Annotated in this window: 47 protein-coding genes, 6 tRNA genes and 3 pseudogenes (1 of these 56 only partly in view); 31 read left to right on the top strand and 25 right to left on the bottom strand. The window is 47.1% G+C overall.

The window, feature by feature from the left end:
• From FTU67_RS05605 to FTU67_RS05585, 6 genes are all read left to right on the top strand, one after another.
• A partial coding sequence (locus FTU67_RS05605) for an integrase core domain-containing protein (RefSeq protein ID WP_180047395.1) occupies nucleotides 1-167 on the top strand: 167 nt, incomplete at its 5' end.
• Between the two features lie 173 nt (nucleotides 168-340).
• Complete coding sequence (locus FTU67_RS14190) at nucleotides 341-475, top strand: hypothetical protein (protein ID WP_257221849.1); 135 nt, start codon at nucleotides 341-343, stop codon at nucleotides 473-475.
• Nucleotides 476-883: 408 nt separating this feature from the next.
• Nucleotides 884-1,447 (top strand): alkyl hydroperoxide reductase subunit C, encoded by a 564-nt coding sequence (gene ahpC / locus FTU67_RS05600; RefSeq protein ID WP_016658414.1) that lies wholly within the window; start codon nucleotides 884-886, stop codon nucleotides 1,445-1,447.
• 201 nt (nucleotides 1,448-1,648) lie between these two features.
• On the top strand, nucleotides 1,649-2,524 hold the full coding sequence (locus tag FTU67_RS05595; RefSeq protein ID WP_180061515.1) for a pirin family protein: 876 nt from the start codon (nucleotides 1,649-1,651) through the stop codon (nucleotides 2,522-2,524).
• Between the two features lie 433 nt (nucleotides 2,525-2,957).
• A complete protein-coding gene (locus FTU67_RS05590; RefSeq protein ID WP_180061514.1) occupies nucleotides 2,958-4,256 on the top strand; it encodes an FAD-dependent oxidoreductase in 1,299 nt (432 codons plus the stop codon).
• A gap of 3 nt (nucleotides 4,257-4,259) precedes the next feature.
• Entirely contained in the window at nucleotides 4,260-5,084 is an 825-nt protein-coding gene (locus FTU67_RS05585) for a cyclopropane-fatty-acyl-phospholipid synthase family protein (RefSeq protein WP_160232261.1), read from the top strand.
• Nucleotides 5,085-5,145: 61 nt separating this feature from the next.
• Here FTU67_RS05585 and FTU67_RS05580 read toward each other — a convergent pair.
• The 3 genes from FTU67_RS05580 to FTU67_RS05570 all read right to left on the bottom strand — a co-directional run bounded on the left by FTU67_RS05580 (nucleotide 5,146) and on the right by FTU67_RS05570 (nucleotide 6,534).
• Nucleotides 5,146-5,221: transfer RNA gene (locus FTU67_RS05580), tRNA-Thr, on the bottom strand.
• Nucleotides 5,222-5,445: 224 nt separating this feature from the next.
• On the bottom strand, nucleotides 5,446-5,673 hold the full coding sequence (locus FTU67_RS05575; RefSeq protein WP_005180651.1) for a hypothetical protein: 228 nt from the start codon (nucleotides 5,671-5,673) through the stop codon (nucleotides 5,446-5,448).
• A 771-nt stretch (nucleotides 5,674-6,444) separates the two neighbouring features.
• Nucleotides 6,445-6,534, bottom strand: a tRNA-Ser gene (locus tag FTU67_RS05570).
• A gap of 121 nt (nucleotides 6,535-6,655) precedes the next feature.
• Here FTU67_RS05570 and FTU67_RS05565 point away from each other — a divergent pair.
• A complete protein-coding gene (locus FTU67_RS05565) occupies nucleotides 6,656-8,536 on the top strand; it encodes a potassium transporter Kup (protein WP_168417079.1) in 1,881 nt (626 codons plus the stop codon).
• 88 nt (nucleotides 8,537-8,624) lie between these two features.
• Here FTU67_RS05565 and FTU67_RS05560 read toward each other — a convergent pair whose 3' ends face one another.
• The gene (locus FTU67_RS05560) at nucleotides 8,625-9,272 is read right to left on the bottom strand and encodes a hypothetical protein (protein ID WP_180061513.1); all 648 of its coding nucleotides are present in this window, start codon (nucleotides 9,270-9,272) and stop codon (nucleotides 8,625-8,627) included.
• A gap of 264 nt (nucleotides 9,273-9,536) precedes the next feature.
• Here FTU67_RS05560 and FTU67_RS05555 point away from each other — a divergent pair, with 264 nt between their 5' ends.
• The gene (locus FTU67_RS05555; RefSeq protein ID WP_180061512.1) at nucleotides 9,537-10,619 is read left to right on the top strand and encodes a DNA/RNA non-specific endonuclease; all 1,083 of its coding nucleotides are present in this window, start codon (nucleotides 9,537-9,539) and stop codon (nucleotides 10,617-10,619) included.
• Nucleotides 10,620-10,689: 70 nt separating this feature from the next.
• A complete protein-coding gene (locus FTU67_RS05550; RefSeq protein ID WP_005180612.1) occupies nucleotides 10,690-10,935 on the top strand; it encodes a hypothetical protein in 246 nt (81 codons plus the stop codon).
• A gap of 107 nt (nucleotides 10,936-11,042) precedes the next feature.
• On the opposite strand, the pseudogene aqpZ reads toward FTU67_RS05550, so the two are convergent.
• Nucleotides 11,043-11,730 (bottom strand): annotated as a pseudogene (aqpZ, locus tag FTU67_RS05545) (aquaporin Z).
• A 103-nt stretch (nucleotides 11,731-11,833) separates the two neighbouring features.
• Nucleotides 11,834-12,850, bottom strand: coding sequence for an AraC family transcriptional regulator (locus FTU67_RS05540; RefSeq protein WP_005180609.1), 1,017 nt, complete (start codon nucleotides 12,848-12,850; stop codon nucleotides 11,834-11,836).
• A 110-nt stretch (nucleotides 12,851-12,960) separates the two neighbouring features.
• Between FTU67_RS05540 and FTU67_RS05535 the strand changes: the two genes are divergently transcribed.
• Nucleotides 12,961-13,593, top strand: a complete 633-nt coding sequence (locus FTU67_RS05535; protein WP_180061510.1) for a hypothetical protein — start codon at nucleotides 12,961-12,963, stop codon at nucleotides 13,591-13,593.
• Nucleotides 13,594-14,017: 424 nt separating this feature from the next.
• Here FTU67_RS05535 and hisF read toward each other — a convergent pair whose 3' ends face one another.
• A complete protein-coding gene (gene hisF / locus FTU67_RS05530; protein ID WP_317306787.1) occupies nucleotides 14,018-14,779 on the bottom strand; it encodes an imidazole glycerol phosphate synthase subunit HisF in 762 nt (253 codons plus the stop codon).
• Between the two features lie 110 nt (nucleotides 14,780-14,889).
• Between hisF and FTU67_RS05525 the strand changes: the two genes are divergently transcribed.
• From FTU67_RS05525 to FTU67_RS05515, 3 genes are read left to right on the top strand one after another with little or no spacing between them, the layout of a single operon-like run.
• Nucleotides 14,890-15,840 (top strand): homoserine kinase, encoded by a 951-nt coding sequence (locus tag FTU67_RS05525; protein WP_180061509.1) that lies wholly within the window; start codon nucleotides 14,890-14,892, stop codon nucleotides 15,838-15,840.
• A 17-nt stretch (nucleotides 15,841-15,857) separates the two neighbouring features.
• Nucleotides 15,858-16,484 (top strand): DUF1294 domain-containing protein, encoded by a 627-nt coding sequence (locus FTU67_RS05520; RefSeq protein ID WP_005180601.1) that lies wholly within the window; start codon nucleotides 15,858-15,860, stop codon nucleotides 16,482-16,484.
• 32 nt (nucleotides 16,485-16,516) lie between these two features.
• Complete coding sequence (locus FTU67_RS05515; RefSeq protein WP_180061508.1) at nucleotides 16,517-16,909, top strand: hypothetical protein; 393 nt, start codon at nucleotides 16,517-16,519, stop codon at nucleotides 16,907-16,909.
• 33 nt (nucleotides 16,910-16,942) lie between these two features.
• Here FTU67_RS05515 and FTU67_RS05510 read toward each other — a convergent pair whose 3' ends face one another.
• From FTU67_RS05510 to hisB, 6 genes are all read right to left on the bottom strand, one after another.
• A complete protein-coding gene (locus FTU67_RS05510; protein ID WP_168395977.1) occupies nucleotides 16,943-17,878 on the bottom strand; it encodes a DMT family transporter in 936 nt (311 codons plus the stop codon).
• An 87-nt stretch (nucleotides 17,879-17,965) separates the two neighbouring features.
• Nucleotides 17,966-18,697 (bottom strand): 1-(5-phosphoribosyl)-5-[(5-phosphoribosylamino)methylideneamino]imidazole-4-carboxamide isomerase, encoded by a 732-nt coding sequence (gene hisA, locus FTU67_RS05505; RefSeq protein WP_005180591.1) that lies wholly within the window; start codon nucleotides 18,695-18,697, stop codon nucleotides 17,966-17,968.
• A 178-nt stretch (nucleotides 18,698-18,875) separates the two neighbouring features.
• Nucleotides 18,876-19,544, bottom strand: a complete 669-nt coding sequence (locus FTU67_RS05500) for a 3'-5' exonuclease (RefSeq protein ID WP_016658423.1) — start codon at nucleotides 19,542-19,544, stop codon at nucleotides 18,876-18,878.
• Between the two features lie 74 nt (nucleotides 19,545-19,618).
• Nucleotides 19,619-20,107, bottom strand: a complete 489-nt coding sequence (locus tag FTU67_RS05495) for a DUF805 domain-containing protein (RefSeq protein WP_005180586.1) — start codon at nucleotides 20,105-20,107, stop codon at nucleotides 19,619-19,621.
• Between the two features lie 151 nt (nucleotides 20,108-20,258).
• The gene (gene hisH, locus FTU67_RS05490) at nucleotides 20,259-20,876 is read right to left on the bottom strand and encodes an imidazole glycerol phosphate synthase subunit HisH (RefSeq protein WP_005180583.1); all 618 of its coding nucleotides are present in this window, start codon (nucleotides 20,874-20,876) and stop codon (nucleotides 20,259-20,261) included.
• A complete protein-coding gene (gene hisB / locus FTU67_RS05485) occupies nucleotides 20,876-21,469 on the bottom strand; it encodes an imidazoleglycerol-phosphate dehydratase HisB (protein ID WP_180061507.1) in 594 nt (197 codons plus the stop codon). The genes hisH and hisB overlap by 1 nt, the downstream gene beginning before the upstream one ends.
• A gap of 96 nt (nucleotides 21,470-21,565) precedes the next feature.
• Here hisB and FTU67_RS05480 point away from each other — a divergent pair, with 96 nt between their 5' ends.
• The 4 genes from FTU67_RS05480 to FTU67_RS05465 all read left to right on the top strand — a co-directional run bounded on the left by FTU67_RS05480 (nucleotide 21,566) and on the right by FTU67_RS05465 (nucleotide 23,251).
• Entirely contained in the window at nucleotides 21,566-21,943 is a 378-nt protein-coding gene (locus FTU67_RS05480) for a GNAT family N-acetyltransferase (RefSeq protein WP_016658426.1), read from the top strand.
• A 198-nt stretch (nucleotides 21,944-22,141) separates the two neighbouring features.
• Nucleotides 22,142-22,217, top strand: a tRNA-Phe gene (locus FTU67_RS05475).
• A gap of 133 nt (nucleotides 22,218-22,350) precedes the next feature.
• Nucleotides 22,351-22,426, top strand: a tRNA-Phe gene (locus FTU67_RS05470).
• A gap of 315 nt (nucleotides 22,427-22,741) precedes the next feature.
• Nucleotides 22,742-23,251 carry a hypothetical protein gene (locus tag FTU67_RS05465; RefSeq protein WP_180006561.1) on the top strand — a complete coding sequence of 170 codons (510 nt, stop codon included), beginning with the start codon at nucleotides 22,742-22,744 and terminating at the stop codon, nucleotides 23,249-23,251.
• 82 nt (nucleotides 23,252-23,333) lie between these two features.
• Here FTU67_RS05465 and FTU67_RS05460 read toward each other — a convergent pair whose 3' ends face one another.
• From FTU67_RS05460 to ompR, 3 genes are all read right to left on the bottom strand, one after another.
• A complete protein-coding gene (locus FTU67_RS05460) occupies nucleotides 23,334-24,851 on the bottom strand; it encodes an acetyl-CoA hydrolase/transferase family protein (RefSeq protein WP_005180567.1) in 1,518 nt (505 codons plus the stop codon).
• Between the two features lie 207 nt (nucleotides 24,852-25,058).
• Nucleotides 25,059-26,519, bottom strand: coding sequence for an ATP-binding protein (locus tag FTU67_RS05455; RefSeq protein WP_168406587.1), 1,461 nt, complete (start codon nucleotides 26,517-26,519; stop codon nucleotides 25,059-25,061).
• Between the two features lie 260 nt (nucleotides 26,520-26,779).
• Nucleotides 26,780-27,544: a two-component system response regulator OmpR gene (gene ompR / locus FTU67_RS05450; RefSeq protein ID WP_180061506.1), complete on the bottom strand. Its 765-nt coding sequence runs from the start codon at nucleotides 27,542-27,544 to the stop codon at nucleotides 26,780-26,782.
• A 335-nt stretch (nucleotides 27,545-27,879) separates the two neighbouring features.
• Between ompR and FTU67_RS05445 the strand changes: the two genes are divergently transcribed.
• Complete coding sequence (locus FTU67_RS05445; protein WP_180048596.1) at nucleotides 27,880-30,231, top strand: Tex family protein; 2,352 nt, start codon at nucleotides 27,880-27,882, stop codon at nucleotides 30,229-30,231.
• Between the two features lie 52 nt (nucleotides 30,232-30,283).
• On the opposite strand, the gene FTU67_RS05440 is transcribed toward FTU67_RS05445, so the two are convergent.
• From FTU67_RS05440 to FTU67_RS05430, 3 genes are all read right to left on the bottom strand, one after another.
• The gene (locus FTU67_RS05440; RefSeq protein WP_005180556.1) at nucleotides 30,284-30,598 is read right to left on the bottom strand and encodes a hypothetical protein; all 315 of its coding nucleotides are present in this window, start codon (nucleotides 30,596-30,598) and stop codon (nucleotides 30,284-30,286) included.
• A gap of 82 nt (nucleotides 30,599-30,680) precedes the next feature.
• The gene (locus tag FTU67_RS05435; RefSeq protein ID WP_005180554.1) at nucleotides 30,681-31,568 is read right to left on the bottom strand and encodes an SDR family NAD(P)-dependent oxidoreductase; all 888 of its coding nucleotides are present in this window, start codon (nucleotides 31,566-31,568) and stop codon (nucleotides 30,681-30,683) included.
• A gap of 308 nt (nucleotides 31,569-31,876) precedes the next feature.
• Complete coding sequence (locus FTU67_RS05430; protein ID WP_180061505.1) at nucleotides 31,877-33,154, bottom strand: O-acetylhomoserine aminocarboxypropyltransferase/cysteine synthase family protein; 1,278 nt, start codon at nucleotides 33,152-33,154, stop codon at nucleotides 31,877-31,879.
• Between the two features lie 316 nt (nucleotides 33,155-33,470).
• Here FTU67_RS05430 and ettA point away from each other — a divergent pair, with 316 nt between their 5' ends.
• Entirely contained in the window at nucleotides 33,471-35,132 is a 1,662-nt protein-coding gene (gene ettA, locus FTU67_RS05425; RefSeq protein ID WP_005180550.1) for an energy-dependent translational throttle protein EttA, read from the top strand.
• Between the two features lie 262 nt (nucleotides 35,133-35,394).
• Here ettA and FTU67_RS05420 read toward each other — a convergent pair whose 3' ends face one another.
• From FTU67_RS05420 to FTU67_RS05400, 5 genes are all read right to left on the bottom strand, one after another.
• A complete protein-coding gene (locus FTU67_RS05420) occupies nucleotides 35,395-35,736 on the bottom strand; it encodes a hypothetical protein (protein WP_005180548.1) in 342 nt (113 codons plus the stop codon).
• A 150-nt stretch (nucleotides 35,737-35,886) separates the two neighbouring features.
• Nucleotides 35,887-35,962, bottom strand: a tRNA-Glu gene (locus FTU67_RS05415).
• A 28-nt stretch (nucleotides 35,963-35,990) separates the two neighbouring features.
• Nucleotides 35,991-36,066, bottom strand: a tRNA-Ala gene (locus tag FTU67_RS05410).
• A gap of 57 nt (nucleotides 36,067-36,123) precedes the next feature.
• Entirely contained in the window at nucleotides 36,124-37,632 is a 1,509-nt protein-coding gene (gene gltX, locus FTU67_RS05405; protein WP_104500009.1) for a glutamate--tRNA ligase, read from the bottom strand.
• Nucleotides 37,633-37,783: 151 nt separating this feature from the next.
• Nucleotides 37,784-38,095 carry a hypothetical protein gene (locus FTU67_RS05400; RefSeq protein WP_005180544.1) on the bottom strand — a complete coding sequence of 104 codons (312 nt, stop codon included), beginning with the start codon at nucleotides 38,093-38,095 and terminating at the stop codon, nucleotides 37,784-37,786.
• Nucleotides 38,096-38,665: 570 nt separating this feature from the next.
• Here FTU67_RS05400 and FTU67_RS05395 point away from each other — a divergent pair.
• From FTU67_RS05395 to FTU67_RS05360, 8 genes and pseudogenes are all read left to right on the top strand, one after another.
• Nucleotides 38,666-39,685: a sulfate ABC transporter substrate-binding protein gene (locus FTU67_RS05395; RefSeq protein WP_005180543.1), complete on the top strand. Its 1,020-nt coding sequence runs from the start codon at nucleotides 38,666-38,668 to the stop codon at nucleotides 39,683-39,685.
• A gap of 186 nt (nucleotides 39,686-39,871) precedes the next feature.
• Nucleotides 39,872-40,783, top strand: a complete 912-nt coding sequence (gene rsmH, locus FTU67_RS05390; protein WP_005180541.1) for a 16S rRNA (cytosine(1402)-N(4))-methyltransferase RsmH — start codon at nucleotides 39,872-39,874, stop codon at nucleotides 40,781-40,783.
• Nucleotides 40,784-40,794: 11 nt separating this feature from the next.
• Nucleotides 40,795-41,127, top strand: a complete 333-nt coding sequence (gene ftsL, locus FTU67_RS05385; RefSeq protein WP_180061504.1) for a cell division protein FtsL — start codon at nucleotides 40,795-40,797, stop codon at nucleotides 41,125-41,127.
• A gap of 12 nt (nucleotides 41,128-41,139) precedes the next feature.
• A pseudogene (ftsI, locus tag FTU67_RS05380) lies at nucleotides 41,140-42,971 on the top strand (penicillin-binding protein PBP3).
• Between the two features lie 3 nt (nucleotides 42,972-42,974).
• Nucleotides 42,975-44,468: a UDP-N-acetylmuramoyl-L-alanyl-D-glutamate--2,6-diaminopimelate ligase gene (locus FTU67_RS05375; RefSeq protein ID WP_180061503.1), complete on the top strand. Its 1,494-nt coding sequence runs from the start codon at nucleotides 42,975-42,977 to the stop codon at nucleotides 44,466-44,468.
• 12 nt (nucleotides 44,469-44,480) lie between these two features.
• Complete coding sequence (gene murF, locus FTU67_RS05370) at nucleotides 44,481-45,890, top strand: UDP-N-acetylmuramoyl-tripeptide--D-alanyl-D-alanine ligase (protein WP_180061502.1); 1,410 nt, start codon at nucleotides 44,481-44,483, stop codon at nucleotides 45,888-45,890.
• Nucleotides 45,891-47,009: a phospho-N-acetylmuramoyl-pentapeptide-transferase gene (mraY, locus tag FTU67_RS05365; protein ID WP_005180530.1), complete on the top strand. Its 1,119-nt coding sequence runs from the start codon at nucleotides 45,891-45,893 to the stop codon at nucleotides 47,007-47,009.
• 65 nt (nucleotides 47,010-47,074) lie between these two features.
• Nucleotides 47,075-47,878 carry a putative RNA methyltransferase gene (locus FTU67_RS05360; protein WP_168395902.1) on the top strand — a complete coding sequence of 268 codons (804 nt, stop codon included), beginning with the start codon at nucleotides 47,075-47,077 and terminating at the stop codon, nucleotides 47,876-47,878.
• A gap of 354 nt (nucleotides 47,879-48,232) precedes the next feature.
• Here the strand turns inward: FTU67_RS05360 and ponA are convergent.
• Nucleotides 48,233-50,498 (bottom strand): annotated as a pseudogene (ponA, locus tag FTU67_RS05355) (penicillin-binding protein PBP1a); the annotation flags it as partial.
• Nucleotides 50,499-50,669: 171 nt separating this feature from the next.
• Between ponA and FTU67_RS05350 the strand changes: the two are divergent.
• The 4 genes in view from FTU67_RS05350 to FTU67_RS05335 are tightly spaced (each overlapping or abutting the next) and all read left to right on the top strand, a layout consistent with a single transcriptional unit that may run on beyond the window.
• Nucleotides 50,670-51,728 carry a pilus assembly protein PilM gene (locus FTU67_RS05350; protein ID WP_016658445.1) on the top strand — a complete coding sequence of 353 codons (1,059 nt, stop codon included), beginning with the start codon at nucleotides 50,670-50,672 and terminating at the stop codon, nucleotides 51,726-51,728.
• A complete protein-coding gene (locus FTU67_RS05345) occupies nucleotides 51,728-52,363 on the top strand; it encodes a PilN domain-containing protein (RefSeq protein WP_180057351.1) in 636 nt (211 codons plus the stop codon). Before FTU67_RS05350 ends, FTU67_RS05345 begins: the two co-directional genes overlap by 1 nt.
• The gene (locus tag FTU67_RS05340; protein WP_104498104.1) at nucleotides 52,360-53,079 is read left to right on the top strand and encodes a type 4a pilus biogenesis protein PilO; all 720 of its coding nucleotides are present in this window, start codon (nucleotides 52,360-52,362) and stop codon (nucleotides 53,077-53,079) included. The genes FTU67_RS05345 and FTU67_RS05340 overlap by 4 nt, the downstream gene beginning before the upstream one ends.
• Nucleotides 53,079-53,380, top strand: the 5' portion of a protein-coding gene (locus tag FTU67_RS05335; protein WP_045795346.1) for a pilus assembly protein PilP. Its footprint extends 226 nt past the window's final position; only the first 302 of its 528 coding nucleotides appear in the window; it begins with the start codon at nucleotides 53,079-53,081; the stop codon falls past the right edge of the window. Before FTU67_RS05340 ends, FTU67_RS05335 begins: the two co-directional genes overlap by 1 nt.

The following is a 53,380-nucleotide window of genomic DNA, read 5'->3' as shown; positions in this document are numbered from 1 at the left end:
CGTATATTGAACGCTATAATCGGACCATACGTTATAGTTGGCTGAGCAAGCATTTATTTGATACTTTGGATGAAGTACAAGATTATGCAACAAACTGGTTGTGGCATTACAACCATGAAAGACCACACCAAGCAAACAAAGGAAGGCCACCTCTAATGGCTGCTTAACCTCTACTTTTAACTTCGGTTATTTATGGGAGGATTACCACCCCTCATATACTGTAGATAAAGTAGGCATTCCAAATCGTAAGAATATTGCTAAAGCATTAGATACTTACAATGCGTATAGCCCTCAAGTTAAAAAAAACTTACATAGCTATATCCAAACCTTGGGCTTACCTATGGATGCAAATGGTAAATACACGATTACAGACGAAGAGTCCTTAAAGAATTTTGTATATGCCATCCAAGAGCGTTTTTACACAACACAAGCATCTACAGAAAAGCGTTTAGCTCAGGCTTATGTTCCAGTTTAGTATATTTATTTTTCATAGCTTCCGAATTAACACTAAATTTCAGTGAGATAAAAAGTGTAAATTTTTAAGTATTTTTTATTGAATTTTTACAAAATACAATACATAATTCATTAAGTTTTTGAAATATATATATTAATTATAATTTGGTATGTATATCCGTTTTAAGGCCATCATCTAAAGCAGAAAATAAATAAAAACCCTTTGTTTTGGCAAAGGGTTTTTTATTGCCTGTGTGAAAAGTAGGATAGATCAATTGAGGAAAACGATAAAAACTTCAATGGAGATAGAATATTTAAATCTGTATTTCCGATTATTTTTATAAAAAAGTACTGTTTTACCGATTTACCTCAGTTTTGTATTCTAGCTTCACAAGATAAGCAATCCCCACAACGCACTGAGGAATACAAAATGAGTTTAATCAATACCCAAGTGAAAGCCTTTAACGCTACTGCTTACCAGAATGGTCAATTCATTGAAGTGTCTGAGCAGGACATGATGGGTAAATGGTCGGTGGTATTTTTCTATCCTGCAGACTTTACCTTTGTCTGTCCAACCGAATTAGGCGATCTGGCTGATCATTATGCTGAATTCCAGAAAATGGGCGTTGAAATTTATGGCGTATCCACTGATACCCACTTCACCCATAAAGCCTGGCACGATACTTCAGACGTGATTGGTAAAATCCAGTATCCGCTGATTGGCGATCCAACCTGGACTCTGGCAAAAAACTTTGAAGTGTTAATTGAGGCTGAAGGTCTGGCTGACCGTGGTACTTTCGTGATTGATCCGGAAGGTACCATCCAGATTGTTGAAATTAACGCTGGCGGTATTGGCCGTGATGCCCAGGAACTGCTACGTAAAGTCAAAGCAGCGCAATATGTCCATGCACACCCAGGTGAAGTTTGCCCGGCAAAATGGAAAGAAGGTGAAGCAACGCTTGCACCGTCAATCGACCTGGTCGGTAAAATCTAATCCAGTTGCATTTATCTTCTGATGAAAATCCAGAACTCCGGTTCTGGATTTTTTTTGTCTGTTGAAACAGAAACCAAGCAGAATCCGGATGCGCCTGGATGATTCTATTCTTGCAATGCAGTATGCCAGATTTGCGCTAGCTGGCCGCACCGCAAAGGCTTAACATGAAACGATCAATTCTCCTTGCAGGCGCAGGACAGTATGAAAAAAATAATTGGTTTATATCGAAATAAAAACATGCACTGGGTCGGTGATGGTTTTCCGGTACAGAACCTGTTTGCTTATGACCGTTTAGGTCAGGCCATCAGCCCGTTTTTAATGCTCGACTATGCTGCGCCTTATCCGTTTGAGGCAACGACAGCGCAGCGTGGTGTGGGTTCACATCCGCATCGTGGCTTTGAAACCGTGACTCTGGCCTATCAGGGCGCCGTCACCCATCAAGATTCGGCCGGTGGCGGGGGCACCATTCAGACGGGTGATGTGCAGTGGATGACAGCCGGTGCCGGCGTGGTGCATGAAGAGTTTCATTCTGCCGATTTTGCCGAAGCCGGTGGACTGTTTGAAATGGTCCAGCTCTGGGTCAATTTGCCAGCCAAAGACAAAATGACCGCACCGCGTTATCAGGCCATTGCCGCTGCCGATATTCCCCGAATTGAACTGGACGATGCCGCCGGGCACCTCCGGGTGATTGCCGGGAACTATTTAGGTCACACCGGGCCGGCACAGACCTTTAGCCCGGTCAATGTCTGGGATGGCAGCTTGCACAAAGATGCACAAACCTTTGTGCATGTCCCGGTGACTCACAATGTCCTGCTGGTGGTGCTAAAAGGCGAGCTGCTGGTGAATGGCAATCAACAGGTGCAGGACAGTTCTATCGTGATGTTTGCCCGCGATGCCGAGCCGACCATTCAGTTGCAGGCGCAGCAGGAAACACAGTTTTTAATTCTGACCGGTGAGCCATTAAATGAGCCAATTCAAGGCCATGGTCCTTTTGTGATGAACAGCAAACAGGAAATTATTCAGGCCTTTGATGACTTTCATTCTGGTAAGTTTGGCCAAATTCCGCCGCAAAGCTAAGCATTCAGCGATCCTGCTGCGAAAAGAAAAAAGCCTCTGATAAAAATCAGAGGCTTTCTTGTTATTGCGCTGTTAAGTTTCTTGTTTTATCTCATTTGTATCATTATCTGTAATGATTTTATGTGATGTGGTTGTCATTCTTGTGTAGGGTGTATACTAGCGGAAAGCACGCGCTTTGTAAAACAACTATTCTAAAACTGGTTAATTTATATCTATTGTTTTTAAATGATTTTTAAAAATTAATAAATAAAATTTCAGGTATTTCTTATATTTACACGGGGCTTGAAAATACGTTAAAAAATGTAACAGAAGTGGCATTTTAGAACTTTATTACACTTTGTAAAAAGGGTGAATCTGGTAGTTTTTAATAGCTCATTTTGGCAAGGCATGGTTCATAATTTCGGTCAATGTTTTCATTAACGGATAAGACGTTTTGGATATTGCAGTCATCGGTAGTGGCATGGCTGGGCTAGCTACCGCAAGAATTCTTAAAGATGCAGGGCATAACATTACAATTTTTGAAGCTCTGTCTGGACGTGGAATGGACAGCCACAGTACTGAGTTTGAAGGCGGTTTAATTGACGCACCGCTGCGGGTCATGAATCCGCATTTGTGGAAAAACACACTCAGTTTAGCCACCTATCTGGGTATTCCGACCTTCCCGGTACGGACCTATATGGCCTGTAGCTGGTTATTTGAAGACCGGACCGAAACCTGGTTAACCACCTCGCGTACGCGTATCGGGAATTTCCCGATTATCAATAACCGTAAAGGCTTGCAGCAATACGGCTGGCGTCTGGTTAAAGGCATGTTGCAGTTAAAAACGGCAATTGCCAAATTCTTCCGGTCGAAGAATCAGGACATTACCCTGGCTGAGTTCATCAACCAGAATGAAATTGAAGAAGTGTTCTGGCATGGCGCGGTAATGCCGGTGTTGTACACCATCTGTACCTGTAACCCGAAAACCATTGGCGAATGGCCAGCGAAGCCGCTGTTGACCTTCTTGCGTCAATTGACCGATGGTGATGCGCTGTTGCGTATTCAGGGTGGCACTCCGGCGCTGGTGAATAAGCTGATTGAAGGTATTCATATCAAGAGTGGTTCACCCATCACCCATATTAGCCAGCAAGATGATCAGGTCTATGTCAAAAATGCCGAAGGCGAAACTGCGGTATTTGACCGTGTGGTGGTGGCCACCCCAACCACCAATATCGAGAACTTCCTCGATCGTGAACAGTTTGCCGAAGATATTGCCTTGTTAAAGCAGTTCAAGTTTGAACAGGGCGAACTGGTGATTCATACCGATAGCACAGTGATGCCGCCAAAACGCAAAGACTGGTCGGTACTGAGCTATATGATGGACCGCAAGTTTACCCGTCAGCAATTTACTGTCTGGCTAAACTCGATTGAGCCATCGCTGGTCGGTAAAACGCCGGTGTTCCAGACCTGGCGTCCGGTCACGCCTATTGATCCGAAGAAAGTCATTTCTTCTGTCACCCTGACCCGTGCGGTGGTGGATTCAAAAACTGTGGCACTGAACAAAGAATTGCAACAGCGTCATAAAGTCGCTGATCGCAAGGTGTTCTTCTGTGGTTCATGGTCATGTGACGGCTTGCCAATTTTAGAATCAGCCGTGACTTCGGCCATGCATATTGCAGAAATTTTTGGTGCACCGTTGCCGTTTGTGGGCTTAAAACCTAAAGTAGAGGTTGCTCCCCAACTCGGCTACTAATTTATGCGCTGGCTTCAGGCAATTTTTCGACAGGCTCCTTCCCATAAATATGCAATCAATGCAGCGCTTTTGGGAGATCCTGCCGAGTTGCCCTGGAGCAATCTGGGCTATTGGCACTCATCTGCACAGGACTATCCGGCGGCGTGCCAGCAGCTGGCCGATCATTTGGCCGAAGCCGTTCAGTTGCAATCCACAGATCGGCTGCTCGATTTAGGCTGTGGACAGGGCGCCAGCCTGTTGCACTGGCAACAGCATTATCAACTCTCAAATATTACCGCCGTTGAACTGCAAACGACCTGTGTCGAGCAGATTCAAGCGCGCTGGCCAGAGCTGCCCATCTATGCGCAGTCTTTTTTAAATTTAAAAAATCTCATACCTCTGGCGCCATTTGATGTGGTGCTGTGTATTGATGCGGCCTATCATCATGCTTTGAATTCATTTCTGGATGCCGTGCAACCGGTTTTAAATTCAAAAGGCCGTCTGGGTTTTCACACCCTGATATTGTCACCGCAGTTTTTAAAATCAAATACATTACAACAGCATTCTTATCGCGCTTTATTAAAGGCGGCGGATGTGTCGTTGCCGGAACTGAAAACCGCAGTACAACTGGAGCAGTGTTTGCAGGAACGCGGTTTTACCCAGATTCAGATTGAAGATTTATCTGCACCAGTGTTAAACAGATTTGCCGAATATATCCAGCAGCTGCACTGGCCGCAGCACAGTCCAGGTCTGGACCGGATCAAGATTGCCATGACCGCAAAGCTGTGCCGACGTTTATATAAAGATGGCTGGGTGAGATATGTGCAAGTGACCGCACACACGCAATAAAGCAGAAAAAATAGCGTCATAAAAACAACAAAGGCCCACTAAAATAGCGAGCCTAAGAAAATGGTGCCGGCACACGGATTCGAACTGTGGACCTACTGATTACAAGTCAGTTGCTCTACCAACTGAGCTATGCCGGCATTGTGGAGTTGCATTTTACAGATTTTTAATTCGGGCGCAAGCGAAAAAATAAGCAATTAAAAGTAGGCGACAGGCGCTGTTTTATTTTTATCCAGCTCTTGTTTTCGCGCTTAAACATCGTGGAAGAGGCAAGTTTCTGCTCAAGACAACAATAGCTCACGTTCAGGCGAGCTATTGTTTTGAATTTAAAATAAAGGGGGGGGTTAAGTGCCGCAGAGGCGTGCTACTTGCTCCTTAAAATACGGTCTAAATCTTGTGCACATTCTTCAAGGGTAAAAGCCATATCGAGTTGCATTTGTGGTTTGAGTTCGTTGGCGAGAGATCTCCACTGCTCAATAAGTTTAAGGGCTTTTTGAATTTTATGTCGATTGAGGTCTTTGGCGATGGTGGGGGTATAACCACCACGTTTGGCATTTTTAATTTGTTTGACATAATTTGCGCTGTTATTCATGCTCGCTCCCGAATAGCAGTTTTTTGACTGATTGGCTTTAAACATCTTTTTTGGCACGATTAAATGAAGAATATTTTTTAAGTTAATAGTTTTAAACAGTTGTTTATTTTGCCTATTGTTCTCCTTGTTCTGTTTAGGTCTGTGTTTAACATAGCACAATGCTTGCTGCTGTAAAGCTTGCGAATTCTATGCCACTTTTTATTGTTGTAGCATGAGATGATGACTTTTTGTTGACATCTGTGGTTTAAAAACAGGTTGGAACTGTGGCAGGCTGTAACTTTCACATATATGCGGCAGGATGGCATAACCCGAAGATCATGCTTAACAACCCAAGAGATGAACGGGGAGTCAGAAAAATTGATGCTATTTTCAGCAAAGCCTGAGATGGTGCTGGAAAAATAAGCGCTTCAAGTCAATGAATTTATCAATATAGTTTTGAATTTGATAGAAAAAGTCTATCTCAGGTTTCCTATTTTATCTGTGTTAAAAACTTGACCATCCATTTAAATTTTAGGGAAGCAGATGCGATAGATGCTCTGCTTTTTCAACTATAAATTTAAATTCAAAAGCTGATGAATTTAAAACTTAGCGGATGTATTCAGGCTCAAGTTTTTAAATTCAAAAAAATAAAAGTACTGTTGTTATTTTAAAATCTAATCCAGAAACAATCAGATAATTTCACTGTCTGGAACTGAATAATTTTGAAAAAGCAGAAAAGTCGAAGCATAAAAAAAGACCTAAATTTTACAATTTGAGTCTTTTTAAACATTCTGGCGGTGAGAGAGGGATTCGAACCCTCGATACGCGTCAACGTATACACACTTTCCAGGCGTGCTCCTTCAGCCACTCGGACACCTCACCATAGGCCGTGGATAATACCCAAAAAAAGTCACTCTGCCAAGCTGAAACAATTGATTTGCGGAAAAACTTTTGGGCTGGTGCTATTATGCGCAAAAATACGGTCTATCCATGAAGACATTCTATGCAAAGTACTGCAAAAAAAGCCGCCCTGCCTGTGATTACCCTCGCGGCACTGGGCGTAGTTTTTGGTGACATTGGAACGAGTCCACTCTATGCCTTGCGTCAATGTTTCCTGACCGCACATCTGGCCATTTCTGAAGGCAGTGTTCTGGGGATTTTATCGCTGATCTTCTGGTGCATGATGCTGACCATCAGCTTTAAATACGTCACCATCATCATGCGCGCAGACAACAACGGCGAAGGCGGGATTATGTCGCTGCTGGCCTTAAACCTGCGTACCACCCGTATTTCCGAACAGAAGAAAATCTACCTGATTGCACTGGGCTTTATTGGTGCATCGCTGTTTTTTGGTGATGGGATTATTACCCCGGCCATTTCGGTGCTGTCGGCGATTGAGGGGCTGAGTATTGCCACCCCGATGTTTAACCAGTGGCTGATTCCCTTATCTATCGGGATTCTGGCTGGACTGTTTCTGGTACAGCGTCATGGCACTGGCATCATGGGCACCTTCTTTGGGCCGTTGACCCTGCTCTGGTTCCTGTCGATTGGCGGGGTGGGGCTGTGGAGTATTATCCAGACTCCGTATGTGCTGGCGATGATCAGCCCGCACTGGGCCATTAACTTTGTGCTGGAACAGCCTTATGTGGCCTTTTTAACCATGGGCGCAGTCATTTTGACCATGACCGGTGGTGAAGCGATTTATGCCGATATGGGGCATTTTGGCCGCTTGCCGATCCGGATGGCCTGGTTTGTGATTGTGCTGCCATGTCTGTTATTGAATTACGCCGGACAGGGCGCCTTGTTGCTGCGTGATCCGGACGCGATTACCAATCCTTTCTATCTGCTGGTGCCGGACTGGGGTCTGTATCCGATGATTGCGCTGGCCACGGCTGCGGCGGTGATTGCCTCACAGGCGGTGATTACTGGCGTATTTTCGATGGTCAATCAGGCTATTCAGCTGCGTTATTTGCCGCGTTTATCGGTCAAACATACCTCAGAAGTGGAACAGGGCCAGATTTATCTGCCGTTCATTAACTGGGTACTGTTTGTATCGGTGGTGATTCTGATTCTGCTGTTTGAAAACAGTGCCAATCTGGCCAGTGCCTATGGCGTAGCGGTGACCATGACCATGCTCTGCGGCACCATTTTAATTTCCATTCTGGCCTATGGTTTCTGGCGCTGGCCGGTGTGGAAAGTGCTGCTGTTTGCACTGCCTTTTTTAATTCTGGATCTGATTTTTGTCGGTTCAACCTCACTGAAAATTGTCGCCGGTGGCTGGGTACCAATTTTAATTGGTGCCATTGTATTTATCCTCCTGATGACCTGGAAAGATGGCCGTGCCTTGCTGATTCATCATCTGGAAAAAGATGCCTTGCCGATTGAGCTGTTTATTAAAAGTATCAGCATGGGCAATGACACCAAATTTGTGCCGGGCGAAGCGGTATTCTTGACTGGTACGCCGAATATCGTGCCACATGCGATGCTGCATAACATCAAGCACAATAAGGTGTTGCATGAGCGCAATATTATGGTGACGGTGGTGACGCGCGATATTCCGTATGTGCCGCAAGAAGAGCGGGTGCAGATTGAACGGCTAGATGAACGTTTTTACCGGATTTTTATCTATTACGGTTTTAAAGATCAGCCGAATATTCCGCGCGCGTTAAAGCAGGCCTATGATGAATTGGGCTTTGAATTCGACATGATGCAAATGAGCTTCTTTATTTCACGTGAACGCATTATCAGCACAGTCGGCGAAGGCATGGCACCGTGGCGGGAAAAGCTGTTTATTTCGATGCAGCGCAATACCAGTCCGGTCAGTGACTTCTACCAGATTCCGACCAACCGGGTTGTGGAGCTGGGCAGTCAAATCCAGATCTGATGCAACGGCGTGGTCTCAACGCAACTGCAATAAAAAAACCAGAGCATAGCTCTGGTTTTTTGGGAGGATAAAAGCCTAAAACAGGTCTTTAATTGGCTTCATTCAGGCTTGGGGCTTCAGGTAAGGCTTGAACAGGCGCTTGCATTTGCTCGGCGCCAGCTTCAGGTGCGGCCTGAATAGCAGGGTCTGCCATTGGTGCTGCTTCTGGTGCAGCGGCTAAGGCTTCCTGGGTAACATCGGTTTCGGCTTCTATACCATTCACCGGCGCTTCAGCTGAGGAGTCCATCATGGGCGCTGCATTCTGGGCGGCTTCCGCTGCAGGTGCAGTCAACTCTGCTACGGGTGGTTCAGTAATAGGCTGTGCGCCCTGGGCCAACGGATCAGTTGACTGGCCAGCCGATACCGGTTGTGAGGTCAGCGCTGATGCATCGGGTGCAACCGCTTGTACCGGAGCATCATGGCCTGGTACCTGGGCGGGTGCATCTGCCGGAATCACATCCAGCTGCGGATTGGTCGGCATCGGCTGAACCACTTGCGGATTGGCTTCAGAGACAATGCGCACCTGACCGCTGGCCACGATATCCTGCAATGAACCCGGCTGACCATTAACCGTGGTCACCACTTTGGCTTTCGATAAGCTTTCCAGGGTATCACCCGGTTGAATGGGAGGTTCGGCAAAGGCAGTTGCACTCATTAAACCGGTAATCAGGCCGGCACCCAGTAATTTGGAATACATAGATTCCTCCATCAAATTTTTATCACACGATTTTTTCGTGAACTACCTTGGCATATAACACTGGCCTGACGCAACGCAGCACACTGAAAGCCATCCAGACTTATCATAAACTGTGTTAAAACTCTGACAGACTGTTACACAGTCACCGCCTGTACAGCGGTTTATTGTCTAATTGTTAAGCGAACAACAGCCAGAACATATACAAGCTGCAGACCCCTTGTTAAGCTCGGCCAATATGTGATTCTTATAGTTTTTAGCAGTGTAATGGCCAGAAAAAAGCGCAGTACAAATCCGCCTCTCTTTCCCTTTTTTCATCAAGGAAGTTTAAAAGTTGTTTTAGGTGTGGTGGCCGCTGGCAGTTTCGCGATTGCCTTTGGACAGGAAAAAATCAGCCAGTGGATGTCCTTGACACCAAGCACTTCGAATAGTGCCTGTCTGGAACAATTTTACCGTGATGTGCCGCCGTATTTAATTAAAGACAGCCTGCGCAAAGACAGTTATCCGCTGTGCTTTAATGGTTTTAATGTGATGTATTCCGGCGTGTCCAAAACCCCGCTGTGGGTGGTTGAAAGTCTGACCCCGGCGCGTTTAAGCCAGAAAATTCCCCGTGAAGACAGTTTCCATGAAGAAGAGCGGGTGAAAGAGCAGCACCGCGCGACCTTGGCGGATTATCGTGGTTCAGGTTATGACCGCGGACATATGGCCCCAAATGCGGATATGTCCAATAAAGCGGCGCAATACGACAGTTTCTCGCTGGCCAATATGGTGCCGCAAGCGCCGAAGAATAATCAGCAGGTCTGGCGTGAACTGGAAGAAGCCACCCGTGCGCTGGTGAGCAAGCATAAACAGGATGTGTATGTCATTACCGGGCCGACTTTTAGTGGCAAAAAACTGAAAGCGATTGGTAATGGGGTGATTGTTCCAACCTCGGTGTATAAAGCCATTTACTTACCTAAAACCGGCGCAATTGGCGCCTACTATGCACCGAATGACAATTCCCTGCAGGTCAAAGTGGTCAGCGTCTGTTATTTAGAAGAACAGTTGGGCATTAACCTGTTTCCGCAGCTGACCGAAGAGCAAAAACGCAATACCTATAAATTGCCGCTGACTGCCAACGCGGTAAAAGCCAATAAACCACTGGAATATTCGCATTGGGATGCAGAAAGCCAGTGTGCTGAAGATGTTGCTCCGGAGCAGCTACAGGCCTTACAGCGTCAGTTTAAATCGGGAGGTAGCACGGCCACTGCCAGTGGTACAACCTTGGATGCCGAAACCCAGGATGCCATCATTAAGCAGTTGATTGAGGCCTTGTTGCACTATATCTTACAGTTAATGAATAAAAGCTGATCAGCACATATAAACGGCAGGATGAGCAATTGATCCTGCCACAACAACCAGCATTACGGCCGAGGTGGGTATGTTTAAACCGTTTCAACATGGGACAGAATCTCATGCCATTCATGATCTGACTGTCGAGAATGATCTGGACTGCGTGAATGTCTATGGCAATTTACAGCTCACCAAGGACCAGGCGGGTCTGGCTGCGGCTAAAGCCTTGCAGGCACTGCTGAATGAGGTGGTTGCGGCTCTGGAAAAAGAGCCAAATCTGCCTGAAAAAGTCCAGCGTACCGAAGTACGGGAAATCGAAAATCCTTTTCTTTGACATTCTTCCTGTCTTAGAGGACAGGGTTTTTACGCTCTAACTAATAAACTGTTCATTTAAAATATAAAAAAGCCCACCGAAGTGAGCTTGTAGGACGTGCAGCAAGATTAGTCCTTCTTGCCAACCACTTTATAAATCACCGCGCCAATTACCGCACCAATCATTGGTGCAACCCAGAATAACCAGAGCTGGCTTAAGGCTGCAGTTTCTGCAAAGAACGCTACACCGGTACTACGGGCCGGGTTGACTGGGGTGTTGGTGACCGGAATACTGATTAAGTGAATCAGGGTTAAGGCCAGACCAATTGCAATTGGCGCAAAACCGGCCGGCGCACGCTGATCGGTAGCGCCTAAAATAATAATCAGGAAAAAGGCGGTTAAGACAATTTCAATGATCAGTGCTGAAACGAGTGAATATTGCCCCGGGGATAATTCACCAAAACCATTGCTGGCAAAACCACCGGTGTCGCTAAAACCGGCCTGACCCTGGACAATCAGGTATAAAATCCAGGCCGCGACGACAGCACCCAATACCTGGGCAACGATATACGGGAGCAGTTCTTTGGCTTCAAAACGGCCGCCGGCCCATAAGCCCAGACTCACCGCCGGGTTAAAGTGACCGCCTGAAATATGCCCCAGGGCATAGGCCGCGGTTAAAACGGTTAAACCAAAGGCAATCGATACGCCAACAAAGCCAATGCCCAGTTCAGGGGAAGGCTGCAGCCAGCACGGCACTACCACAGCCGCCGAATACCAGCCAGAAGGTCCCCAGAAATTCTGCACAATATTTATTCATTTTCATGTCTCCAGAATTTTATTTATGTGATGAAAATTATAAAGTGTGAAATATGTCACACTATTTTTGTAAAATACTCTTTTTTTATACGCTTCAAATTAAACTAAAAAGATGAAAGATTGATTAAGTTGTTCTGACGCCATTGCTGTGGAGTGTGTTGGGTCCATTGTTTAAAGGCACGCTGAAAGGCACTCTGTTCCGAATAGCCGAGCAGCAGGGCAATTTCCTGTAGGCTTAAATGTGGATCTTTTAAATATTGTTCGGCCAGTAAGCAGCGTACTTCCTGAATCCGTTGTTGATAGGTGGTGCCTTGCTGCTGTAAATGCCGTTGTAACTGCCGTACTGACAAATTCAGCTGCTGGGCAATATGTTCAATCTGGTACATATTGCGTTGTAAACCGGTCAGAATCGCTTGCTGTAAACGGTGATCAATCTGGGTGGAGTTTGGCAGTTTTTCCAGCAGTGCCTTGGCCTGTTGAAGCAATAAATGCTGTAAGGTCTGATCTCCCTGATAAAAGGGTTTCGACAGTTCCTGCAATGGCATCAGCACCTGGGTTTTTTCCTGGGAAAAACGTACCTTGCAATGAAAATACTGCTCATACAGCGCCACATGCCGTGGCGCCGGATTCTGGAAATGTACTTCATGCAGGCAAATATCCTGAAACTCCATAAAATGTTTCAGGAATTCCACCATCAGCGCAATGGCAATTTCATTGGTCAGTTGCGTGGTCATGGTCGGCGGCAGATCAGCCCAGCGAATGGAGAGATAATTGCCTTGCACTTCCACCTGTAACGGACTGCCGTCATACACCAGCCGGTGAAAGTCATGATAGCGTTGCAACGCTTCACCCAGATTGTCACAGGACAGGGCAATATAGGCAATAATGCCCAGATGTTTGGGCTGCACCAGTGCGGCAATTTCCAGTCCCAACGCCGGACGCTGTAGCTGCTGTTCCAGTTCGGTCAGCAAGTCGCGCCAGAGAATATAATCAAAACGTTCCTGATGTTGAACCTGCTGTAATTTTTCTGGAACCGGCAGCTGTTGTGCTTGATAAAAGTCGTACAACAACTGGGCCAAGCCACCATAAATCGAGCCGGTATAATCCTTTATCCGTTGCATAGCTTGTCATTTTATTCTTGTCGTGATTTGTCAATCATATTCAATTTTTCCGTCAATATCTAGCCTGTGCCGACGCTTATAGTGAAGGAAAAGCACAGGAGGACTGGAGCATGTTAAAAGGATTTATTGCAGGTTTATTGGTGGCCAATGCCTTTGAATGGGTGGCACATAAATATGTCTTACATGGTACCCATCGCCCGGGGCAGCCGCGTCACAGTCCGGTGCCACGCAGTATGCATTCGCATTGGGAGCATCATCGTGAGGTGCGGAAAAATCAGTTTAATGATGAAAGCTATGTGATTGGCTGGTCGCACTGGCGCAATAAAAACGAGATTATTTCGCTGGCCGCCGCCGCGGGTGTGTTTGGGCTGGTCTTTTTCCCGATTTCCAAAGGCATGATGGCCGGCAGCATGTATAGTGCCCTGAATTATTACTATATTCACCGCCGTGCCCATTTGGAGCCAGAGTGGGCCAGAACAAAAATTCCCTGGCACTATGACCATCATATGAACAGCAATCAGGATGCCAACTGGTGTGTAACCAAGCCCTGGTTTGACTATATTCTGGGCACCCGGGTTATATCTTCACCGGATTTGCAGGAGCAGAATCCGCTCGGGATTGCCTTGCCACGGCCGCTGTCGGCGCTATTAAACCGCGGCGCGGAAAAATTCTTCCCGGCCAAATGGGTCGACCGGAATGAAAAGCCATCCCCAGATCTTGAGCCGCTACCCAAAGCCAGTTAATGAGAGGGTTGTTTATCTGCTGAGTAAATTCATCGTTGATTGGCCCAAAGTCAGTATATTCGCGGAACAATAATACTGGATCAATTATGTGATAGAGATCAAATAAAACTGATTGAAAACAACTGCTTTGCAAGCTGTTGTCGTGAATTGTCAATAAAATTGGCGTTGATGGTCAATATCTGTTCAGGGAAGTTTTCTATAGTAAAGAAGCTGAAGATAGCGGCAGAACTTCTGCCTACATCGAAGGTGATTCTGTTGAAATATGTACGTTTTAATGCCAAGCGCTGTAGCAATTCTTGGTTTATAGGGAGTCTTCAAGACTCCTTTTTTTTATCTTCATTTTTTATTTGTTTTGCTTTGCCGCATAAAAAAAGAGTGTATGGCTACACTCTTTTTCAGTTCTGAAATATGTACGTCAATGGGCTTAAAGGCGCATTTCAATACCTTGTGCCGCCAAGTATTGCTTGGCTTCCGGAATGGTGTGCTGACCAAAGTGGAAAATTGAGGCCGCCAGAACTGCATCGGCGCCGCCTTTTAAAATCCCGTCTGCCAGATGCTGTAAATTGCCAACACCGCCAGAAGCAATGGTTGGAATATTGACGTGGTCATTAATGGTCCGCATTAGCGCTAAGTCATAACCGGCTTTGGTACCATCGGCATCCATAGAGGTAATTAGCAGTTCGCCAGCGCCGTAATCGGCCATTTTCACGGCCCATTCAATCGCATCAATCCCGGTCGGTTTGCGGCCACCGTGGGTGAAAATTTCCCATTTGTTGTCGCCGGTTTTTTTGGCATCAATCGCCACCACAATACATTGTGCGCCAAAACGTTGTGAGGCTTCCTGTACAAATTCCGGATTAAACACCGCAGCCGAGTTAATGCTGACCTTGTCGGCACCGGCATTTAGCAATAAACGGATATCTTCGACCTTACGCACGCCGCCGCCCACAGTCAGTGGAACAAACACGGTTTCTGCCATACGCTCAACGGTACGGTAGGTGGTGTCACGGCCATGATGGGTAGCGGTAATATCTAAAAAGGTGATTTCATCAGCGCCCTGTTCGTTATAACGACGCGCCACTTCAACCGGATCACCTGCATCACGAATATCCAGAAATTGCACACCTTTCACCACGCGGCCGTTATCTACGTCTAGGCAAGGAATAATACGTTTAGCAAGCATAATTTTTTCCAGTCATTTCAGCTGATTATGAAACTCACCCACACAAGCGCTACACCTTGGCAGATGGACACGCTATTCTATCAAACTTATGTAAGATTTTTCGCAGGTTTTCTATGTCGGTTTATACGCCTTTGACTTTAAAGGAAGTTCAGGATTTTGCAGCCCCTTATGGACTTGAGGTGGTCGATCTGATTCCGATTCAAGGCGGTATTCAAAATACCAATTACTTTTTGGTGGCTCAGGACGGTACACACTATGTGTTGACCGTGTTTGAAGACATGGATGAACAGGCAGCCGGTGAACTGGTGCCGGTACTGGAACATTTGGGTCAGGCAGGTCTGGCTGTGGCGGTGCCGCTCAGTTATGCTGGCAAGGCCATCCACTCGATTAAACAGAAACCGGCCCAGATTGCGCCGCGTTTAATCGGCGAGCATCCAATGCCGGCCAGCATCGCTCAGGTGGAAGCCATTGCCGTGGCACAGGCCAAAATGCATGTGGCCTTAAAAGATTTTCCTTTAAAACGCGCTTTTGTCCGCGATCATGCGTACTGGCTGGCGGTATCCCAGGAAATTAAACCCAGCTTGAGCGAGGCAGATAAAGTCCTGCTCAGCAAATTGCTGGGACTGTATGAAGCGCTTACCGCGATTTATCCGGACCGTCCAAAAGGGTTTATCCATTCTGATTTATTCCGCGATAATACCCTGTTTGAAGGCGATCAGCTGCAGGGCATTCTGGATTTTTACGAGCTGAATCAGGATGAATGGCTGTTTGATATTGCCATTACCTTAAATGACTTCTGTACTGAGTATCCGCAGGTCAGCCTGAATGAAGACAAAGCCATGGCCTTTTTAAAAGCCTATGACAGCATTCGTCCTTTAACCGAAGATGAAAAAGCCTGTCTGGAGCTGTATCTGGCAATGGCTGCTGGCCGTTTCTGGATGATGCGTTTACAGGTGGCACAAAAAAATGCTTTGCAAGGACGCAGCGGTGACGCAATTTTGCAGAAAAATCCGCTCGAGATGCGTAATATGTTGATTGAACGCTTAAAGTTCGTCACAGCTTAAACATAAAGGGTAGGGAAATGCGCGATCAGGGCCGGTTAATTGAATGGTTTGATGACAAGGGCTATGGCTTTATTCAACCCAATGATCCGGACAAAGACCGCGTATTTTTGCATATCAAGGATTTTGCCCGTCCGGGGCCGCGCCCGATTGTCGGTTGTGCACTGGATTATCAGGTCATTTTAGATGAACGCGGCCGCTATCGGGCCCAGCAGGTGGTGTATTTAAAAGCCTCGCAGGTCAAGCCGCGTGCTGATGTGGTGAGCAAGCCGCGGCAGCGTCCTGCGGCCAAACGTCCGGCCATGCAAATCCTGTGTGTGGCCTATATTCTCGTGCTGGCGGTACTGACCCTGACCGGTTTATTGCACGGCCTGCTGCTGTTATTGATCAGCCTGATGAATGCACTCAGCTATTGGCTGTATGCACAAGACAAGGAAGCGGCCCAACTCGGTCACCGCCGGATTCCGGAACAGAGCCTGCATCTGGTTTCGGCTCTGGGGGGCTGGCCGGCGGCCTGGCTGGCACAGGAAAAAATGCGACATAAAACACAAAAACAACCTTTTCGTAAAATTTATTTTTGTACAATTGGCTTAAATATTCTTTTGATTTTATGGTTTATTTCTCCTTTTAATCTGTTGACGCTCTGAGCATAGCGGGGCGGGGAGTGCAGGACAACAATATGAATACTTCCATTGACCGTGACCCGAATCGTAGTCTGACTTTTATTCTGTATCTTCTGTATATCGTGGCGATTTTTAGTGCCGGCTTGCTGGCAATCGTCGCGCTAATCATCAATTATGTAAAACGCGGCGCGGTACGCGGTTCGATTTTTGAAAGCCACTTTACTTGGCAAATTCGCAGCTTCTGGTGGTATCTATTCTGGAATATTGTGGCCTTTGTGCCGTTCTTTTTTATTTTCTTTATTGATGAAGACCCGAACCGCTTTGCCCAGGTCATTTTTGGTGCTTCGGCCTTCTGTCTGGCGGTGATTAGCCTGTCTTGGCTGTGGATTGTCTATCGGGCTATTCGCGGTATTATGCGCCTGAATGATAATGAGCCGATGTATTCTTAAATATCTGAATCATAAGACCGATCTTCCCAAAATTTAGTCCGGAAGATCGATCGCTGATGGCGTGTGCTGCTGTTTCTGACGCAGAAATTTCGGTTTCCATTCACTGATAATCACGCCCAGCACCACCAGAAAACCACCGACCAAAGCCATAAACGGTAAACGCTCGCCGGCCAGACGGCCAAATAGCGAAGCCCATACCGGTTCTCCGGCATAAATAATTGCCGCCTGTGCCGGGCTGACTGCACGCTGCGCCCAGTTCATCACCAGCTGAACCAGTGCACTGGCCAGACCTAAACCGCCCGCCAAGAGCAGCAGCATCCAGGAAAATTGTGGTAGTTGCTGCTCACCGACCAGTGGCATGGCAAGAAAGGCAAACAGGGAGGCGAACAGCAGTTGAATCACCGTGACCCGTTGCAGATTGACCCGTCCGGCAAAATGGCTGATCAGGATAATTTCCAGTGCAATCGCAATGGCGCCGAGCAGGGTAATCAGCTGACCAAAACTCAGCTGTAGCTGCCCCAAACCATTGCCGGTCAGTAAAACCAGCCCGATAAAGGCACAGCTAGCGCCCAGCCAGATCATGATGTGTAGCCGTTTCCGGAACAGCAGCCACAGTAAGATCGGCACCAGCGGCACATATAATGCGGTTAAAAATGCCGATTCGCTACTGCTGATGGTCTGCAGCCCTACGGTTTGCGTACCATAACCGACGGTCAGGCTGGCCCCAATCAATGCGCCGGCCCAGAGTTCTTTGGCTTGCACAGCGCGTAAATGCGGCAGCGAAATCAGTGCGACTGCCAGTGCAGCGGCGGCAAAACGGCAGCCGACAAAAAACATCGGGCTGGCATAATTCAGCGCCAGCTTGACTGCCACAAAGGTACCGCCCCAGAGCATGGTAATCATGATCAGGGCCAGTTGTGGCGCTTTGCTGTTAAGTGTGGTTTTAAGGTTCACAGGGGCATCAGACATGGCAGATCAGCGAGTATTCGAAAAAAGACATCAACCCGGTGAGGGCATAAAAAAAGAGGCCCGAAGACCTCTTTCTGACAGCAGCACTTAGAGGGCTTGCTCATCCAGCAGCAATTGCGCTTCACGCAAATTCAGGCTGCCTTCATAAATGGCACGACCGGTAATCGCCCCTAAAATGCCCGGTTGGCCTTTTAAGTTACGGACATCATCCAGATTGGTCACGCCGCCTGAAGCAATCACTGGTAAACCTGAATATTGCGCCAGATTGACAGTCTGCTCGACGTTTACGCCTTGCATCATGCCGTCACGGGCAATATCGGTATACACAATGCTGGAGACACCGGCATCGGCAAAACGTTTGGCCAGATCGGTGGCTTTCACTTCAGTCACGTTGGCCCAGCCATCGGTCGCGACCATGCCATTCATGGCATCAATGCCCACAATGATATGCCCGGCGAATTTTTTGCAGGCTTGTTCGACAAATTCTGGCTCTTGAACGGCTTTGGTGCCAATAATCACAAAAGATACGCCTGCATCGAGGTAATGTTCAATGGTTTCAAACGAGCGAATACCGCCACCAATCTGAATTGGCAGGTCTGGCTGTGCTTTGGCAATGGCCTCGACCACCGGTTTATGGATTGGGGTACCTGCAAAAGCGCCATTTAAGTCGACCAGATGCAAGCGACGCGCACCTTCATTGACCCAATGCTGTGCAGTGGCCACCGGATCATCAGAAAATACGGTATCGTCTTCCATACGACCTTGTTTTAAACGGACACATTTTCCATCTTTCAGGTCAATTGCAGGGATGATCAGCATGCTTTCGCTCCTTGCTTCATCGGTTAAATTTCTTGCCGCCCATCTTAGCAATAAACGAAAATTTTCTAAATGCTATATTTGCATGCAAAAATAAAAACAGCCTGTGCTGTGTCAGGCGGTCAACAAAGGTTCGATGAAGAAAATCCGGCTGTCTGTGCAGCTTGATCTTCAAAGCGGTTTAGGGCGGGGTTTTAGATGGCCGGATTCTGAGTTTGAGCGAGGTATTGGGAATCTGTTTCGGCAACAGGCCCAAACGCAACAATTCTTCAAAAACCAGTACCGGGGCATAAGCATCGGCGGCGGCATATTCCATTTGTGCTGTGCTTAATACCGGATTGGCCCAGTTCGAGGTGCTGAGCCGTTTGCTTTTGGGAAAATAGACCTGAAACAGCAGCGCCATGGCATGTTTTAATCCGACCGGGTTTTTAAAGCCAAAGCTGTGAAAGCATTTGGACAGTTCCAGCACACTGTTCAGTTCTACGCCTTTTTTGCGAAACAGATGGGCATCATTTTTCAGGCCAAAGCCGACTTTAATCTGGTCACGGTTGGCGAAGATTGGCTTAAGAAAGTTCCAGATTTCCTCATTCATCTGAAATAGATAGGCCCGATCTAGTGTGGCCAGCTGAATCAGGTGCGGGCCATCCGACACTTCGCCACTTTTAAAAATCGGTTTGGATTCCGAATCAAAGCCGAGTACCGCTGCAATATTCAGTTCATGCGCATAGTGCTGACATTCGGCCAGCGTTTGAATCAGATGAATTTTAGAGGGTGGCAGACTTTGAAAGCGCGGCAGCTGTTCCAGCTGGCTGGAAGAGGGCATATGGGGTGATGTTGAAGATAAGCTCATGCCATCTTTTCCTTGGGCTGGCGATAAAAATAAGGCCTGAATTGTCAGGCCTTATTTTAAGCAAGCGGGACCTTTTAGGCCAGTACTGCACCAAAAATGGCAAAAGCAAATAGCAGTACCAACAGAATAATATAAATCCAGGCCAGCGCCGCTTCCCAGCCAGCCGTAGCACGTGGTGGACCATAGCTGTTAACACGTTGATCACCCGGGGCGAAAAACAGATACAGCATCAGCAACAGGTTGGCCACTGGAACCAGCATCAGTAACGATAGCCAGCCGGTATGGTTACGGTCATGCAGACGGCGGATGGTGAAAATAAACATCAGATATAACACCCCCAGATAAATCAGTGCGCCCAGCACCAGCGGGGTGAGCGAAATGCCGCCAGCAGGATCAATATTCATCAGCCCGGGAAAGAGCAGGGTCAAAACCAGAAAAACCGGAATCATTAACAGTGCAATCAGGCAGTTCCAGGCCAGATAGGAGAAACGTCCAAAACGCCCCGCCGCGCTGAGTGCCGAATCTTGTGTCGTGATGTGTTGGGTATGAGTGGTGCTATGCATTTTTGAATTACCTGTTTTATTTTTATTGAGTTGTATAAAAAGAAGTCAAATATTACTAAAAATTGCTTAAAAAAGAAAGAAATAAAAAATAGGTGAAAACAAAGCCGGGACGAACCCGGCTTTATACATCTTGCGCAACAGAGGAAGGGTGTTAAATCTTCCAGTCGACAAAGTTCTTTAACAGTTGCAGACCAGCAGTATGGCTTTTTTCCGGGTGGAACTGGGTCGCGAACAGGTTGTCTTTGTGCAGGGCGGTACAGAATTGCAGCCCATAGTCACAGGTCGCTGCCACAATTGTGCTGTCTTTCGGCTCGACATAGAAGCTGTGCACGAAATAGAAACGTGCATCCTGTTCAATGTTGTTCCACATTGGATGGCTCGGGTCAACCTGATGCACCTGGTTCCAGCCCATGTGTGGCACTTTTAGACCTTCAACCTCCGGGAAGCGTTTTACCACCCCTTCAAAAATACCCAGTGCATCGGCACCGCCATTTTCTTCGGAATGTTGCATCAGCGCCTGCATACCCACACAAATGGCCAGTACCGGTTTATTAAACACCGCCTGACGCACGACCTCATCGATCCCGGCTTCATGCATGCCTTGCATACAGTCGCGCATGGCGCCGACACCCGGAAACACGATTTTATCGGCCTGGGCAATCAGTTTCGGGTCATTGGTGACATCCACCGTAGCACCGACGTGTTCCAAAGCTTTGGCGGCAGAGTGCAAATTCCCCATGCCATAATCAAGAAGGGCAATACGGGTCATTACAGGGTACCTTTGGTCGATGCCACAGTATTTGCAGCACGTGGATCAATTTCACAGGCCATACGCAGTGCGCGCGCAAAGGCTTTAAACACGCTTTCAATCTGGTGGTGGCTGTTTTTGCCTTTCAGGTTGTCGATGTGTACGGTCATTAGCGAGTGGTTCACAAAGCCCTGGAAGAATTCAGAGAATAAATCGACATCAAAACGGCCAATGGTGGCGCGAGTAAATGGCACATCCATAAACAGGCCCGGACGACCAGATAAATCCACCACGGCACGGCTTAAAGATTCATCGAGTGGGGCATAGAAGTGACCATAACGCTTTAAGCCTTTTTTATCGCCCAGTGCCTGTGCAAAGGCCTGACCCAGGGTAATACCACAGTCTTCTACGGTATGGTGGTCATCAATTTCCAGATCGCCATCACAATGAATATCAATATCAAACAAACCGTGTCGCTTGATTTGATCAATCATATGGTCTAAAAATGGAATACCAGTGTTGAGTGTGCCTTGACCGGTACCGTCGAGGTTTAAACGAACTCGAATTTTGGTTTCGTTAGTGTTTCTTACCACTTCACTGATACGCTCTGCCATGGACACGTTCCTCAAAAAACGTTAAAAATGATGGATGTAAAAATGTTTCGCTGCGACGAAGTCCCAGCATATTAGATTGCTCAGGAGGGTTAATCAATGCCTATTACCGTACATGCTTATACTTCACTGGAAAATGATGAAGTGCGCAGCCAGCTTGAGCGACTGTATGACACCAGTCCAGAGTTTGGTGATGGCCAGGATGCGGTAGAGCAACTCGAGCAACATCTGAACCAGTATACCCTACTTTATACCGCAGAATTTAATACAAAATTAATTGGTGCAATTTGGTGTACCGGGCAGGGCGAAAGCAGGACCCTGGAATATATTGTGGTGCATCCGGCCAATCGTGGTCGCGGTGTGGCCGAGCGTCTGGTCAGTGAAGTCTGCCGCATGGAAGAAGCCAAAGGCGTGAATCAGTTTGAACCGGGCTGTGGCGCAATTCACCGCTGTCTGGCACATCTGGACAAGCTCTAAGCGAGTTAAAATGAAATTCAAGAGAGGCTAATCGCCTCTCTTTTTTTATCTGCTGGCCTGCAAATGACTGGAATCATGGGCGTTTCACTTAAAAAATAAGCAGACAGCGTACAAAATGCTGTAAAAGTAAACAAATACTTGAATTTATGCAAAAGCTGCTTGACGGCACCGGGCGGAGATTGTTTAATACGCGTCATCGGCGTGATAGCTCAGTTGGTAGAGCAACGGATTGAAAATCCGTGTGTCCCCAGTTCGATCCTGGGTCTCGCCACCATATTCAAACGTTTAAACGTTTTCAATCCCTGATCCCATCAGGGATTTTTTTTGGGTAAAAAATACTCGATTAAATAAAAATGTCATGATTTATATTGACTAATTTCCCCAGATGCGGCTTAATACACGGCATCGGCGTGATAGCTCAGTTGGTAGAGCAACGGATTGAAAATCCGTGTGTCCCCAGTTCGATCCTGGGTCTCGCCACCATATTCAAAAAGCCCCTGCATTGCAGGGGCTTTTTTTTATGGCATTTAAAAAATGGCAGCATGATCTTTCATCTTTCATCTTTCATCTTTCATCTTTCATCTTTCATCTTTCATCTTTCATCTTTCATCTTTCATCTTTCATCTTTCATCTTTCATCTTTCATCTTTCATCTTTCATCTTCAAGATTCACTGGGTCTGATCAGATCGGGAACACAGTTACGCTAATAACAGCTTAATAACACGAATCCTGCTGAATAAGATTGCATTCTGGCGCTTAATAGAGAGACATGTTTCATTACTGTTCAGGAGGCCGTGTATGACGCGCTTTCAGATGTTCTCCTCGACTGTAATGATTATGCTGGGAATCGGCTCAACGTCGGTCTGGGCGCAACCCGAGCGTCTAGCAACGCTTCAGGTCATGGCAGAACCTGAACTACGTCAGGAAGTGGGCTTTATTCCGTATCAGGAAGATCGTGCAAAGCGTAAGGCATTACAGCACCGGATCATGCAAATTCAGCAGGACACTCAAAACCGGGTAATTGACCCGGACCCGCCTGTCCTGATTACCATGCCGGCCAAAGAACCGGTCAATATGGATCATCTTTCTCCCGCGTTGCGGCAGCATATTCTGGCGATTGCCGCCGGTCTGCAGTCGGATAACCCGCTACGTGGCCTGGAAACCCTGCTGGCGCCATTTCGTGGCCCGGATGGACAGATTCAGCTTGATTTACCCAATGTTTCGTTAGGCGTGGTCGATTATGAGATGAATCTGGGCAATAGCTTGTTCCCCGATATTAGCTCACAGTTACGCAACCCGACCCGATAATAGATGACGTGACAGGGGAAACTGTCCAGCCATAAAAAAACGCTCCAGAGGAGCGTTTTTTTAGATCTGATTCAGGCCGAGATTAAGCCGTTTTTACCGCTGCTTCTTGGGCCAGCATGTGACCATTTTCTTCGAAGTTGCTGTGCCAAGCCAACGCTTCACGTAACAGGTGAGGAGTGTGGCCGCCTTTTGCACATGCGCGGTCGAAGTAGTCGTTTAATGCATCACGGTACATTGGGTGTGCACAGTTGTCGATAATCGCACGAGCGCGCTCACGCGGTGCCAGACCACGAAGATCGGCAAGACCCTGTTCAGTCACCAGAATGTCAACGTCGTGTTCTGCATGGTCAATGTGTGATGCAAATGGAACAACAGATGAAATGTCGCCGCCTTTGGCAATAGACTTGGTCACGAAAATGGCCAGGTGAGCGTTACGCGCGAAGTCACCTGAACCACCAATACCGTTCATCATTTTGGTACCGCATACGTGAGTGGAGTTCACGTTACCGTAGATATCGAACTCAAGCGCAGTGTTGATGCCGATAATACCTAAACGACGTACCAGTTCAGGGTGGTTTGAAATTTCCTGTGGACGCAGAACTAATTTGTCTTTGTACTGTTCTAGGTTGTTAAATACTTTCTCGCCGTATTTCGCAGACAGGGTAATAGATGAACCTGAAGCGAACTTCATTTTACCGGCATCAATCAGTTCGAAAGTACAGTCTTGCAGTACTTCTGAGTACATGATCAGGTCTTCGAAGTTTGATTCTTTCAAGCCGGTCAATACTGCGTTAGCGATTGAACCAATACCTGCTTGTAAAGGACCGAGGTTTTTCGGTAAACGGTCTTCAGCTACTTCTTTTTCAAAGAATGCGATCAAGTGGTTGGCAATTGATTGAGTCTCGTCATCTGGTGCAGTGACAGTTGATGGAGAGTCATGTAATTCGCTGTTAAATACGATACCAACGATTTTTGCAGGATCGATGTTAATTGCTTGAGTACCGATACGCTCGTCAACTTTGGTCAACGGAATTGGTTGACGGGTAGGACGATAGGTCGGGATATAAATGTCGTGTAAGCCTTCAAACGCCGGGCTTAAGTTGGTGTTGATTTCAACAATGACTTTTTCAGCAAAAATTGCAAAGCTTGCAGAGTTACCTACAGAAGTGGTTGGCACGATGCCGCCATCTTCAGTAATTGCAACGGCTTCAATTACCGCTACATCTGGCTTTTTCAGCTGCTGGTTACGCATTTGCTCAACTGTTTCAGACAAGTGCTGATCGATGAACATGACTTCGCCTTTGTTGATGGCTTTACGTAAAGTGTTATCCACTTGGAAAGGCAGACGACGTGCCAGTACACCGGCTTCAGTCAGTTGTTTGTCGAGATCGTTCCCTAAGCTCGCACCAGTAATTAATGTAATTTTTAGAGGATTCGCTTGTGCTTGTTTCACTAAAGCCAAAGGAACAGCTTTCGCTTCACCGGCACGTGTAAAGCCACTCATACCAACAGTCATACCGTCTTGGATGAATTGAGCAGCTTGCTCCGCACTCATAACCTTGTCATGTAGGGAAGCTAAACGGATGCGATCTAGGGACATGGTTTACTCTCGTTTGAAAAATCAGAACTGATGGCGATTGTACCCATCAAAAAAGCCATTTTGCATACCTGTTAGGCTAAGGTCTAATTTTTTCAAAAAATGCAGGTATAAATATATTTGATGCTTTTTATCTTGTTGAAAATTCAATAATAAAAATTAAAAGACAAATCTTCACCAAGAACTGATTGATCAATATTTAAGCATGATTTAGAAATGTTCTGTAATACTTTGCTTAATTTTTTCTAGGGTGCTGCTGTTGTTTTTTTCATCATCTGGCTGTTCGGGCAGCGGTAAAGAGATGATGACTTCCAGTCCACCGTGCTCGCGATTGCGAATAATCAGCTCGCCTTGGTGAATATCGACAATCCGTTTCACAATGGCCAGACCTAAACCGCTACCTTGGACGGTACGTGCGGCATTCCCACGCACAAAAGGCTGCATTAAAGATTCAATCTGATCTTCAGGAATGCCTTCACCATGATCGGCCACACTAATGCAGATAAATTGTTCCTGCACTTTGGCAGACAGCTCAATCGGTTCAGTGCCATAACGCTTGGCATTGTTAATCAGGTTGCCAATCAAGCGTTTCAGCGACAGGCTGCGTGCCTGCAAAATCGGTAATTCTTCCGGGCTAAAGCGAATGTCCAGCGGTTTAAACTGGATCACCAGTTCCTGTAACAAGGCATTTAAATCGGTATCTTGCAGTTCTTCATCCGAGCCATCACGCATATAGGAAATGAACTGGTCCAAAATGGCGTCCATATCTTCAACATCGTAAATCAGGCCTTCTTTTAAAAAGTCTTCATCCGGCATCATTTCTGCACTCAGCCGAATCCGGGTCAGGGGGGTGCGCAGGTCATGCGAAATTCCGGCCAGCATAATCCGGCGGTCGCGCTCGGTCTGCTCCAGGGTGAAAATCATCTGGTTAAAGGCCTGGTTCACCTGACGGATTTCCAGTGGGCCATGATTGGTTTCTAAATAAGGCGCTTTGCCGGTTTGACTATAGGTGTTGGCCGCTTCCTGCAGGCGGCGTAACGGCCGGTTTAGCTGTCGTACTAGGGTCAGAATAATAATCGCAGACAGCAGCGGAATGCCGAGCAGCCAGCCAAACACCAGTTCCGGACTGTAGTTGGCATAGGTTTTTAATGGTTCACGAACCCAGTGGTCGTTCATTTCCGGGGTTTGAATCCAGATGCGTGGGCTGGGCTTGAACTGGAAATACACGGTTACATCATCGGCTTTGAGTTCATTGGCCAGTTTTTTCTCGATTTGTCGGGTAAAGAATTCGGCAATAACTTTGTCGCGGACATTTGGATATTCCTTGGGATCGGTAATGTATTCAATCCCGACCCGGTTTTTTAGCCAGGCATCGACATCGACTTCGGCATCATTATGGAAAATCCGTAATTCCGGATTGTTTAGAATTTCCAGTTCAACTGCCAGATAACGGGCATGTTGCTGGATTTCCGGCAGATACAGGGTACGCCAAAAGAACCATAGTGACATAAACAGACTGAAAATCACCACAAACAGCACCAGCACGGTGGTCCGCATGGCAGCCGAGCGCGGTTTGATTTTATCCAGAAAGCGTTCCCACGGCGTGCGTTTGCGTTCTGAATAGGTTTCAAAGTCGGTAAAGTCTTGTGGATCGATGGGGTCGAGTTTCACAATGAGTCCTTTTTAAAAAGGGAAAGTTCTCCCCCAAAATTGGATACGCGTTAGGTCATCCGCAACTGTTTGAGGCAGGACTCAAGTAAATTACTTATGTTTCTGCGAAATATTGGTTGAAATGACGGAATTTGCCGAGTTTTGCGGATGACAATGGTTTTGCTTACTTTTGCCGAAACAAAAGTAAGGCGAACCGCAGGTTGTATCCCATCAGTGGGGAATAGACCGTAAGACTCCGTCATAGATTCGATGAGTGAGCTTTATTCCGCACCATCTGGAACAAAGACATAACCCACACCCCACACCGTTTGAATATAACGCGCACGTGCCGGGTTTTCTTCAATCAGGCGACGTAAACGAGACACTTGCACATCAATCGAACGTTCCATTGCACCCCATTCACGGCCACGCGCCAGATTCATAAGCTTGTCGCGGGTCAGCGGTTCACGAGGATGTTGTACCAGCGCTTTTAACACTGCGAACTCGCCTGTAGTTAAAGTCACGACTTGACCTTCACGGGTCAGGGTACGGGTCGAAAGATCTAGCGCCCACGGTCCAAAGCTGACCACTTCCATCTGCTGGCTTGGTGCGCCTGGGACTTCACGTACCTGACGGCGTAATACGGCACGAATACGCGCTAACAGTTCGTTCGGGTTAAACGGTTTTGGCAGATAGTCATCGGCACCTGCTTCAAGGCCGGCAATACGGTCTGAGTCGCTGCCGCGTGCGGTCAGCATGATAATTGGCGTATCAATACTGGACTGGCGTAAACGGCGGCAAATGCTCAGGCCATCTTCAATCGGCAGCATGAAATCGAGCACGATCAGGGAAAACAGCTCGCGTTGTAACAGGCGATCCATTTGCGTAGCATCATGGGCAGTTTTGACCACGAAACCTTTATCTTCCAGAAAACGCTGTAACAGCGTACGCAAACGCACATCATCATCGACAACGAGAATGCGTTCAACGCGGTCAGTTTCGGTATGTACGGCATCTGTATTTTCAGCAGGTACAACTAAACTCATGATGTGCTCCTTTATTCTTTATTGTGGTCGTATGCAAAGCTTTCACTGACTTTGAGTATACGATTCATCTGTATGCCTTGACTATGCTCTAAAGCAACAAATATTGCAGTTAAAATCAAGACATAGATACCAAATATATACATCTATGATAGAAGATAAATCCCACAATTTGGGGAAGAAAAGGCCCTGAAATGATGAATTTACCGCAAAAATGTGAAATATCTGCGAATTGGCAAGAATCGCCATCTGTAAATTTCATAAAACAATTGTGGATTTTATGGGCCTGGTCTTTATAATCATGCCATTTAGTACTTATCCTTGTGGGATCAAACACGATGACTGACTTAGTTCAGCAGTTGGCAAAAGAACTTGCCGTACGTCCAAATCAGGTAGAAGCTGCCATCAAACTCATTGATGAAGGTGCCAGTGTTCCTTTTATTGCACGTTACCGTAAAGAAGTAACGCAGGGCTTAGACGATACGCAACTTCGCCAGCTCGATACACGTTTAGCGTATTTGCGTGATTTGTTTGAACGCCGTGAAAAAGTGATTGAATCACTAAAGGAACAAAATAAATTATCTGATGATTTATTGGCACGTGTGAATGCGGCTGAAACTAAAAATGCCTTAGAAGAAATTTACGCGCCGTACCGTCCAAAACGTACCAGCAAATCTTTTAAAGCCAAAGAAGCCGGCTTGGGTCCAATCGCAGAGAAAATCTTTGCAGAAGCGATTGATCCAGCAGAAGCGCTTGCAGGCTTTAGCCATGAAGATTATCCAGACCTGGAAAGCCAGCTCGATGCCATTCAGCACATTTTAATTGATGACTGGGCGCAAAATATTGCACTCACCACAGAACTGAAAGCAACCTTTGCCAAAACCGCTGTGCTGAAAAGTCTGGTGGCCAGTGATGAGAAAAAAGAAGTTGGTAAAAAATTCCGTGATTACTTCGATTTCTCTGAAAGCCTGAACAAAGTACCATCGCACCGTTTGCTGGCCATGCTGCGCGGCCGTCAGGAAAACGTGCTGGGCTTAAAAGTTGATGGTGAAGATGAAGCACCACTGGCACGTATTGAAACCGAATACAATTTAGATGCCGTGCAGCCACAAGCGCGTCAGGACTATTTAAAGCAGACCGCAAAACTGTTCTGGCTGGGTAAAGTTCGCCCGACCATTGAGCATTCCTTACTGACTGAAAAACGTCTGGCGGCTGAAGCAGAAGCAATGCAGGTGTTTGCTGAAAATCTCCGTCATCTGCTGCTGTCTGCACCTGCTGGCGCACGTACGACGCTGGGCGTTGACCCGGGCATCCGTACCGGTGTGAAACTGGCGGTAGTGAATGAATCAGGCGATGTATTGGCGCACAGCACTATTTATCCATTTGCACCAAAAGATGATAAAGCCGGTTCATTAACGGAACTGGCGCGTCTTTGCCGTGAATTTAACGTCGATTTAATCGCGATTGGTAACGGTACCGCAAGCCGTGAAACTGAAGCGTTAGTGGCTGAAATGATGGCCGCGAATTCTGACCTGAAACTGACCCGTGTATCAGTGTCTGAAGCAGGTGCTTCGGTTTATTCAGCTTCTGAACTGGCTTCACAAGAACTTCCAGAACTGGATGTGTCGATTCGTGGTGCAGTATCCATTGCCCGTCGTTTACAAGATCCATTGGCAGAGCTGGTGAAAATTGATCCGAAATCAATTGGTGTGGGTCAGTATCAACACGATGTGAACCAGACTGGTTTGGCCAAAACCCTGGAAGCAGTGGTGGAAGACTGTGTGAACTCGGTAGGTGTGGATGTGAATACGGCATCTGCAGCAATTCTGGGTTATATCGCCGGTCTGAACAAATCTATTGCTCAGCAAATCGTGGATTTCCGTAAGGAAAATGGCCGTTTTGATAATCGTCAGGCCCTGAAAAAAGTGCCACGTTTAGGTGAGCGTACTTTTGAACAGGCGGCAGGTTTCTTGCGTATTCAAAATGGTTCTGAGCCTTTAGATGCCTCTGCGGTGCACCCGGAATCGTATGCGCTGGTGTCTAAAATTGTGGAAGCCAAAGCGACTACAGTCAAAGATATTATTGGCAATACTGAAATTATCCGTCAGGTCAATGCAGAAGAATTTGTAGATGACCAGTTTGGTTTACCAACCATTCAGGACGTGCTGAGCGAACTTGAAAAGCCGGGCCGTGACCCGCGTCCGGAATTCCGTACTGCCAAATTCCGTGATGATATTACCGAAGTATCGCAATTGTCTGAAGGCATGCAGCTAGAAGGTGTGGTCACCAATGTCACCAACTTCGGTGCCTTTGTAGATGTCGGTGTACATCAGGACGGTTTAGTCCATATTTCTGAACTGGCCAATGAATTCGTGTCTGATCCGCATAAAGTGGTGAAACCGGGTCAAATTGTTCAGGTGCGTGTTTTAACGGTAGATGTTGAGCGTAACCGTGTGAACCTGTCGATGCGTCCGGAAGGTGCTGCTGCAGCGAAAGCGCCACGTCAGCCACGCCGTGACCAAAATGAACAGCGTACTGAACGTAAGCCGCAGGGTAAACGTCCGCAACAGGCGCGTCCGCAGGGTGATCGCCCTCAGGGCAAAAAGCCGCAAGCGGCCAAACCACAAGACAATAAGATTGGTGGTTTAGGTGCATTGTTATTACAAGCCGGGATTAAAGGTTCGAAGTAATCTTCAGCTCTTAAAAAAACCTCTCAATTGGGAGGTTTTTTTATTGCCCTATTTAATTGACCATCGGCACAATCCAGCTACATAAAATCAGCATAATGCCCAAATGCCCCAGCTTGCGGGTAAAACTCACCAGTGGCGTAGGCGGCTGTTCCAGCTGTTTGGCATATTCCTGCAAACTCAGCTTATTGGCAGCTTTACTGGAAAATAAAAACACACCTAAATCAATACAGATCAGAATCGTGCCCACATCGGCAATCAATTCCATCAGCTCATAATCCTGATGATATAGCGCCATCGCCACCTGATAGCCCAGAAATAGGGCAAAGGCAAAACACCCATATTGCAGAATAAGGGAAAAGGTCCGCATAGTCTTACTTTAACTGTTCAAAATGAGGGGTTTTATAACATAAAAAGACCTGTCATTAGACAGGTCTTTAAAAAGGATTATTTTACCAGTGTTCACCCGGGAACAAACGGGCATACGCTTTTTGTACCCAGTTCAGCTTTTGTGGCTGACCCACCGAAGCCGATGAACTTGGGAACAGGTTATAACCAATCGACATCAGCTTGTTGTTAATATCCGGTGCAATCGCATAAGTAATTGAAGCCAAACGGCCTAAATGCGTGGCAATTTTTTTCGGACGTTTAACAATGGCATAGCAGATTAAATCGGCAGCCTGTTCTGGTGAAAGGGTAGGGACATATTTATACATCTTGGTCGGTGCGATCATTGGAGTACGCACCAGGGGCATATAAATGGAGGTAATTGCAATATTATGTGAATGTACTTCGGCCGATAGACAGCGGCTAAAAGCATCCAATGCGGCTTTAGAGGCAACATAAGCCGAGAAACGGGTCGCATTGGCCAATACGCCAATCGAGCTGATGTTAATAATCTGGCCGCTACGACGTACCATCATTTGTGGCAGGATATTCATCACCAGACGCACTGCACCAAAATAATTCAGCTGCATGGTGCGTTCAAAATCGTGGAAACGGTCTAAAGATTCATGCACGGCACGACGGATTGAACGTCCGGCATTGTTAACCAAAATATCAATATGATCGACAGACGCTAAAATATCTTTTGAAGTCTGGTCAATGGCTTCCCAATCGTTTAAATCACACGGGAAAATAGATGCTTTGCCACCTTTGGCTTCAATCTCTGCTTTGACCTGCTCCAGGGTTTCCTGGGTACGTGCCACCAGCAGCACATGCGCTCCCGCCTCTGCCAGACGATAAGCGGTGGTCAGTCCGATACCACTGGATGCACCGGTAATCAGTACGGTTTTTCCATTTACTTTTTTCTTGAAAAGTTTCTCTAGTTTTGCCTTCACACTCGTATCCCTGCTTGATTAAAAGATCAGACTCAATGGTCTTTGTTATTTGAATTTTTGCGCCCAATCTCATTGGTTCGGGCTGTTATGATGGGCATTATAATAACCGAAGTTTAAAAAAAAGCTATAAAATAAGTGCTTGAAATTGAAAGTTATTTTAGAGTAATTGCTCTAATGGGGTGTTTTGGTGGATTGGTAAATTCTGCTTAAAATTTTTCGACAAAGCAAGTCCTTGTTTCTATGTTTAAAAAGCAAAAAGTCTGCCATTGCAGCGCAAAAGCAGACCGTTTGTCGTGAAATTGCAATAATTAGACGCTAGCCAGTGCCTGCTCCAGATCAGCAATCAAATCATCAATATGTTCAATGCCAATCGACAGGCGCACCATATCTTCACTTACCCCCGCCGCTTTCAGCTCTTTATCATTTAATTGTCGATGCGTTGTTGTAGCCGGGTGGCAGGCCAGACTCTTGGCATCGCCAATATTGACTAAACGGGTAAACAGTTGCAGCGCATCAATAAAGCGGGTGCCGCCTTCACGGCCATCTTGCACACCAAAGGATAGAATCGCAGACGGTTTGCCTTTAACATATTTTTGCGCCAGCGCATGTTGTGGATGATCTTTTAAACCGGCGTAATTGACCCATTTCACTTTAGGGTGCTGCTGCAAATATTCCGCCACTTTTTGGGCATTTTCGGTATGACGTTCCATGCGCAGGCTTAAGGTTTCCAGTCCTTGTAGAATCAGGAAAACATTATGTGGGCTAATCGCTGCACCAGTATTGCGTAGCGGCACCACGCGGGCGCGGGCAATAAAGGCCGCTTCGCCCAAGGCTTCGACATAATTCACCCCGTGATAGCTTGGGTCAGGGGTATTTAGAGATTTAAAACGTTCAGGATATTTACCCCACGGGAATTTACCGCTATCGACAATAATTCCACCAATCGAAGTGCCATGGCCGCCAATATATTTGGTCAGTGAATGCACCACAATATCGGCACCAAAATCAAAGGATTTTTGCAGCACCGGTGTGGCCACCGTGTTATCCACCACCACCGGAATGCCATATTCATGCGCAATTTGGGAGATGGCTTCTAAATCAATAATATTGCCGAGCGGATTACCAATGGATTCCACAAAAACCAGTTTGGTTTTGTCATCAATTAGTTCGCGTAAGGCTTCCGGGTTCTGATAATCAAAGAAACGGACTTCGACGCCCTGTTTGGGCAACGTATGTGCGAACAGGTTGTAGGTACCGCCATACAGGGTTGAAACTGATGCAATATTATCGCCGGCTTCGGCCAGAGTCTGAATGGTATAGGTAATTGCCGCCATCCCCGAGGCCAGTGCCAGCGCACCAATCCCGCCTTCGAGCGCTGCCACGCGTTGTTCCAGCACTGCCGTGGTCGGGTTCATGATACGGGTATAAATATTGCCTTGTACTTTTAAATCGAACAGATCGGCACCGTGCTGGGTATTGTCAAAGGCATAAGAGGTGGTCTGGTAAATGGGTACTGCCACAGCTTTGGTGGTCGGTTCAGGGGTGTAGCCAGCATGAATGGCCAAAGTTTCAGCTTTATACGTCATTTTTCGTTCATCTTGCGTGAGTTATATTTTGATCAAGTGTAGCAGGTCTATTTATGAAATAAAGAGGGAAATATCTGCAATAATTATCTTTAAATTTCATAAAGACGCCCTCATTTTAAAATTTCAACGGCGGATAAGGCTGCAATGTATGCCTGAATTTTGGGCACTTTAAAGAGTTGTAACAAAGCGTGGAAGATGAGGCCGATCCCTTATCTTTTTCTGGCTTTCAGGTATAATAGCCGATTATTTTTTCGCTCATTTGAGTAGGGGTGGCGGTTTTGCCCCCGAAATTGGTTTTTCTATTGAGGAGTCCTACGTGGCCCAATATATTTATACGATGAACCGAGTGTCGAAGATGGTTCCGCCGAAGCGCGAAATCTTAAAAGACATCTCTTTATCATTTTTCCCAGGCGCAAAAATTGGTGTGCTTGGTCTAAACGGTGCAGGTAAATCGACCTTGCTTCGTATTATGGCGGGCGTAGATAAAGATTTCTCTGGTGAAGCACGTGCACAGCCAGGAATTAAAATCGGCTACCTTGAGCAAGAACCACCGCTCGATCCAACCAAAGACGTTCGTGGTAACGTGGAAGATGGCGTACGTGAAGCGCTTGATGCATTGGCGCGTCTGGACGAAGTATTCGCTGAATATGCAGCTGAAGATGCAGACTTTGATGCGCTTGCAAAAGAGCAGGAAAAGCTGGAAGCCATTATTCAGACTTGGGATGCGCACAACCTGAATAACCAGCTGGAGCAAGCCGCAGCGGCATTAAACCTGCCAGCATGGGATGCAGATGTGACTAAGCTTTCAGGTGGTGAGCGCCGTCGTGTGGCACTGTGCCGTTTGCTATTGTCTAAACCAGACATGCTGCTGCTGGACGAACCGACGAACCATTTAGATGCTTCATCTGTAGCCTGGTTAGAACGTTTCTTAAAAGACTTCCCGGGCACCATCGTGGCGATTACGCACGACCGTTACTTCCTTGATAACGTTGCCGAGTGGATTCTGGAGCTTGACCGCGGACATGGTATTCCATATCAAGGCAACTATTCGTCTTGGTTAGAGCAAAAGAACGCGCGTTTAGAGCAAGAGCAGAAGCAGGAAGAATCTTTTGCGAAGGCATTGAAAAAAGAACTTGAATGGGTTCGTTCAAATGCTAAAGGTCAGCAAAAGAAAAACAAAGCGCGTATGGAGCGTTTTGAAGAGCTGAACTCACGCGAATTCCAGCAGCGTAACGAAACTTCTGAAATCTACATTCCACCTGGTCCACGTTTGGGTAACAAGGTGGTTGAGGTTGAAGGCATCAGCAAGTCATTTGGTGATCGTACCCTGTATAAAGATTTAACCTTCACTGTACCACCTGCAGCAATTGTCGGTATTGTGGGTGAGAACGGTGCAGGTAAAACCACACTGTTTCGTATGATGACTGGTGAAGAGCAGCCAGATACCGGTACGGTAACACTGGGTGAATCGGTTAAAGTCGCTTACGTGGGTCAGATTCGTGACACGCTAGATGACAACAAAACCGTGTGGGAAGAAGTGTCTGGCGGTTTAGACATCTTACGTATTGGTGAATACGAAATTGCGTCACGTGCTTATATTGGTCGCTTTAACTTTAAAGGCCAAGATCAGCAAAAACGTGTTGGTCAATTGTCAGGTGGTGAGCGTAACCGTTTACAACTGGCAAAAATCCTGCAAATGGGCGCTAACGTCATCTTACTCGATGAACCGTCAAACGACCTGGACATCGAAACTTTACGTGCGCTTGAAGATGCAATTCTGGTCTTCCCGGGTACCGTGATGGTGATCTCGCATGACCGTTGGTTCCTAGACCGTATTGCAACGCACATCTTGTCATTCGAAGGTGAAACCCCTGAATTCTTCACTGGTAACTATGCGGAGTTCGAAGAATACCGTCGTAAACGTGATGGTGATGACCTGATTACCAAGCGTCAGAAATATCGCAAAATTGGTGGTTAATTCCTAATTTGGATATAAAGAAAACCAGCCTTCGGGCTGGTTTTTTGATGCAGTTTGAATAGAGAGCTATAAAGAGATGGGTATTATCCTGGTCGCGCTATATAGATATAGAAGGAAGGCGTGTAGCGATCGCAGGAAGTGTGCAATACTTTTAGCACTTCATTGAAGGAGATGATTTTTTACCTTTTTATAATCATGGGCTGGCGTTGGGAGCTATCCTGATCAACGCCAGATGCAGCTTTGTTTGAATCAATGAGAAAAATCAGATTTCCCACTCATGGTTGCATTCGCGGCATTTCCATTTCTTCTGGTTTTGCATAAAAGCCTGCATTGAAATTTTAAAATCTGGCAAATCACGATAGAACATGAAGCCAGCAATTAAACAGATCACAAAGACAATTACGGTTGCTGTTTGCAGGGTAGTGCCCGCACCATCACCAAAAATCCACATTGCAATACTAATCAGCACCAGCAGCAATAAAATAAAAATGGCTGGAATCAGAAATACCAGGCTTTTTGGCACCACCGGACGTGGAGCTGCTTGGCCTGCTTGCGCAACAGGCATGATTTTCGGGCTTTGACACTTCGGGCAACGGTATTGCATTACAACTCCAAAATTCTAATCTGTGGTTTATTTTAATCGGAATACATCAGAAAGCAAAAAAGCACAGCAAAATAAAACAACAGGCAATAAAAAACCCAAGTCATAATGCTTGGGTTTTTTATCAGATCACTTTAAAAGTGAGCTTAAATATGGCGTCCCTACGGGGATTCGAACCCCGGTTACCGCCGTGAAAGGGCGATGTCCTAGGCCTCTAGACGATAGGGACTTATTGAGGCAACACAATTATGAAACCATGGTGGAGCCAAGCGGGATCGAACCGCTGACCTCTACAATGCCATTGTAGCGCTCTACCAACTGAGCTATGGCCCCAGTCTGTGTGAGCGCTATATTATGAAGATAATGCTCACACGTCAACAAAAAACTGCATTAACTTGCATCAACTGCATCATTTTTCGGCAATTTTAAGCTTTCATTGAGTTTTTCCCAAGCTTTTAGCTCTTTTTTGCTTGGTCCGCCCACAATTTCCAGCGCATGGCGCAGGCGGGCAAAAGTTAAATCCGGACCAATAGTGACCATGGTCTGCATCACTGGCGTAGAGGCAGTTGAACCGGCAATGGCAATAAAGAATGCCGGCATAAAGTCGCGCAGTTTAATTTCCATTTGTGCGGCCAGGTCCATTAAGGTCTGGCTCACGGTGTCATTGTTCCAGGTGAACAGACTTTCCAGACGCCAGATGGCAAACTGCAAGCTTTGACGAACCTGTTCTTCAGACAGTTTTTTACTTTCAAACTGTTCTTTTGAAAGTGTCGGGAAATGGTTGAAGTAGTGCGCAGACCAGTTCACGGCTTCAGATAATAAGTTGATACGTGGCTGAATCGCGGCAGCAATTTCTTCCAGTTTGGCACGATCAGCTTTCCAGGCTAACAAGGTATCCAGCAGTTCAGCCGGAGAAAGGGCTTTAATCCACTGACCGTTGAGCCAGTTCAGTTTTTCCACATCAAAGATTGGACCGCCCAAAGACACACGGTTGATGTCAAAGTGTTCAATCATTTCTGCCAGGGTGAATTTTTCACGCTCGTCTGGCATTGACCAGCCCATGCGGCCCAAATAGTTCAGCAAGGCTTCTGGCAGTACGCCAATGTCTTTATAGTAGTTGATTGAAGTCGGGTTCTTGCGTTTTGACAGTTTGGATTTGTCCGGGTTACGCAGCAGCGGCATGTGGCACAGTACTGGCATATCCCAGCCAAAGTATTGATACAGCAACTGATGTTTTGGTGCTGATGGAATCCATTCTTCACCACGAATGACGTGGGTGATTTGCATTAAATGGTCATCGACCACGTTGGCTAAATGATAGGTTGGCAGGCCATCAGTTTTCAGCAGAATCTGCATGTCGACTTGCGCCCAAGGAATTTCCACTTCACCGCGCAGCATGTCGTTAAATTTGCAGATGCCTTCGGTTGGAATTTTCATGCGGATTACATGTGGTTCGCCTGCCGCCAGACGACGCTGAACTTCTTCGGCAGAAAGCTGTAAACCGCGACCGTCATAACGTGGAGATTCGCCACGTGCTTGCTGTTCAGCACGCATCTGGTCCAGTTCTTCTGCAGTCGCGAAGCAGTAGAAGGCATGACCTTTTTCAACCAGTTCCAGGGCATACTGTTTATAGATGTCCATACGCTCCGATTGACGGTATGGCGCATGTGGGCCACCCACATCTGGACCTTCTGACCAGTTCAGGCCTAACCAGCGCAAAGAATCAAGAATCATTTGTTCAGATTCAGGGGTCGAGCGCAGCTGGTCGGTATCTTCAATACGCAAAATAAACTCGCCGCCATGCTGTTTGGCAAAGCACAGGTTAAACAAGGCAATATATGCAGTGCCTACATGCGGAAAACCGGTAGGAGAAGGAGCAATACGGGTACGAACAGTCATAATCAGTAATGAGTCAGAATGTAAATTGGAATCTATTATAACGAAAAAGCCTGATCACTTAATGCTTTATTCTGCATTCGATGATCAGGCTGCAACAGCACGCGGCTTGAGGGGGAGTCAGTCGCGCGCAGGTTCAGTTCAATCCGGTTAATTAAGACTGGTTCGAGCTGAAGAAGGATTGTACAAAACGGCTAAAACGCTGGTTTTGTGAAGCAAAGAAATTCTGGGTTGGCGCTGCTTTAATTGACGTCATCATTTTCAGGTCATTATCGGCTTGCAGCTTGTCTGTTTTGGTGGTGCCTAACTGTTCTTTTTGCTGCAACAGGGCTTTTTCAATGAGGGAAGGTTTTGCTGGCGTCATTTTCACCGCAGTATGGGTATTTTTAACCACTGCCGTATGGCTGGTTTGTGCCATCAGGCCCAATCCTAAACTTAAACACAGTACATAGACTGACTGTTTCATCCTGATACTCCCCCAAACTGGTTTTGGATTTAATTTTTTTACGTTGTGGCTACTATATAACCACACATAAAATGTAAAAAGTAAGAACTGCATCACAATTTTTACAAAAATATAAAAAATGTCAGGCTGCTGGTTACTTCTATTCACATTTCGCTGTTGAGTACATGTTTTAGCAAATAACTGTGAAGAGAAAGTGAAGATCAGCAACAAAACTTATCTTATATCATATTTTTTTATATATAATTATGCAAGTTTCGCATTTTATTGATATGTAACTGGGTATTTAGGTGAATGGATCAAGCGCGGGCTATCTCATCTTAATCTTGCTTTAAATCAGCACGGTTTGCCAAGCGTCTGAAAGCCGGGTTTATTCATATTTTTGAATATCTATTCCATAAAAAGCTATAACCTGATTTTGGCCCATCGGTTATGCTGCTTTTTAAAAGAAAAACAAATGATTAAAAGAAAAAATTGCCCATCTTAAAACGAAAGTAAAAATTTTTCTGAATTGCGATTTATGATTTTATTTCATATAGTTAGCATTAATGTAGATAACCTATTTGTGCTGTCATGAAATCTCAAATTAAAGCTTTATTTTCAGCGGCTTTGCTGGCAACCGGCCTTGCAGCAACAGTCAATTCTGCCCAGGCAGCAGATCGTCAATTTTTAAACGTGTCTTATGATGCAACACGCGAATTCTATGATGAATTTAATGCCTCATTTGGTGATTACTGGAAAAAACGCACCGGTTTAAGCGTGAATTTCAAGCAGTCCCATGGCGGTTCAGGCAAACAGGCGCGTTCAGTGGTCGATGGCCTGAAAGGTGATGTGGTGACTCTGGCACTGGCCAACGATATTGAAGAAATCGTCAGATCGGGCCAGATCCAGCCGGGCTGGCAAAAAGAGTTCCCGCATAACTCGGCACCATATACCTCAACTATCGTATTTATGGTGCGTAAGGGCAATCCAAAGCACATCAAAGACTGGACCGATTTAACCAAACCGGGTGTACAGATTATTACCCCAAACCCGAAAACCGGCGGTCTGCCACGTTGGGTATACCTGTCTGCATGGGGCTATGCATTGAAACAGCCGGGCGGCAATGAAGCCAAAGCCAAAGATTTTGTCAGCAAGATGTATCACAACGTTAAAGTGATGGACTCTGCAGCACGTGCCTCAATGACCACTTTCGCAGAACGCGGCATTGGCGATGTACTGCTGACCTGGGAAAACGAAGCGCTGGTGACCCTGAAAACACTGGGTAAAGACAAGTTTGATATTGTTTATCCATCGATGTCGATTTTAACCGAGCCTTCAGTGGCAATTGTTGACCGTACCGTAGAGCGCAATGGCAACAAGTGGCTGGCAACCGGTTATATCAACTATTTATATTCACCGCTGGGACAGGAAATGGCAGCCAAACATTTCTATCGTCCACGCAATGAAAAGGTACTGGCCAAGTATGCGCATCAGTTCCCGAAACTGAAAACCTTCACCATTGATGAAGTATTTGGTGGCTGGGCCAAAGCGCAGCAAACCCACTTTGCGAACGGCGCCATCTTCGACCAGATTTATAGCAGCAAACGTTAATTGTCTGCATACTGGTTAAAAAATAAATTCAAACAGCCTCCTTGTGAGGCTTTTTGAATATTTGGCAAAATCACAAAACGGTTTTCTCTATGAAAAGTAATATTTCTGTACAAAAAGTCGTTTGGAGCTTTGTCAAAACAAGGTAATAATGTGCAGTTAAATTTTGGCTGTATTGATTGAATCCTTATGTCGCATATTTCTGTATTACTCCACGAAACTGTTGATGCCTTGCTGGCAGAACGCAATACAGGAATTTATGTCGATGGCACCTTTGGTCGCGGCGGGCATACCCGTTTATTGCTGTCCAAATTAGATGAACATGCGCGTGTGTATGCCTTTGATAAAGACCCACAAGCCTTAGCGGTTGCAGCAGAACTGGAACAGCAAGATCCGCGGTTTAAAATTATTCATGCCAGCTTTGCCGATTTAAAGCAGGAACTGGCCGCACGTGGTATTGAACAGGTCGATGGCGTGATGGCCGACCTGGGCGTATCTTCTCCGCAGCTGGATCAGGCTGAACGCGGTTTTAGCTTTATGCAGGATGGCCCGCTGGATATGCGTATGGACAACTCGCAAGGTGAAACCGCGGCAGAGTGGCTGCTGCAGATTGAAGAAGAAGCACTGGCCAATATTATTTTTAAATATGGCGAAGAACGTTATAGCCGCCGTATAGCTAAAGCCATTAAAAACGCCGGTTTGATTGAAACCACCGGCCAGCTGGCCGAAATTGTAAAAACTGCCCATCCAAAATGGGAAAAGCATAAACATCCGGCAACGCGAACATTTCAGGCCATTCGTATTGCTATTAATAAAGAATTAGAAGATATTGATATTTTCTTGCCTCAGGCCGTGGAAGTGCTGAAGCCTGAAGGCCGTCTGGCGGTCATTAGCTTCCACTCTTTAGAGGACCGTTTGATTAAACAGTTTATTCAAAAAGAATCAAGCTTGGCAGAAGATACCGGTTGGGGGCTGCCGCAAGTACAACAAGATACCCGCCGTTTAAAAAAGATTGCTCGTATCCGTGCGAGTGAAGAGGAAGTCAAAGCCAATCCGCGTTCACGTAGTGCGTGGCTGCGTGTGGCTGAAAAGTTAGCTTGAACAGGCGAAGAATGAAAACCAAAGCAGTTGAAAACAATACAGAACAGTCACGACTGAAAAAAATAGTCATCTATTTGATTTTGTTGGCCCTGGTGTTTATCAGTGCGCTCATGGTGGTCTTTCAGGTGTTTGAATATCGACATGATTATCGTCAGCTCAGTTCTTTTATGCGTGAGCGCGATGATCTCAATGCCGAGTGGGGCCGTCTGCTGATTGAACAGCAGACCTTTGGTGCCACCGCCCAGATCGGGACACGTGCCGTAACCCAGTTACGCATGTATTCACCACCCACCGCACAAACTGTGGTGATTTCATTGCCGACGACTTCAGAACAGAAACAATAGGGCTGGCTGTACATGGTAAATTCGCGTAAGAAGCAAACAGGTAAAAAACAGCAGTCTGTTACCCAAAAAAGCAGTTTAAATGTCGATATGTGGCGCTTCTACCTGATGTGGGGAACGGTGCTGCTGGTCTTTGTGGCGCTGGTCTGCCGGGCCTTTTATGTGCAGATTATCAATCATGATTTTCTGCAGAATAAGGCCAATGCCAATATTCTAAGAACTGAAAAACTCAAAGCCATGCGCGGCGTGATTTACGACCGGCATGGCGTGCCTTTGGCGATTAGTACCCCCATCATGAAAGTGGTGATTGATCCGCGTGATTATTTTGAGGCCAAAGAGCTGTATGACGACACCATGGCCGAGCTGGCCAAAGACCCGAATAACCGCAAACTCAAGCGTCAACTGCCCAATAAAAACCTGAATCTGGATGAACTGGCCGATGCGGTGGGCATGGACCGTCAGGAATTGCATCAGAAAATGCATGAGCGTCCGCGTTCGCGTTATCTGGTGCTGCAAAAAGAAGTACCGCCACAGCAGGCGGAGCTGATCCTGAAGCGCAACTTCCAGGGTGTCTATACCGAGAAAAACTATAAGCGTTATTATCCGCAGCCACAGCCGAATGCCCAGATTATTGGCCTGACCAATAGTGAAGGCACCGGGATTGAAGGTCTGGAAATGCAGCTGAACAGCCGTCTGGCTGGGGTCGATGGCGAACAGCAAATTATCCGTGATAAACGTGGTAACCGGGTTAAAGATCCGGAAGTGATTAAAGAAGTCGAGCACGGTGAAAATATCACTTTAAGTATCGACTCGCGCCTGCAATACATCATGTATCGTGAACTGACCGCTGCCGGCGTGGCCAATAATGCCCGTTCTGCCACAGCCATTGCAGTCGATGTGAAAACCGGTGAAATTCTAGCCATGACCAGCTGGCCATCGTATAACCCGAATGACAAAAAGGGCCTGGAGAACAAAGATGCCATGCGTAACCGCGGGGCAGTCGATTCCTTTGAGCCGGGCTCGACCATGAAGCCATTTACCGTGGCCATGGCGCTGGAAAGTGGTAAATATTCGGCCAATACTGTGGTCAATTTAGGGGGTGGTTCGATGCGTGTTGGTAACCATACCATCCGTGATACCCGCAATTATGGCAATTTGACCCTGGCTGGCATTATCCAGAAATCGTCTAACGTCGGCGTGGCGAAAATTGCCCTGTCTTTGCCCTATCCAACCTTGCCCACCTTCTATAAACGCTTGGGCTTTGGCCAGCGTTCGGCTGTGAAATTCCCGGGTGAAAGTGCCGGCCTGATTTTACCGCCAAGCAAGTGGAATGTCTCTGAAGTGGCAACCATGTCCTATGGTTATGGTCTGAATGCGACCGTGCTGCAACTGGTCGATGCCTATGCCATGATTGCCAATCAGGGCAAAAAACTGCCGCTGAGTCTGTATAAGTTGGAAGGCGAAGTGCAGGGCGAGCAGATTCTTGACCCGAAAATTGCCGAGCAGGTTCTGCTGATGATGGAAGCGGTGACTTTACCGGGCGGTACGGCGCGTCAGGCCAATATTCCGGGTTATCGTGTTGCCGGTAAAACCGGTACCGCACATAAATTGCGTGCCGACCGCAAAGGCTATTCGCAAAATGAATACCGCGCCCTGTTTGCCGGAATTGCACCGGTCAGTGACCCGCGTCTGGCCATGTTTGTGGTGGTAGAAAACCCGACCGGTCAATACTATGGCGGTCTGGTCGCTGCGCCAGTGTTTGCACGGGTGATGCAGGAATCCTTACGTTTAATGAATGTACCTTTAGATAAACCTTTAGATACAGCACAAATCCAGTAAATAGGTGATGAATGTCCATTACATTTCAAGATCTTTACACCGTTGAGCATGTTGCTGGATGGAGGTCACAACCCTTTGCAGGCTTCAGCTTAGACAGCCGCAAAGTTACAGCAGGGCAAATTTTTATTGCCCTGACCAGTTTTTCGCAGCCTGAAAAAACCGTCCAGTTTGCCGAAGCAGCGTTGGCACGTGGCGCGTTGGCGGTGATTGCAGAAACCGATTTGGGTCTGCCGAATCAGCTGATCGTACCGGAGGTACGTCACTTAATGGGGCAGTGGCAAAAACAGTATCTGCATGCCACGCAGCCGCTGCAGGCTGCACGTATTCTGGCGGTTACCGGTACCAATGGCAAAACCACCATCGCCCGTCTGATGGCAGAACTGCTGATGTTACAGCGCAAACCGTGTGCGGTGATGGGCACCACCGGCAATGGCATTTTGCCGAATCTGGAAGCCTCTTCGCATACCACGCTAGATGCCTTACAGCTCCAGCAGGCCCTGCACAGCTATGCCCAGCAAGGCGCTGAATTTGCGGCAATTGAAGCCAGTTCACACGGACTGGAACAGGGTCGTTTAAATGGCTGTAGCATTGAAATTGCCGTGTACAGCAACTTAAGCCGTGACCATCTGGATTATCATGGTACGCTGGAGGCCTATGCTGAAGCCAAAGCCGCGCTGTTCCGTTTTGCCAGCTTAAAAGTGGCGGTCATTAACCTGGATGATGCCTTTGCTGAAGTTATGCTGACCGCCGCGCGTCAGAATCCGGCACAACCAAAAATCCTGACTTATTCCACCACGCAAGCGGCGGATTATCAGGTGCAGAATATCGAATACAGTCTGGCTGGTGCGCAGTTTGAACTGATCAGCGCCCAGCAGCGTTATCGTGTACACAGTCCGTTACTGGGCCATTTTAATGTGGAAAATCTGGTGGCCAGTCTGATTGCCGTTGAGCAGGCCGGATTTGACTTGTCGGATTTAATTGCCAGCGCGCCACAGCTGCAAGGTGCACCGGGACGGATGCAGGTGATTCGTGATGGCGAACGTCTGTTTGTGGTCGATTATGCGCATACACCAGATGCCTTGAAACAGGTGTTAATTACCCTGAAACGGCATGTATCGCAGCAGCTCTGGGCTGTCTTTGGCTGTGGCGGCGATCGTGATCGCGGCAAACGTCCGTTAATGACCCAAGCCGCGCTAGAGCAGGCCGATATCGCCTTGCTCACTTCGGACAATCCACGGACTGAATCGCCTGACCAGATTTTTGCTGACATGCAGCAGGGCATTGATTTTAGCGGCCACAGCTATCATGAAATCCGTGATCGTCGTGAAGCGATCAAGTTTGCGGTGAAGCAGGCCCAGCCGGGCGATATCGTGGTGATTGCCGGTAAAGGTCACGAAAATTATCAGGAAATTGATGGGGTGCGACACTGGTTTGATGATGTCGTTGAAGTACAGGCTGCAATTGATGCCCAGCATCATGCTACCAGCTCTGCTTATCCCGCCTAATCAGGAATTCTTATGCATACTTCAACCACCAGTACTGCGGTCCTAACGCCGTGGAGTGCAGCACAGTTACAACAAGCCACCCAGGGTTATTGGCTAAATGATCGCGCACCAAGCACTGAAATTAAGCGGATTTTAACTGACTCCCGTCATGCCGAAGCCGGCGATGCTTTTCTAGCACTGAAAGGTGAGCGTTTTGATGCCCACGATTTTGTGGCACAGGTGGCAGCCAGCGGCTGTCAGGTGGCGCTTGTCAGCCAGCCGGTCGATGCCGATATTTTTCAGTTGGTGGTGCCGGATACCCGCTTGGCACTGGGTCATTTGGGTGCTTATCGTCGTGCTCAATATCCCGATCTGAAAGTAATTGCCTTGACCGGTAGCAGCGGTAAGACCACCACCAAGGAAATGCTGGGCAGTATTTTATCGCGTCTGGCGCCGACCTTAATTACCCGCGGTAACCTGAATAATGATTTAGGCGTACCGATGATGTTGCTGGAGCTGCGTCCGGAACATCAATATGCGGTGATGGAGCTTGGGGCCAGCCATCAGGGTGAAATTGATTATACCTCACAGCTGGTACAGCCACAGGTAGCCGGGATCATTAATATCGGCACCGCACATCTGGGCGAGTTTGGTGGTCGTGACGGCATCTGCCGGGCCAAATCTGAAATTTATGTGCATATTGTGGCAGATGGATGTTCGATTGTACCGGCCGCAGATGATTTTGCTGACTCGATCCGTCAGGCGGTTCGCACTGAACAGTGCCTCAGCTTTGGTAATGGCGGTGATGTGTTTGCCACCGACATTCAACTCCAACCCCAATCGGCCCGTTTCCAGTTGCATACCCCGCAAGGCGTGCGTGCAGTCGATTTACCGTTTGCTGGTGAACATAATATCCAGAATGCTACAGCCGCAGCGGCGTTTGCGCTGGCGATTGGCATTGGTCTGGATGATATTGTTGTCGGACTGGAACAGGCCCAAGGTGCCAAAGGTCGTCTGAATTTTATTCAGCACGGTGCGCATCTGTTGATTGATGATACCTATAATGCCAACCCGACCTCAATGCGGGCGGCCGGTGAAGTGCTGGCGCAGCAGGAGGGGATTCGGGTCATGGTCATCGGTGATATTGGCGAGCTGGGTGCATCGGCGGCAATTGAGCATTATAAGCTCGGCCGAGATCTGGTGTCGCTCAAAGGCCTGAACTTTGTGGTGGCGGTGGGCGAGTTTGCTCCGGCCAGCCAGGAAGGGGCACGCAGTACCCAATACGGCAAAAAACTCCAGGCCTTTTTGAATCAGGAACAGGCCTTGCCATTTTTAATTAGTCTAGTCGAAACACATCAACCTCAGTCCATGAGTTTCCTGTTCAAAGGTTCTCGTTATACCCATATGGAAACGTTGATGACTGCATTGATGGAGAAACTTTAAATGCTGTTATGGTTGTTTGAACAGCTTGCGGGCTATCACAGCTCGTTTCAGGTGGTTCGTTATTTAACATTACGTTCATTGCTGAGTGTCCTGACAGCGCTCGGGATTGGTCTTTTGCTTGGACCTGTGATGATTCGTAAGTTACAGGCATTAAAATACGGTCAGGCAGTCAGCTCGTTTGCGCCAGAAGGGCATGCGAAAAAAATGGGTACCCCGACCATGGGCGGTGTGCTGATTTTACTGTCGATTGGGATTTCGACCCTGCTCTGGGCCGATCTTTCCAACCCCTATGTCTGGATTGTGCTGGCGGTTATGGTGATCTTCGGTGCGGTTGGCTGGGCCGATGACTGGATTAAAATCCGCTATAAAGACAATGCCGGACTACCGGCACGCAAGAAGTTCTTCTGGACTTCGGTGGCCTCTTTGGGCGCAGGTATTGCGCTGTACTATATTGCCACACAGCAGCCGAACCCGGCGCAAACCGCCGATATGCTGGATGTCTTAATTCCGTTCTTTAAAGATTTCAGCATTCCGTTATCCATGATTCCACTGGGTATTGGCTTTATTATTTTCACCTATCTGGTGATTAATGGTGCTTCCAATGCGGTGAACCTGACTGATGGTCTGGATGGTCTGGCGATCATGCCAATTGTACTGGTTGCGGCCGGTTTAGGTGTATTTGCCTATCTGGCCGGTGATGTGCGCTTTGCCGATTATCTGCATATTCCTTATGTCAAATACGCCTCTGAACTGGTGGTGATCTGTGCCGCCATGATTGGTGCCGGTCTGGCCTTCCTCTGGTACAACGCGCATCCGGCGCAAGTCTTTATGGGTGATGTCGGTGCTTTATCGTTAGGCGCGATGCTCGGCACAATTGCGGTGATGGTGCGTCAGGAAATCGTCTTTGCGATTATGGGTGGCGTGTTTGTGGTTGAGGCGATATCGGTCTTCCTGCAAATCGGCTCACTGCGGATGCGTAATAAACGCGTGTTCTTAATGGCGCCGCTGCATCATCACTATGAAAAGAAAGGCTGGCGTGAAACCCAGGTGGTGATTCGTTTCTGGATTATTACAATTATGCTGGTGGTTTTAGGCTTAATGACCTTAAAATTGCGCTAAGCAAATTGAACTGAAAAGTCGGCGCTTGCCGGCTTTTTTTATGGCAGCAAGCTTGGGAGAAAAACATGAACCTGCTGATGTGTCCTGTCTGTCGTCAGCCCTTAAGCCTGACCGACCGAACATGGCGCTGTGACAACAAGCACAGTTATGATGTGGCCAAACAGGGCTATGTCAATTTGCATGTGGTGCAACATAAGCACAGTAAAAATCCGGGCGATACTCCGGAGTCTGTACAGGCGCGCCGGGCATTTTTAAGTGCAGGACACTATGCACCGCTGCAGCAGGCGGTGGTAGAGAAAATTCGCAGCCTGCGTATTGAAAACCTGCTTGATATTGGCTGTGGGGAAGGCTATTACACCAACGCCATGCAGGCTGAAGTGCTGCAATGTGTGGGCGTCGACATTGCCAAAAATGCAGTACAAGTGGCCGCCAAACTGAATAAAGACGTGACCTGGGTGGTTGGAACCGGTGCGACTTTGCCGGTTTTGGATAAATCAATTGATCTGTGTACCAGTCTATTTAGCCCAATTCCGAAAGAGGAAATTCTGCGGGTGTTGAAACCGGAAGCTTATCTGATGGTGGTAACCCCGGGACCGCAGCATCTGTTTGCGATGCGCGAAGCCTTGTTTGAAGAAGTTAAAGCGCATGAACCGCAGAAGTTTGTGGAACAGCTAAAAGATGCGTTTGACTTGGTCAGTGAAGATGTGGTTGATGCAGCAATGTGCTTAAATCAGAGCGATTTAAAACATCTGATTGCGATGACGCCATATGCCTATAAGGCCAAACCGGAACGCCGTCAGGCGCTGGAGCAGCAAGATCAGTTCCCGCTGAATGCGCAATACCAGATGTATCTGTTTCAGAAAAAGTAAGTGTTTAGTCCTAAAAAAAGCCCTCAACTGAGGGCTTTTTGTTGTGCGTTTATAAGACTTCATCAATCAGGTTTTCAATCGCATCAGGGCGAGAATTCTGCTGCTGATTTTGCGCTGGTTGTTGCGGCTGTGCCGGTTGCTGTGGCTGCATTGGTGGTGGAGTCGCCTCATCCGGAATCAGGATTTCCTCACCCGGCAAATCATCAAAATCATGCTGTGGCGCAGGCGCGACCGGTGCCGGCGCAGGACGATACAGCGGACGGGCCAATGGCGGTGATGAACGATAGCGCTGCTGCAACTCCTGCTCCATGCTGTCATTGCTGGCACTATCGCGGCTTAGCTGGTTGCCTTTACGGTCCAGACTGACCCAGGCTTCCGGTGTACCTTGCAGGGCTTTACCCATAAACTCGGTCCAGATCGGCAGGGCTGCGACACCGCCATATTCACGACGACCCAAAGTCGTTGGCTGGTCAAAACCGACCCAGGAAATGGTCACCAGTTTACCATTAAAGCCGGCGAACCAGGCATCTTTGGCATCGTTGGTGGTTCCGGTTTTTCCACCAATATCATTACGGCCAATACGCAGGGCAGCGCGTCCGGTACCGTACTGAATCACATCACGTAGAATATTGGCCATATCATAGGCCGAGCTGGATTTTAAAATACGCTGTGCCTGACGATACTGGCTGCGTTCAATCTTGTTGGCTGGCGCTGCATCTGCAGTTTGGATTGACTGATTGGTGACTTCAATCACTTCATCATCTGGCGTTTTTACTTCAGCTGTTTCAGGATTTTTTTCATCTTCACTGATACAGGCAATGCAGGCATATTCAGGATTGGCCTGATAGATGGTTTTGCCATACGCATCTTCAATACGCTGAATAAAATGCGGTTGTACCCGATAACCGCCATTGGCAAAGGTGGCATAGCCGGTGGCCATTTGCACCGGCAGCACCTGTGGCGTACCTAAGGCGATGGTGTAGTTACGCGGAATCTGGTCTTCCTGCAAGCCAAAATCCATAAATAGTTGGCGGGTACGGTCCAGACCGACGGTTTGAAGTAAGCGGACTGAAACGGTATTTCGAGATAAATACAGCGCACGGCGTAAAGGAATCATGCCCAGATAACGGCCATCCGAGTTACGTGGTGACCATTTGCCAATGGTAATTGGGCTGTCATTGAGCATGGTATGCGGAGTCATGCCGCGTTCCAGCGCCATCGCATAAACAAAGGGTTTGATAATTGAGCCTGGCTGGCGCCAGCCTTGCAAGGCACGGTTAAAGGTCGATTGATAAAAGTTATAACCGCCGACAATGGCTTCAATCGCGCCATTGTTTGGGTTAATTGCAATCAGCTGCCCCTGAACTTTGGGAACTTGCACCAGTGACCAGGAACTTTTGTTCTGGTTGGGGCGTAAACGGACAATATCGTTAACTTTGACAATTTGAGCTGCCCGGTTTGGTGCTGCGCCAACACTATTGGCATTGCGATAGGGACGCGCCCAGGACATGCCAGACCACGGGACAGTGACGGTAGAGCCATCCTGCATCAGAGCTTCAAAAGAATTGTTCAGGACTTTGGTGACTTGTGCGGGATAGGTATTGGCAAAGGCACGAAAGTCACTCAGTGGCTGGTCATGCGCTTCGGCACCGCGCCAGCCATGACGGCGGTCATATGCTTCTAGACCATTTTGCACCGCCTGTTCGGCATAAGCCTGACGTTTACTGTCAATGGTGGTGTAAACCTTATAACCAAAATCAACCGCCTGCTTGCCGAATTTTTTGACCAGTTCAGCTCGGACCATTTCCCCAACATAGGGGTGAATATTACTGATACTGCGATCCGGCATATCCAGGTTAATTGGCTCGGCAATCCCACCCTGATATTCATTCTGGTTGATATAACCGAGTTGCAGCATCCGGCCCAGAATCCAGTTGCGACGTTCTAAGGCACGTTCCGGATTGACCACTGGATTGTAACGTGATGGCGCTTTTGGCAGACCCGCAATCATCGCCATTTGCGCAATACTCAGTTCTTCCAAGCTTTTGTTATAGTAAATTTTGGCTGCTGCCGCGATCCCATAAGCATTTTTACCGAGAAAGATTTTATTGACATACAGGGTCAGAATTTCTTCTTTGGACAGGTTCTGTTCAATTTTTCGGGCTAGAAAAATTTCAGTCAGTTTGCGTCTTAAAGTGCGTTCCGGGCTTAAATAATAGTTCTTGGCCACCTGCATGGTAATGGTCGAGCCACCGGTTTGCACATTAGAACCGGTCACCGCTTCACTCACCGCACGGCCTAGGCCTTTAAAGCTGATGCCGCTATGTTCGAAAAAGGCCGAATCTTCAGCCGCTAAAAAGGCATAGATAAACTTTTCGGGAATCTGGTTGTACTCGACAGGTACAGAAAGTTTGCCACCATACTCTGCAATTAACTGATTATCCGTGCTATAAACTTGTAAAGGCTTCAAAAGAGGCGCTTTTTTTAGAGTGGTCATTTCCGGCAAAGATGGGGCAATATAGAGATACATGCCATAAAAACCCATCGGAATGGAAACTAACACAATAATTATGAGCAAAAAAAATGGATGAACACGGCCCGAACAAGATAGCTTTTTCATAACAAGTAAGTTTTAATAAGAGCTAATGGCAAACTAATTGCTGGTCAGTATAGCCTTTACCCATACGGATTGTTAGATGAGTTATTGTATCCGTACAAAAATATAGACCACAAAGCAACTTAGTGAATGGCATTTTTTTTGGGGATAAAAAAATAATAGGAAAAACTTATTGTGCGCAGGTTATATCGTAAACCGAGTAAGGGGTTAATAGGTGTAGATATTAGTTCTACTTCTGTTAAGTTATTGGAGCTCTCTGTAAAGAATGATCGTTACTGGGTGGAAAGTTACGCCTTGGTACCGCTCCCAGAGGGCAGTGTGGTTGAGAAAAATATTCTGAATCCTGAAGCTGTAGGGGATGCGCTCGAGCGTGCCTTTAATTTGGCCAATACACCGACAACAGCTGCCGCTTTAGCGATTCCAACCTCAATGGTAATTAGCAAGACCATTGAGATGGATGCCGATATGACGGATGATGAACGTGAAGTTCAAATCCGGATGGATGCAGAGCAATATATTCCTTTCCCATTAGATGAAGTCAGTCTGGACTTTGAGGTACTGCCTGATCGTCTGGCCAATCCAAACCGGGTCAATGTCTTGCTGGTGGCGACACGACTGGAAAATGTCGAGAGTCGCTGTGAAGCGATTGAACTGGCCGGTTTAACCCCAAAAGTGGCAGATGTTGAAAGCTTTGCCATTGAAAATGCCTTTAAAGTCTTCGCTGATACCTTGCCGATGGGGGTAAATACCATTGGTGTGTTAGACATTGGTCATACTATGACCACGCTGTCGGTACTCAAAGACAATAAAATTATTTATACCCGCGAGCAAGTCTTTGGTGGCAAGCAGCTGACCCAGGAAATCCAGAACCGTTATGGTCTGTCCTTTGAAGAAGCCGGCCGCGCCAAGAAAAGCCGTACCTTGCCAGATGATTACGATGTTGAAGTGCTGGAGCCATTCCTTGAGGCGGTGGTGCAGCAGGCGGCACGTTCGCTGCAGTTCTTCTTCTCCTCATCGCAGTTTAGTGAAATTGACCATATTCTGCTGGCCGGTGGGAATGCCAATATTCCGGGCCTGGCCAAGCTGCTGCAGCAAAAACTGGGTTACCGCGTCACCATTGCCAATCCGTTTTTACAGATGGGTTTCTCCTCCAAAATTGATATTAAAAGAATTGAAAGCGATGCCTCTTCATTGATGGTGGCATGTGGCTTGGCATTGAGGAGTTTTGATTAATGGCAAAAATTAACTTACTCCCTTGGCGTGATGAGCTAAGAGAAAAACGAAAAAAAGAATTTATTGCGGTTTGTATTGGGGCTGCATTAATTGGGGTGCTGGCCGTGACGCTGGCATGGTTCTATTACAATCATAAACTGCAGGATCAGGAACAGGCCAATCAGCTGGTGGTCAGTACCAACCAGAATCTGGATGTACAGTTAAAGTCGCTGGAAGGCCTGCAAGAGCAGCGTAATGCCATTGTCGAGCGTATGAAGCTGATTCAGGGTCTGCAAAGTCAGCGTCCGGTCGCGGTACGTTTGGTCGATGAGCTGGTCCGCGTTACCCCAAGTAGCATGTATTTGACCAAAGTGGCCCGTATTGGCAATAAATTTACCTTTGAAGGCAAGGCCGAAAGTCCAAACACGGTAGCAGAGTTCCTGCGTAATCTGGAAGCATCGCCATGGTATCGTAACGCTTTCATGAATTCTTTCTTGGCCGTTGAAGAAAATAAAAACAAGGCACCAAGTTCGGTTGTTCCACGGGTAGAAGAAAGCTATGGCAGCTTCGTGGTAACGGCAGATTTGGATGAAATTGCACTTCCAGGCACAGCACCTGCGTCTGGTACTCAAGCAACAGCGGGGGCAGTACAATGAGTCTCGATCAATATGAAGAAATGAATCAGGATCCTGTTGCTGCGCCAAAGAAAAAAATGACGCTGGATAAATTCCTGCAGCAATGGAATACCTTGGATCCGAATAACTATGGCAGCTGGCCGTTTTCCGTCAAGCTGACCATCTGGATCTTTATCATTATTTTAATTGCCATCCTGGGCTATTTCCTGGCCATCAAGCCGAAGCTGGATGCAATTTCCAATGCGCGTGCACAAGAGCAGAATCTGCTGAATGAGTTTCGTGAAAAAGATTCCAAACTGCGTAATTTGCAGCAATATCAGGCGCAGTTACAGGAAATGGAAGCCAACTTTAACCAGCAGCTACAACAGTTGCCAAAAGAAACCGAAATTCCAGGTCTGGTTGAAGATGTCAACGTTACGGGCGTGAACTCAGGCCTAAGATTTAAAAATATCCGTCTGGAAAATGAAATCAAGCAAGAGTTCTTTATCGAGCAGCCAATTTCGATTGAAGCCACCGGTGATTATCACGCTTTTGGTTCTTTTGTCAGTGGTACAGCCGCTTTACCGCGAATTGTGACCATGCATGATTTCACCATTACTGCCGGTGAAAACAAGGAAAAGAAAACCGATATTCCACAAATTACCTATGTCGCGAAAGCCAAGACCTATCGCTATGTCGGGAATACCGATGCACAGGCAGGGAATAGCACGACTCCAGCCACAGGAGCAGCACAATGATGAAATTTGAAAAACTTTCGTTGGTTCTGGTGTTGGGCCTACTGGCTGCAGGCTGTGATTCACGTATTGATGCCGTGAATGCACAAATGGCAGAAATCCGTAATCAGCCGCCGTTGCCGATTGAGCCGGCACCGACTTTTGAGCCAGCACCTGTATTTAACTATGCAGCACATCAGCTGAAAAGCCCGTTTATGCCAAGTTCTCTGGCGGCCGAGCTAAAGATTATGGCGGGTAAACGGGTTTATCCAAACCTGTCGCGCCAGTTGCAGCCTTTAGAAAGCTATGCACTGGAAACTTTAAG

Source organism: Acinetobacter sp. YH12132 (genome assembly GCF_013418645.1).
In the GTDB taxonomy this organism is placed as follows: domain Bacteria; phylum Pseudomonadota; class Gammaproteobacteria; order Pseudomonadales; family Moraxellaceae; genus Acinetobacter; species Acinetobacter indicus.
Note: the sequence above shows the minus strand (reverse complement) of the source record. Positions and strands in the feature narration are given on the sequence as shown.

Bases quoted from the DNA above. Each gene is read 5' to 3' on its own strand.
- FTU67_RS14190 (WP_257221849.1), top strand. From the start codon at position 341: ATGGATGCAAATGGTAAATACACGATTACAGACGAAGAGTCCTTAAAG.
- ahpC (WP_016658414.1), top strand. From the start codon at position 884: ATGAGTTTAATCAATACCCAAGTGAAAGCCTTTAACGCTACTGCTTAC.
- FTU67_RS05595 (WP_180061515.1), top strand. From the start codon at position 1,649: ATGAAAAAAATAATTGGTTTATATCGAAATAAAAACATGCACTGGGTC.
- FTU67_RS05585 (WP_160232261.1), top strand. From the start codon at position 4,260: ATGCGCTGGCTTCAGGCAATTTTTCGACAGGCTCCTTCCCATAAATAT.
- FTU67_RS05575 (WP_005180651.1), bottom strand. From the start codon at position 5,673: ATGAATAACAGCGCAAATTATGTCAAACAAATTAAAAATGCCAAACGT.
- FTU67_RS05565 (WP_168417079.1), top strand. From the start codon at position 6,656: ATGCAAAGTACTGCAAAAAAAGCCGCCCTGCCTGTGATTACCCTCGCG.
- FTU67_RS05560 (WP_180061513.1), bottom strand. From the start codon at position 9,272: ATGTATTCCAAATTACTGGGTGCCGGCCTGATTACCGGTTTAATGAGT.
- FTU67_RS05555 (WP_180061512.1), top strand. From the start codon at position 9,537: ATGGCCAGAAAAAAGCGCAGTACAAATCCGCCTCTCTTTCCCTTTTTT.
- FTU67_RS05550 (WP_005180612.1), top strand. From the start codon at position 10,690: ATGTTTAAACCGTTTCAACATGGGACAGAATCTCATGCCATTCATGAT.
- FTU67_RS05540 (WP_005180609.1), bottom strand. From the start codon at position 12,850: ATGCAACGGATAAAGGATTATACCGGCTCGATTTATGGTGGCTTGGCC.
- FTU67_RS05535 (WP_180061510.1), top strand. From the start codon at position 12,961: ATGTTAAAAGGATTTATTGCAGGTTTATTGGTGGCCAATGCCTTTGAA.
- FTU67_RS05525 (WP_180061509.1), top strand. From the start codon at position 14,890: ATGTCGGTTTATACGCCTTTGACTTTAAAGGAAGTTCAGGATTTTGCA.
- FTU67_RS05520 (WP_005180601.1), top strand. From the start codon at position 15,858: ATGCGCGATCAGGGCCGGTTAATTGAATGGTTTGATGACAAGGGCTAT.
- FTU67_RS05515 (WP_180061508.1), top strand. From the start codon at position 16,517: ATGAATACTTCCATTGACCGTGACCCGAATCGTAGTCTGACTTTTATT.
- FTU67_RS05510 (WP_168395977.1), bottom strand. From the start codon at position 17,878: ATGTCTGATGCCCCTGTGAACCTTAAAACCACACTTAACAGCAAAGCG.
- hisA (WP_005180591.1), bottom strand. From the start codon at position 18,697: ATGCTGATCATCCCTGCAATTGACCTGAAAGATGGAAAATGTGTCCGT.
- FTU67_RS05500 (WP_016658423.1), bottom strand. From the start codon at position 19,544: ATGAGCTTATCTTCAACATCACCCCATATGCCCTCTTCCAGCCAGCTG.
- FTU67_RS05495 (WP_005180586.1), bottom strand. From the start codon at position 20,107: ATGCATAGCACCACTCATACCCAACACATCACGACACAAGATTCGGCA.
- hisH (WP_005180583.1), bottom strand. From the start codon at position 20,876: ATGACCCGTATTGCCCTTCTTGATTATGGCATGGGGAATTTGCACTCT.
- hisB (WP_180061507.1), bottom strand. From the start codon at position 21,469: ATGGCAGAGCGTATCAGTGAAGTGGTAAGAAACACTAACGAAACCAAA.
- FTU67_RS05480 (WP_016658426.1), top strand. From the start codon at position 21,566: ATGCCTATTACCGTACATGCTTATACTTCACTGGAAAATGATGAAGTG.
- FTU67_RS05465 (WP_180006561.1), top strand. From the start codon at position 22,742: ATGACGCGCTTTCAGATGTTCTCCTCGACTGTAATGATTATGCTGGGA.
- FTU67_RS05460 (WP_005180567.1), bottom strand. From the start codon at position 24,851: ATGTCCCTAGATCGCATCCGTTTAGCTTCCCTACATGACAAGGTTATG.
- ompR (WP_180061506.1), bottom strand. From the start codon at position 27,544: ATGAGTTTAGTTGTACCTGCTGAAAATACAGATGCCGTACATACCGAA.
- FTU67_RS05445 (WP_180048596.1), top strand. From the start codon at position 27,880: ATGACTGACTTAGTTCAGCAGTTGGCAAAAGAACTTGCCGTACGTCCA.
- FTU67_RS05440 (WP_005180556.1), bottom strand. From the start codon at position 30,598: ATGCGGACCTTTTCCCTTATTCTGCAATATGGGTGTTTTGCCTTTGCC.
- FTU67_RS05430 (WP_180061505.1), bottom strand. From the start codon at position 33,154: ATGACGTATAAAGCTGAAACTTTGGCCATTCATGCTGGCTACACCCCT.
- FTU67_RS05420 (WP_005180548.1), bottom strand. From the start codon at position 35,736: ATGCAATACCGTTGCCCGAAGTGTCAAAGCCCGAAAATCATGCCTGTT.
- gltX (WP_104500009.1), bottom strand. From the start codon at position 37,632: ATGACTGTTCGTACCCGTATTGCTCCTTCTCCTACCGGTTTTCCGCAT.
- FTU67_RS05400 (WP_005180544.1), bottom strand. From the start codon at position 38,095: ATGAAACAGTCAGTCTATGTACTGTGTTTAAGTTTAGGATTGGGCCTG.
- FTU67_RS05395 (WP_005180543.1), top strand. From the start codon at position 38,666: ATGAAATCTCAAATTAAAGCTTTATTTTCAGCGGCTTTGCTGGCAACC.
- rsmH (WP_005180541.1), top strand. From the start codon at position 39,872: ATGTCGCATATTTCTGTATTACTCCACGAAACTGTTGATGCCTTGCTG.
- ftsL (WP_180061504.1), top strand. From the start codon at position 40,795: ATGAAAACCAAAGCAGTTGAAAACAATACAGAACAGTCACGACTGAAA.
- FTU67_RS05375 (WP_180061503.1), top strand. From the start codon at position 42,975: ATGTCCATTACATTTCAAGATCTTTACACCGTTGAGCATGTTGCTGGA.
- murF (WP_180061502.1), top strand. From the start codon at position 44,481: ATGCATACTTCAACCACCAGTACTGCGGTCCTAACGCCGTGGAGTGCA.
- mraY (WP_005180530.1), top strand. From the start codon at position 45,891: ATGCTGTTATGGTTGTTTGAACAGCTTGCGGGCTATCACAGCTCGTTT.
- FTU67_RS05360 (WP_168395902.1), top strand. From the start codon at position 47,075: ATGAACCTGCTGATGTGTCCTGTCTGTCGTCAGCCCTTAAGCCTGACC.
- FTU67_RS05345 (WP_180057351.1), top strand. From the start codon at position 51,728: ATGGCAAAAATTAACTTACTCCCTTGGCGTGATGAGCTAAGAGAAAAA.
- FTU67_RS05340 (WP_104498104.1), top strand. From the start codon at position 52,360: ATGAGTCTCGATCAATATGAAGAAATGAATCAGGATCCTGTTGCTGCG.